The sequence below is a fragment of the Maribacter spongiicola genome (assembly GCF_004364165.1).
Lineage (GTDB): Bacteria > Bacteroidota > Bacteroidia > Flavobacteriales > Flavobacteriaceae > Maribacter > Maribacter spongiicola.
In genome coordinates this window covers 1,787,542-1,845,212 of sequence record NZ_SOAY01000010.1, presented here as the reverse complement: position 1 = coordinate 1,845,212, position 57,671 = coordinate 1,787,542, and the positions used below count along the sequence as shown (strand labels likewise).

The 57,671-nt window shown below is 34.7% G+C and carries 49 protein-coding genes and 1 tRNA gene (2 of these 50 only partly in view); 21 read left to right on the top strand and 29 right to left on the bottom strand.

Annotated elements, in window-relative coordinates; all coding sequences use genetic code 11:
• Nucleotides 1–922, top strand: the 3' portion of a protein-coding gene (locus tag CLV90_RS08215; RefSeq protein ID WP_133686975.1) for a cellulase family glycosylhydrolase. It extends 617 nt beyond the left edge of the window; the window shows 922 of its 1,539 coding nt (coding positions 618–1,539); its start codon lies beyond the left edge, outside the window; the stop codon is at nucleotides 920–922.
• A 106-nt stretch (nucleotides 923–1,028) separates the two neighbouring features.
• Here CLV90_RS08215 and CLV90_RS08210 read toward each other — a convergent pair whose 3' ends face one another.
• From CLV90_RS08210 to CLV90_RS08190, 5 genes are all read right to left on the bottom strand, one after another.
• Nucleotides 1,029–2,258, bottom strand: a complete 1,230-nt coding sequence (locus CLV90_RS08210) for a glycosyltransferase (RefSeq protein WP_133686974.1) — start codon at nucleotides 2,256–2,258, stop codon at nucleotides 1,029–1,031.
• Nucleotides 2,259–2,307: 49 nt separating this feature from the next.
• Nucleotides 2,308–3,579 (bottom strand): MATE family efflux transporter, encoded by a 1,272-nt coding sequence (locus CLV90_RS08205; protein ID WP_133686973.1) that lies wholly within the window; start codon nucleotides 3,577–3,579, stop codon nucleotides 2,308–2,310.
• Nucleotides 3,580–3,617: 38 nt separating this feature from the next.
• Nucleotides 3,618–4,757: a response regulator gene (locus CLV90_RS08200; protein WP_133686972.1), complete on the bottom strand. Its 1,140-nt coding sequence runs from the start codon at nucleotides 4,755–4,757 to the stop codon at nucleotides 3,618–3,620.
• Nucleotides 4,758–5,039: 282 nt separating this feature from the next.
• Nucleotides 5,040–6,269, bottom strand: coding sequence for a glycosyltransferase (locus CLV90_RS08195; RefSeq protein WP_133686971.1), 1,230 nt, complete (start codon nucleotides 6,267–6,269; stop codon nucleotides 5,040–5,042).
• 259 nt (nucleotides 6,270–6,528) lie between these two features.
• Nucleotides 6,529–7,776, bottom strand: a complete 1,248-nt coding sequence (locus tag CLV90_RS08190; protein ID WP_133686970.1) for an oligosaccharide flippase family protein — start codon at nucleotides 7,774–7,776, stop codon at nucleotides 6,529–6,531.
• Nucleotides 7,777–8,001: 225 nt separating this feature from the next.
• Between CLV90_RS08190 and CLV90_RS08185 the strand changes: the two genes are divergently transcribed.
• The 3 genes from CLV90_RS08185 (at nucleotide 8,002) to CLV90_RS08175 (ending at nucleotide 12,511) form a co-directional block, all read left to right on the top strand.
• Nucleotides 8,002–10,065 carry a tetratricopeptide repeat protein gene (locus tag CLV90_RS08185; RefSeq protein ID WP_133686969.1) on the top strand — a complete coding sequence of 688 codons (2,064 nt, stop codon included), beginning with the start codon at nucleotides 8,002–8,004 and terminating at the stop codon, nucleotides 10,063–10,065.
• Between the two features lie 263 nt (nucleotides 10,066–10,328).
• Nucleotides 10,329–12,101, top strand: coding sequence for a sensor histidine kinase (locus tag CLV90_RS08180; RefSeq protein ID WP_166638547.1), 1,773 nt, complete (start codon nucleotides 10,329–10,331; stop codon nucleotides 12,099–12,101).
• Nucleotides 12,098–12,511 (top strand): response regulator, encoded by a 414-nt coding sequence (locus CLV90_RS08175; RefSeq protein ID WP_133686967.1) that lies wholly within the window; start codon nucleotides 12,098–12,100, stop codon nucleotides 12,509–12,511. The genes CLV90_RS08180 and CLV90_RS08175 overlap by 4 nt, the downstream gene beginning before the upstream one ends.
• 16 nt (nucleotides 12,512–12,527) lie before the next feature.
• Here the strand turns inward: CLV90_RS08175 and CLV90_RS08170 are convergent, their stop codons facing one another.
• From CLV90_RS08170 to CLV90_RS08120, 11 genes are all read right to left on the bottom strand, one after another.
• Nucleotides 12,528–13,238: a LytR/AlgR family response regulator transcription factor gene (locus CLV90_RS08170; protein WP_133686966.1), complete on the bottom strand. Its 711-nt coding sequence runs from the start codon at nucleotides 13,236–13,238 to the stop codon at nucleotides 12,528–12,530.
• Nucleotides 13,239–13,559: an Hpt domain-containing protein gene (locus CLV90_RS08165; protein WP_133686965.1), complete on the bottom strand. Its 321-nt coding sequence runs from the start codon at nucleotides 13,557–13,559 to the stop codon at nucleotides 13,239–13,241.
• On the bottom strand, nucleotides 13,556–14,620 hold the full coding sequence (locus CLV90_RS08160) for a sensor histidine kinase (RefSeq protein WP_133686964.1): 1,065 nt from the start codon (nucleotides 14,618–14,620) through the stop codon (nucleotides 13,556–13,558). Before CLV90_RS08160 ends, CLV90_RS08165 begins: the two co-directional genes overlap by 4 nt.
• A complete protein-coding gene (locus tag CLV90_RS08155) occupies nucleotides 14,620–15,750 on the bottom strand; it encodes an FIST signal transduction protein (protein WP_133686963.1) in 1,131 nt (376 codons plus the stop codon). Before CLV90_RS08155 ends, CLV90_RS08160 begins: the two co-directional genes overlap by 1 nt.
• A 10-nt stretch (nucleotides 15,751–15,760) precedes the next feature.
• A complete protein-coding gene (locus tag CLV90_RS08150) occupies nucleotides 15,761–18,124 on the bottom strand; it encodes a PAS domain-containing sensor histidine kinase (RefSeq protein WP_133686962.1) in 2,364 nt (787 codons plus the stop codon).
• Complete coding sequence (locus CLV90_RS08145) at nucleotides 18,117–18,659, bottom strand: heme NO-binding domain-containing protein (protein ID WP_133686961.1); 543 nt, start codon at nucleotides 18,657–18,659, stop codon at nucleotides 18,117–18,119. The genes CLV90_RS08150 and CLV90_RS08145 overlap by 8 nt, the downstream gene beginning before the upstream one ends.
• A gap of 78 nt (nucleotides 18,660–18,737) precedes the next feature.
• On the bottom strand, nucleotides 18,738–19,139 hold the full coding sequence (locus CLV90_RS08140; RefSeq protein ID WP_133686960.1) for a response regulator: 402 nt from the start codon (nucleotides 19,137–19,139) through the stop codon (nucleotides 18,738–18,740).
• A 123-nt stretch (nucleotides 19,140–19,262) separates the two neighbouring features.
• Complete coding sequence (locus CLV90_RS08135) at nucleotides 19,263–20,510, bottom strand: NAD(P)/FAD-dependent oxidoreductase (RefSeq protein WP_133686959.1); 1,248 nt, start codon at nucleotides 20,508–20,510, stop codon at nucleotides 19,263–19,265.
• Nucleotides 20,511–20,526: 16 nt separating this feature from the next.
• The gene (locus CLV90_RS08130; protein ID WP_133686958.1) at nucleotides 20,527–21,534 is read right to left on the bottom strand and encodes a 4-hydroxyproline epimerase; all 1,008 of its coding nucleotides are present in this window, start codon (nucleotides 21,532–21,534) and stop codon (nucleotides 20,527–20,529) included.
• Between the two features lie 45 nt (nucleotides 21,535–21,579).
• Entirely contained in the window at nucleotides 21,580–23,154 is a 1,575-nt protein-coding gene (locus tag CLV90_RS08125; protein ID WP_133686957.1) for an aldehyde dehydrogenase (NADP(+)), read from the bottom strand.
• A 116-nt stretch (nucleotides 23,155–23,270) separates the two neighbouring features.
• Entirely contained in the window at nucleotides 23,271–24,188 is a 918-nt protein-coding gene (locus tag CLV90_RS08120) for a dihydrodipicolinate synthase family protein (RefSeq protein WP_133686956.1), read from the bottom strand.
• 132 nt (nucleotides 24,189–24,320) lie between these two features.
• Between CLV90_RS08120 and CLV90_RS08115 the strand changes: the two genes are divergently transcribed.
• From CLV90_RS08115 to CLV90_RS08080, 8 genes are all read left to right on the top strand, one after another.
• Nucleotides 24,321–25,166 carry an AraC family transcriptional regulator gene (locus CLV90_RS08115; RefSeq protein ID WP_133686955.1) on the top strand — a complete coding sequence of 282 codons (846 nt, stop codon included), beginning with the start codon at nucleotides 24,321–24,323 and terminating at the stop codon, nucleotides 25,164–25,166.
• An 84-nt stretch (nucleotides 25,167–25,250) separates the two neighbouring features.
• A tRNA-Leu gene (locus CLV90_RS08110) sits at nucleotides 25,251–25,334 on the top strand.
• Between the two features lie 110 nt (nucleotides 25,335–25,444).
• Nucleotides 25,445–26,344 (top strand): MerR family transcriptional regulator, encoded by a 900-nt coding sequence (locus CLV90_RS08105; protein ID WP_133686954.1) that lies wholly within the window; start codon nucleotides 25,445–25,447, stop codon nucleotides 26,342–26,344.
• Between the two features lie 14 nt (nucleotides 26,345–26,358).
• On the top strand, nucleotides 26,359–27,816 hold the full coding sequence (locus CLV90_RS08100; RefSeq protein WP_133687051.1) for a phytoene desaturase family protein: 1,458 nt from the start codon (nucleotides 26,359–26,361) through the stop codon (nucleotides 27,814–27,816).
• A gap of 7 nt (nucleotides 27,817–27,823) precedes the next feature.
• Complete coding sequence (locus CLV90_RS08095; RefSeq protein WP_133686953.1) at nucleotides 27,824–28,663, top strand: phytoene/squalene synthase family protein; 840 nt, start codon at nucleotides 27,824–27,826, stop codon at nucleotides 28,661–28,663.
• A complete protein-coding gene (locus CLV90_RS08090) occupies nucleotides 28,663–29,109 on the top strand; it encodes a sterol desaturase family protein (RefSeq protein ID WP_133686952.1) in 447 nt (148 codons plus the stop codon). The genes CLV90_RS08095 and CLV90_RS08090 overlap by 1 nt, the downstream gene beginning before the upstream one ends.
• Before the next feature lie 2 nt (nucleotides 29,110–29,111).
• Nucleotides 29,112–30,590, top strand: a complete 1,479-nt coding sequence (gene crtD / locus CLV90_RS08085) for a 1-hydroxycarotenoid 3,4-desaturase CrtD (protein ID WP_133686951.1) — start codon at nucleotides 29,112–29,114, stop codon at nucleotides 30,588–30,590.
• Nucleotides 30,583–31,218: a carotenoid biosynthesis protein gene (locus CLV90_RS08080; RefSeq protein ID WP_133686950.1), complete on the top strand. Its 636-nt coding sequence runs from the start codon at nucleotides 30,583–30,585 to the stop codon at nucleotides 31,216–31,218. The genes crtD and CLV90_RS08080 overlap by 8 nt, the downstream gene beginning before the upstream one ends.
• 2 nt (nucleotides 31,219–31,220) lie before the next feature.
• Here CLV90_RS08080 and CLV90_RS08075 read toward each other — a convergent pair whose 3' ends face one another.
• From CLV90_RS08075 to CLV90_RS08045, 7 genes are all read right to left on the bottom strand, one after another.
• On the bottom strand, nucleotides 31,221–31,919 hold the full coding sequence (locus CLV90_RS08075; RefSeq protein ID WP_133686949.1) for a DUF3291 domain-containing protein: 699 nt from the start codon (nucleotides 31,917–31,919) through the stop codon (nucleotides 31,221–31,223).
• A gap of 4 nt (nucleotides 31,920–31,923) precedes the next feature.
• Nucleotides 31,924–32,478 (bottom strand): TlpA family protein disulfide reductase, encoded by a 555-nt coding sequence (locus CLV90_RS08070; RefSeq protein WP_133686948.1) that lies wholly within the window; start codon nucleotides 32,476–32,478, stop codon nucleotides 31,924–31,926.
• Between the two features lie 78 nt (nucleotides 32,479–32,556).
• Nucleotides 32,557–34,830: an aconitate hydratase gene (locus tag CLV90_RS08065; RefSeq protein ID WP_133686947.1), complete on the bottom strand. Its 2,274-nt coding sequence runs from the start codon at nucleotides 34,828–34,830 to the stop codon at nucleotides 32,557–32,559.
• A gap of 168 nt (nucleotides 34,831–34,998) precedes the next feature.
• Nucleotides 34,999–37,773, bottom strand: coding sequence for a bifunctional aconitate hydratase 2/2-methylisocitrate dehydratase (locus CLV90_RS08060; RefSeq protein ID WP_133686946.1), 2,775 nt, complete (start codon nucleotides 37,771–37,773; stop codon nucleotides 34,999–35,001).
• 362 nt (nucleotides 37,774–38,135) lie between these two features.
• Nucleotides 38,136–39,089, bottom strand: a complete 954-nt coding sequence (locus tag CLV90_RS08055; RefSeq protein WP_133686945.1) for an AAA family ATPase — start codon at nucleotides 39,087–39,089, stop codon at nucleotides 38,136–38,138.
• Between the two features lie 4 nt (nucleotides 39,090–39,093).
• Nucleotides 39,094–40,575 carry a peptidylprolyl isomerase gene (locus CLV90_RS08050; protein WP_133686944.1) on the bottom strand — a complete coding sequence of 494 codons (1,482 nt, stop codon included), beginning with the start codon at nucleotides 40,573–40,575 and terminating at the stop codon, nucleotides 39,094–39,096.
• Nucleotides 40,526–41,407 carry a peptidyl-prolyl cis-trans isomerase gene (locus CLV90_RS08045; protein WP_133686943.1) on the bottom strand — a complete coding sequence of 294 codons (882 nt, stop codon included), beginning with the start codon at nucleotides 41,405–41,407 and terminating at the stop codon, nucleotides 40,526–40,528. The genes CLV90_RS08050 and CLV90_RS08045 overlap by 50 nt, the downstream gene beginning before the upstream one ends.
• Before the next feature lie 226 nt (nucleotides 41,408–41,633).
• Between CLV90_RS08045 and CLV90_RS08040 the strand changes: the two genes are divergently transcribed.
• The 4 genes from CLV90_RS08040 (at nucleotide 41,634) to CLV90_RS08025 (ending at nucleotide 45,189) form a co-directional block, all read left to right on the top strand.
• Nucleotides 41,634–41,873: a hypothetical protein gene (locus CLV90_RS08040; RefSeq protein WP_133686942.1), complete on the top strand. Its 240-nt coding sequence runs from the start codon at nucleotides 41,634–41,636 to the stop codon at nucleotides 41,871–41,873.
• Nucleotides 41,874–41,882: 9 nt separating this feature from the next.
• The gene (locus CLV90_RS08035; RefSeq protein ID WP_133686941.1) at nucleotides 41,883–43,013 is read left to right on the top strand and encodes a serine hydrolase; all 1,131 of its coding nucleotides are present in this window, start codon (nucleotides 41,883–41,885) and stop codon (nucleotides 43,011–43,013) included.
• 18 nt (nucleotides 43,014–43,031) lie between these two features.
• Nucleotides 43,032–43,775: a 23S rRNA pseudouridine(2604) synthase RluF gene (gene rluF, locus CLV90_RS08030; protein ID WP_133686940.1), complete on the top strand. Its 744-nt coding sequence runs from the start codon at nucleotides 43,032–43,034 to the stop codon at nucleotides 43,773–43,775.
• A 103-nt stretch (nucleotides 43,776–43,878) separates the two neighbouring features.
• On the top strand, nucleotides 43,879–45,189 hold the full coding sequence (locus CLV90_RS08025) for a carboxypeptidase-like regulatory domain-containing protein (RefSeq protein ID WP_133686939.1): 1,311 nt from the start codon (nucleotides 43,879–43,881) through the stop codon (nucleotides 45,187–45,189).
• A 97-nt stretch (nucleotides 45,190–45,286) separates the two neighbouring features.
• Here CLV90_RS08025 and CLV90_RS08020 read toward each other — a convergent pair whose 3' ends face one another.
• Together CLV90_RS08020 and CLV90_RS08015 are read right to left on the bottom strand one after the other, a co-directional pair.
• Nucleotides 45,287–45,799 (bottom strand): fasciclin domain-containing protein, encoded by a 513-nt coding sequence (locus tag CLV90_RS08020; RefSeq protein ID WP_133686938.1) that lies wholly within the window; start codon nucleotides 45,797–45,799, stop codon nucleotides 45,287–45,289.
• Between the two features lie 305 nt (nucleotides 45,800–46,104).
• Nucleotides 46,105–48,315, bottom strand: coding sequence for a RecQ family ATP-dependent DNA helicase (locus CLV90_RS08015; RefSeq protein WP_243835303.1), 2,211 nt, complete (start codon nucleotides 48,313–48,315; stop codon nucleotides 46,105–46,107).
• A 172-nt stretch (nucleotides 48,316–48,487) separates the two neighbouring features.
• Here CLV90_RS08015 and CLV90_RS08010 point away from each other — a divergent pair, with 172 nt between their 5' ends.
• From CLV90_RS08010 to lptB, 4 genes are read left to right on the top strand one after another with little or no spacing between them, the layout of a single operon-like run.
• Nucleotides 48,488–49,465 carry a KpsF/GutQ family sugar-phosphate isomerase gene (locus CLV90_RS08010; protein ID WP_243835301.1) on the top strand — a complete coding sequence of 326 codons (978 nt, stop codon included), beginning with the start codon at nucleotides 48,488–48,490 and terminating at the stop codon, nucleotides 49,463–49,465.
• The gene (tatC, locus tag CLV90_RS08005; protein WP_133686937.1) at nucleotides 49,465–50,346 is read left to right on the top strand and encodes a twin-arginine translocase subunit TatC; all 882 of its coding nucleotides are present in this window, start codon (nucleotides 49,465–49,467) and stop codon (nucleotides 50,344–50,346) included. The genes CLV90_RS08010 and tatC overlap by 1 nt, the downstream gene beginning before the upstream one ends.
• Nucleotides 50,330–50,680 carry a carboxymuconolactone decarboxylase family protein gene (locus CLV90_RS08000; protein ID WP_133686936.1) on the top strand — a complete coding sequence of 117 codons (351 nt, stop codon included), beginning with the start codon at nucleotides 50,330–50,332 and terminating at the stop codon, nucleotides 50,678–50,680. Before tatC ends, CLV90_RS08000 begins: the two co-directional genes overlap by 17 nt.
• Before the next feature lie 51 nt (nucleotides 50,681–50,731).
• Nucleotides 50,732–51,472: an LPS export ABC transporter ATP-binding protein gene (lptB, locus tag CLV90_RS07995; protein ID WP_027064458.1), complete on the top strand. Its 741-nt coding sequence runs from the start codon at nucleotides 50,732–50,734 to the stop codon at nucleotides 51,470–51,472.
• Nucleotides 51,473–51,493: 21 nt separating this feature from the next.
• Here the strand turns inward: lptB and CLV90_RS07990 are convergent, their stop codons facing one another.
• Genes CLV90_RS07990 through CLV90_RS07980 form a run of 3 tightly spaced genes read right to left on the bottom strand, consistent with a single transcriptional unit; the run spans nucleotide 51,494 to nucleotide 53,608 of the window.
• Nucleotides 51,494–51,871 (bottom strand): DUF4345 domain-containing protein, encoded by a 378-nt coding sequence (locus CLV90_RS07990; protein ID WP_133686935.1) that lies wholly within the window; start codon nucleotides 51,869–51,871, stop codon nucleotides 51,494–51,496.
• Nucleotides 51,849–53,132: an MFS transporter gene (locus CLV90_RS07985; protein ID WP_133686934.1), complete on the bottom strand. Its 1,284-nt coding sequence runs from the start codon at nucleotides 53,130–53,132 to the stop codon at nucleotides 51,849–51,851. The genes CLV90_RS07990 and CLV90_RS07985 overlap by 23 nt, the downstream gene beginning before the upstream one ends.
• Nucleotides 53,129–53,608 carry a GyrI-like domain-containing protein gene (locus CLV90_RS07980; protein WP_133686933.1) on the bottom strand — a complete coding sequence of 160 codons (480 nt, stop codon included), beginning with the start codon at nucleotides 53,606–53,608 and terminating at the stop codon, nucleotides 53,129–53,131. The genes CLV90_RS07985 and CLV90_RS07980 overlap by 4 nt, the downstream gene beginning before the upstream one ends.
• 168 nt (nucleotides 53,609–53,776) lie before the next feature.
• Here CLV90_RS07980 and CLV90_RS07975 point away from each other — a divergent pair, with 168 nt between their 5' ends.
• On the top strand, nucleotides 53,777–55,474 hold the full coding sequence (locus CLV90_RS07975) for an alkaline phosphatase D family protein (protein ID WP_133686932.1): 1,698 nt from the start codon (nucleotides 53,777–53,779) through the stop codon (nucleotides 55,472–55,474).
• 55 nt (nucleotides 55,475–55,529) lie between these two features.
• On the opposite strand, the gene CLV90_RS07970 is transcribed toward CLV90_RS07975, so the two are convergent.
• Nucleotides 55,530–57,671 carry the 3' portion of a B12-binding domain-containing radical SAM protein gene (locus CLV90_RS07970; protein WP_133686931.1) on the bottom strand. It continues 39 nt past the right edge of the window, so 2,142 of the gene's 2,181 nt are visible here — the last part of the coding sequence; its start codon lies beyond the right edge, outside the window — the gene reads right to left on this strand; its stop codon occupies nucleotides 55,530–55,532.

Below are 57,671 nucleotides of genomic sequence, written 5' to 3'. Positions count from 1 at the left end.
AGTAATTGAGCGAAACATAGCACCAAAACTTGAAAAAATAAAGAATCAGAAAGGGATTAATTACTACCCTAAAGATTCCCCTTGGGATACTTTTGGTAAAAGATTCAATGATACTATTATCGACCAAGATTTTCAGATCATTCAAGATATGGGTTTAAATACCATACGTGTATTTATACAATATGAAGATTTTGGAAAAAATAGGGTCGATGCTAAAAAACTTGCGCTATTAAATAAGCTCTTAGACAAGGCTCAAGACCACAAATTAGATGTTCTGATCACTTTATTTGATTTTTATGGGGACTACGATATTTCTAACTGGACACTTACCCACCGACATGCAGAAGCGATTGTAAACTCCGTTAAAGACCACCCTGCCCTATTAGGTTGGGATATAAAAAATGAACCCGACCTAGATTTTGATTCTCGAGGAGAGAATACTGTTATTCAATGGTTGAATCAAATGATTTTAGAAATCAGAAAATGGGATAAAAAGAACCCAATAACTATTGGTTGGTCTACCCCAGAGGCGGCATTGAACCTATCAAAAGAAGTAGATTTTATTTCTTTTCATTATTATAAAAAACCGCAATACTTTATAGAATCATATAAGATATTAAAATATTTAACACCCAATAAGCCCATTGTTTTACAGGAATATGGCGATTCTTCTTATGATGGTATGTGGAGCCTATTTTCAGGTTCTAACGAAAAACAAGCGGCTTATTATAAAGAAATGCAAGGCTATTTAAAAAAGGAGGATATTCCCTATTTATTTTGGACGCTGTATGACTTTGAAAAAGTACCTAGTTCAGTTGCAGGTAGCCTACCCTGGAAAACCAAAAAACAACATTTCTTTGGTTGTTTAGATTCTTTAGGGAATAAAAAACCATCCTACTTTGAACTGGCAATTAAAAAGTAAAAACTATTTTCCTACATTATCTAATACAATTATAGGTTTCAAAAAATGAAGCATAAAAAAAGGCTGGTTACCACACCAGCCTTCAAAATACTAACCATATCGATTCTCAATGAACCAATTTCTTCTCGATAGTTGATATATCAATATTGAAACCGGTTTCTTTCGATTTCTGGATTGCCTTAAAGTAGTCTATATACATTTGAGTAATTGCAGACATTGGTAATGAACATGCAGCTTTATAATTTTGTTTCGCCAATTGAATTCTATAAGCATCGTCGGTAATAATTTTCTCAATGGCATTTGCCAAAGAGGAAGTATCATGAGCATCAAAAAATTCGCCTACATAACCTTCTTCCTTAACCAATACACTTAAGTCACCCAAATCTGGTAAAGCAACAGCGTTACCATAACTACCGGCTTGGTGCAATACACCAGAACTACCCGTTGTAGAAGTATAAGGGAAAACCGTTACTGCGCTGTCTCCGAATATTTTCGGCACATCTTCTTCTGCCACATAACCGGTGTACCTTATCTGAGGCACGTGGCTATATTTTTGTTTCATTTCTTCTAAATATCCAGGTGTATTTGGACTATCTGTACCTGCAATAACGATTTCTATATCTTCATTGGTTCGAGCTCTAATTTCTTCTACCGCCTCTATAAGTATTTCTACTTTTTTGTACGTACCAAACTTACCAAAAGCCATTACCTGTTTTGGACCAGCCGGAAGTTTAAAATCTGGCTCTGGCGGAGTTTCAAATGCGCCATGCGGAATTAAAGCTACATTCTTAACCTTGTACTTATCTTCAAGCGTAGTCACATATTTACTAATAGTAACCGCAAGTATATCTGACGCCAATACAAACTTGGTCAACGTGGTACCTATAAAATTATAGATACTTTGTAACAGCTTATTTTTAGTAAAACCTGCATTTTCTAAATCGACCTGTTCTAAAATATTATGCAAAAGTGAAATAGTTGGTATACCCTTAGACTTGCAAATAAATGGAAGCATTAGCCCTAGTGCGGCCGGTATTTTCTTATCTCCGAACTTTAAAAACTGAAGATTGAACAATACAGCATCTGGCTTGGTTCGAGAAATAGTCTTGCTAATACTGAAGATATTGCTGTAGCTATTAAAACTCCAACATTCTTTTACCGTAATCTTACAGCCGCTCTCTTCAAAGTTTAAATCTTTAGGTTCGTCTGTTCGATCGGTGATCAGAATTAATTCGGTAACTTCTTCTTGAAGTCTAAAGTGTTTTACCAAGTAATAACCGTACTCTGTTAAGGTTACTTTACTAGGCGGATAGGCGGTTACGATTGCTAATTTCATTTGAAATAAATTTTAGTATACAGGGTTATTTTGTGTTGGCATAGTCGTGCTAAACCAAATTATTTTGTTTTTTTAAGGCTGATGAATCCTTTTTATTTTTGATAATGAAAAATAATAATTGTGCTACCAATAGTATGACCATGGCAATAATTTGCATGTGAACTACGGTTTCAAGATTATCATGATAAAGCATAATGAGTGCCACTTGAGAAAAGCCTAACAATCCTGATAATATGACAGGTGAATATTGATTTAACGACAAAAAGTAATATGCAAAAATATTAGAGACTGCGAATAGCGATGTCGCCAAAGCATACTTCCAAAGTAAATGTGCAATAGATAAATACGCATCACCGAACATTAACGTAATAATCAAATTCGGAAATAGAAAGCACACAAAAACTATAAAGGTAGATAAGCCACCAATAAAGAATACATACTTAAAAAGAACCGGAGCCGTTGGCTCACCATCTTTTTGTTTTTGAATGACGGTTGGCATTAAAAGCATTACGAACATCCAAGCAACAAAGTACACTACCCTACCGATCAATGCCAATGATGAATACAAGCCAGCCTGTTTATCATCGAAATAATGTTTGACCAATAAAATATCGCTATTGTTTATAATAATTTGCGTAAGTTCATAACCAGCCGTAAGACCAATAAAAATCCAGACTTGTTTTAATTCTACTGCAGCTAATTTATCCTTAGAAAAAACTTGAACACCTTTAAAATCTGACGGAAAAAGTCCGAATACAAAAGAAAGTGCAATACCTGCTGCAATTAAAATTCCCGGTTCAAAGGGCACCAATAACAATAGGGCAAATGTAATCAATAGCCTACTCCACATTTCTGTCTGGTAGGTACCGGCTAATTTACCGAAGTCATGCTTACCTTGAAATCTACCCCTGTTTACACTCATAACAAAGTACAAGGGTATGGCAACAGCGAATATCATGAACATGTAATGGTTCTGCGTATTAAAGAGTGCTTGTAAATTTTTAGAAAAAATGAGTACAAGAATACCCGTCAATACACCGAATACCAATGCATATCTATACATTGTATTCTTAAAAGCGATCCATGTATAATCTGTGAATAATACAGCAAATTTTGTGGTTGCCAATTGAAAAGTCATACCAACAAAAGACAACACTAAAAGCAATGTCACTAAAAGTGCGGCATCGGCAAAAGCCTCAGGACCAAGTAATCTACCTAATAGTAAATTGTATAAATAGTTACCACCATTTACCAGCAAAGCACTGCCCATAAACAAATGTTTTGGGGAAATGCGCTTTAAAGCCAATTTAATTGCTGTCATGATTTTGATAGGGTTTTCGGGGGTTTGGTAGTATTAATTTATCTGTAGACGAAAGCGATTTTTGCCAACTGACCAACAATCTTTACAGAATCTTTCATGGATAGTTTAGAACCATCGGCATGTATCCATCTTTTTAATGGCTGCTCACAAATAAGTTTTTTGGCTTCTGTTTTACCATAATATTTTCTCATTCGAATAAACATTTCAACATCGAACAACCATTTGGTAATAAAAGGTTTGCTAAAAAGTAAAGGAACTACTGAGCGATCCATAACTTTTGCTCCACATTGCGTATCATTAAACGGCATTCTTAAAATGGTTCTAATGATAAGATTAATAGTCATACTAATTATCTTACGAGCAGATTCTTTAGTAATATCTGCACCCATTCTACTCATTCTAGAACCACTAACAATTTTAAATTCAGAGTTGTCTAAGGTTTCGACTAAATCGTCAAAATCTCTGAAATCGGTAGAGAGATCGGCATCTAAAAATCCGATATAATCTAATTGAGGATCTTTTGCCATGTGTAGCATACCCAAGCGAACCGCTTCTGCCTTACCTCCATTTTTCTCACAATCGTATATACTAATATTACTTTCGTTGCCTTTTCTTAGTTCTTCTAAAACTTCTAAAGTTTTATCTGTACTACCATCGTTTACAAAACAAAGATGGTAACCAAGGTTACTGTGTGCAAAATCTCTGAACTCTTTACCTAAAAGACGTTCTTCTTCATTATAACAAGGTATAACGACCCCCACACAATTTTTTTGAAGCATTCTTGCACTACTAGACTCTTGCGGGTTCAATTCTACAACTGGTGCGCCGATCAACCTTTTAATACGAGCCGCCATTTCAGACAAACTCACAGGTTTCTTCATATAATCGTCAATACCTAAAGTAAAGCCATCTGTAATAATGGTTTCATCGGTGTTACCCGACATCACTAATACCGGAGTAGTATTACGCTTGCCTTCTTTAATATGTTTAACAACATCTAAACCAGACATATCTGGCATATTGATATCTACAAGAACTAAGTCTGGTTCAAACGAATCATATACTTCTATTCCTTTTTTACCAGAATCTGCAGTTTTTACATCATAACCTAATTCAGTAAGTCTTTTCTCAACAGACAATAAAATAAGCTGTTGATCATCTATGGTAAGTATTTTCATGGTTTACGTAAGTAAGATTTAACTTACATATAACGCATATTTTCACAAAAATTGTAGTTTTCAAAAAAGAAATTAAAAATTTTATTTTCAGAATAATGACTCTAAACGCCTGGTTCTTACCTAAAAACCAGTATTCGTACTATATTATACCTTAATATATATATTAAATGGTCTTAGTAAAAAGTATATGAAACATGCTAAAAAATATTTTAAAAAAAGTAAAAATAAAAAGGGAATAGCTAACCACACTACCCCCTTTTTCACAAAACCTAACCAAAAACTTTATGCCATTAATTCTTTTTCAACCATGGGTACATCTAAAGTGAACCCTTTATGTTTTGCAACTTGTAATAATTCAAAATATTCTATATACATTTTCGTAATATCTTCCATAGGAAAAGAACACGCTGCTCTATAATTCGCCTTTGCCAAATATGTTCTATAAGAATCATGCATTAAAATATTTTCTATGGCATCTGCCAATGAAGTTGCACTTTCAGGTTCGAAGAACTCTCCTTTATATCCTTCTTCTTTTACCAGTATACTAAGGTCACCTAAATCTGGCAACGCAACCGCTTTACCATAACTACCGGCTAGGTTCAATACACCAGAACTACCTGTTGTAGATGTATATGGGAAAACAACTACAGCGCTTTCACCAAATAGTACGGGTACATCTTCTTCTGCAACATAACCCGTAAAAAGTAGTTGGTTTACATGAGCATATTTCTTTTTCATACTTTCTAAGTACCCAGGTGTATTTGGGCTATCTGTACCTGCAATTACAATTTCAATATCTTCATTGGTACGTTGCCTAATTAACTCGATCGCTTCAATCATAATCTCAACCTTTTTATACGTACCGAACTTACCAAAGGCCATTACTTTTTTCGGTCCGGCAGGTAAACTATAATCTGGTGTTGGCGGAGTTTCAAAAGAGCCATGTGGAATTAAAACCACATTTCTAGATTTATATTTCTTTTCTAATATGGTTTGGTATTTACTAATAGTTACCGCAACAATATCTGAAGCCAATATAAACCTTGTTAATATATTACCTATACCATTATAGACTTTCTGTAGCACTTTATTTGAAGTAATACCAGCGTTATCTAAATCTACTTGTTCTAATATATTATGTAGTAAAGAAATAGTTGGTATACCTTTTAACTTGCACATTAAAGGTAACATTAACCCAAGCGCAGCTGGTATTTTTTTATCTCCGAATTTTAAAAACTGTAAGTTAAAAAGTACAGCATCGGGCTTTGTTTCTGAAATAGCACGATTGATTTTAAAGATATTTTTGTAATCATTAAAATTCCAGCACTCTTTAACCGTTATATTGCATCCGTCTTCATTAAAACTAAGGTCTTTTTCACCTTCTGTCTTATCGGTAATCAAAATTATTTCTGTTACTTCTTTTTGAAGTCTAAAGTGTTTTACCAAGTGATAACCGTATTCGGTCAATGTTACTTTACTTGGTGGATAAGCGGTTACAATTGCAAGTCTCATAGGTTAAGGTTTAAAATACTATTGGGCTATTTCTTCTACAAATATCTAACTATGATGCAGAATTTTAATCTGATTTTAGGTGGATGAAGCGTTACTATAGACGAATGGAAGAAAATACTAGTTAAGCCTTATTTAATTATCATACATCTTTAAAGCAATCCATTACAAACAGAAAAATTTACCCTTTTTACAATATGATAAATAAAAAAGCCCGAAGATGGGGGATTTCCTCGGGCTAGACCCACCTAAAATTAAAGTATTAAGAGGTCTTGTTCAATATGTTATTATGAGCGAAATAAAGTAGCTGTGCTACCAACAATGTAACCATAGCTATAATTTGAACCTGTACCACCATATATAAGGTGCTATGAAAAAAAATGATCATAACAATTTGAGATATACCCAACACGCCAGAGAGTATCACAGGTATATATTTATCTAGTGATAAAAAGTAATAGGCAAATATATTTGAGATTGCAAATAAAGAAGTTGCCAGAGCATATTGCCATAACAACGGTGCCATTGAGGTATAAGCTTCGCCAAACATTAATTGTATTATGAATTCAGGAAAAACGGCACAGCAGAAAACTATAACGACAGCCAATATCCCCACATAACTTATAAACTTTATCAATATGGGTGCGGTTGGCTCGCCATCTTTCTGCTTTTGAACAACTGCAGGTAGCAGCAGCATTACGAACATCCAAGCGACAAAATATACCACTCGCCCAATCATCGCCAAAGAAGCATAGAGTCCCGCTTCTACAGTATCGAAATAATGTTTTACCAAAAGAATATCACTGTTATTAATGATAATTTGGGTGAGTTCATAACAAGCGGTCAGTACTATAAAACTAATTACTTTTCTTTTATTTTCTTTGGATAAGGTAACTTTTGGGGTAATCCTTTTTAGATTGAAATTAGAAGGTATTAATCCGAATAGGAAAGAAACACCAATACCCAACGCCACCAAGAAAGCCGGATTTTTAGGTACAAGCCATAATAAACCTAAGGTCAAAACTAAACGACTCCACATTTCTGTTTGGTAGGTCAATGATAGGTTCTGATAATCTTGTTTACCCTGGTATCTTCCTCGATTAACCGACATAATAAAATACAAAGGCACCGATACTGCAAGGGTTTTGAATAACAGAGAAGATTCTGTATGAAATAGTTCTTGTAAGCTACCAGCAAAGGCAAACAGTAAAATGCCTGTTAATGTACCAAAACCTAAAGCATACTTATATGACAATCGGTTAAAAGCCACCCAGTCATCATTGCTGAACAAGATTGCAAATTTTGCTGTAGCCAATTGAAAAGTCATTCCTAAAAAAGATAACACGAGTAGTAGGGTAATGAGTAACGCAGCCTCACTATATGCTGCCGGACCAAGCAATCTACCCAATATTAGGTTATAGAAATAATTACCTCCATTTACTACGAGTACACTCCCCATAAATAACTTTTCTGGAGACATTTTTTGTAGTACTAGTCTAATTGCTATCATAATCACATTTTTTTTAAGTCTCAACATTGACTTGGTTCTACATCAAATATCATAAAGGTTACCCTTATATTTTAGGGACTTTAGGTCGATGACCATTTACTGTAGACGAGTGACAACTATTGTACTTCCGTTACGGTGAAGTGAATTTTATCTTTACAATATTGAAAAAGACAAATAAATCGCAATAATTACCGTTAGGTATTTGTAGTATTAATCTCACTTTAAATGATTCGTAAAGTAGTATTCCTTATTTTTTTAACCTCATCCTTCTTAAAGGCTCAATCTGATATGACCAAAGGCTTTGGTTTATTAGAGAAAGGTGATTTTCAAGAAGCAGAACTTTTTTTTGGTGAATACCTTAAAACAGATCCTAATAATAAAACCGCATTACTCTGTTACGGGCGTGCAGTTGGGTTAAGTGGCGAACCACAAAAATCAACTGGTTTGTTCGCAGATCTTTTAAAAGATTACCCTGGCGATTTTGAAATTTTAATTAATTACAACGAATCTTATTTATGGGCGAAAGAATATGAACAAGCAAGACCCTTATATGCAGATTTGGTAGAAAAATTTCCGACTAAATTCGGTGCAGTATTAGGGTTTGCCAATACCTTAAGTAATTTAAAAGAATATGAACTGGCATTAAGTTGGGTTGAAAAGGCAATTGAACTAGATCCAGAAAATGCAAGTGCAAAGGTCTCTAGAAAATTTATGCGTTTAGGTTATGCAAGCGAATTTGTAAATAATCAGCAGTACGGTAAAGGAGAGCAAACACTAAAGAAAATTTTTGAAGACTTCCCAGAAGACAAAGATGTTCTTATAAACTTGGCGAACTTATATCTCATTATAAAAGAGGCAGACAAAGCAAAAGATATATATGTTAGATATGCAACTAACCCTAAAGATTCTATTAGAGCTTTAAACGGTATTGCACTGGCAGAACATTTAGATGAAAATGACAAAGAGGCGCTAATTATTGCTAAAGGCGCAACGGTAAAAGTGGATAAAATTGATGATGTACCCCTTACTGAAAACACATACGATCGTTATGTTCAAGCATTAATATGGAATAAAAAGTTTATTTCTGCCCGTAAAAAAATAGATAGCTTAGAAGCTCATTTTCCAAACAGAAATTGGATATATGCTTTAAAAGCCACCTTAGGTTTATATACAGGTGATGCAAAATCTAGTGTTGAAAGTTATGATAGAATTTTAGTTAATGACAGCGCTTCTTTTGACGGTAATTTAGGTAAGGCAAATGCATTATTCGCATCTGACAAAATTTTACCGGCTTACTTTATGGCGAACCAAACGCTAAAATTCTATGAAAATCAAAAAGATGCCAAAGGCTTTATTGAGAAGCTGAATTTAATGCATACACCTACCATTGAAGAGCATGCAGCCTATACTTTTGACAATGGCAATAATGTGGCATTTTTTACCAATACTACCGTTGATGTCCCTTTTAGTACAAAATTTAGAACTACGGTTTCTTACTTTTTTAGAACGACGGAAAATAGTGTTACCGATAATAAAGCAACCTCTAATGTTTTATTGGCAGGCCTACAATACAAAATATTTCCAAAAACGGTGCTAAAGACGGTACTAGGTTTAAACAACTCTAGGTTTTTAGATGATGCATATACACAACCGGTTTTAGATATTAAATTAGACATGCAACCTTTTAAATTGCAAAACTTAACACTTGGGTATCAACGAGAAGTACAGAGTTTTAATGCTGAATTAATAGAGCGTGAAATTGTACAAAACCATTACGGACTTAATTATAACCTTGGTACAAATGTAAATTTTGGTTGGTACACGCAACTAATGCACACACAACAGAGCGATGATAACGTTAGAAACTTATTATTTACTTCTTTATATTATAATGTGCTACGTAAACCTGCATTAAAAATGGGTGTAAACTTTCAGTATATTACTTTTAAAGATCAAGTACCTACCATTTATTTTAGTCCAGAAGTATATAAAGCAGTTGAATTATTTGCAGATGTACGAGGTAACATCTCAGAAAAAACGACCTATATGGCGAGTGCTGCCACAGGTATTCAACAAGTAGAAGATGATGCCAAAACGGCTATTTTTAGAGCTGAAGCCTCTGTACAACGTCAATTTTCTAAACGGTTTAGCTTAAATGTATATGGTAAATATAGTAATATAGCCTCTGCTACGGCAGCCGGATTCGAGTTTACCGAAATAGGGATAAAAGCAAAATGGTTATTCTTAAAAAACCCATTATTTTACAAGAAATTGAACTTAGATAAATAAATTAGTTCAAATATCTTGAACATTTTTATACGTTTTTCTATTGTAAGAAAGTAATACGAAGAACATAACCCATAAGTTCTTAAATTTCAATGGTTTTTAGAATGTAATGACATCACATTTTTCATAAAAAAGTCTCTAGATTACTTAACAAATGTAAGAATTTTACTTATTTTAGCGTAAGGTATTAGAACACTACCTAAAACAAAAATTACAATTGAAAATGAAACTCTAATCGAGGCACTATGTGGAAGAGAGTTTTAAAAATGTTTATTATCCTTTATGTGCCACTTTTTGTGCTTACCCTTTTTTTATATAATTCCCAAAGGGCAGAACTAATTAAAAATATTACGGAGCGTCAGATTAAGGCAAACACGATGAAGAAAGTTTCCTTTGAAGAACAATGCCAATCTTTTTTACGTAATACTAATTATTGGGCTAGTCTAAAATATCCTAAGAATTTTGATCCTTTAGTAGAGCATTCCTCCTTTTTAAGGTCTTATCTAGAACTTATTGAATATATTACTACTTATGATCAATTTCGCTTTATAGATTTAGAAGGAAAAGAATTTTTTAGAGCCGAACGGGTTGGAAACGATTCTATTATAATTAGCGCTTTACAAAATAAATATCACCAACCTTATGTAAAAGCAGGATTACAATTAAAAAGAAATCAAATATATCTTTCTCAAATAAGCTTAAATAGAGAAAATGGGGAAATTGAAATACCATACAAACCAGTTATTAGAATTGTGGCTCCTATTTTTGATAATGAACAAAATCAAATAGGTTTAGTGGTCATTAATTTTAAAATGAAAAATGTTTTGGACCAAATGAAATCCACAGTTGAAGACAAAAATGTTTATTTGTTAGATGAGGATTACAGAATTATAAGTTCAAGTACTATAAAAGAAGATGTGCCCTATGAATCTGGAAATGAAAATAGCACTATAGACGGTATTTTAAAAACTACATTAATAAGCCATAATCGAGACAGCACTTTTGTTGAAAATGATCATATATGGTCGCAGCAATCCATTAATTTAAATGGAGCAACATTTACGTTTGGTTCTAAATCAAACTTACCAAAAGAAATAGTAACCCCATCTAATTGGCTTCTGGCCATGGAAATACCTTCAAGAGTAGTAAAAGCCGAATTACAGCCTGTCTTTGAAAGAATGTTAACCTTCAATATAATTTCAATTATTAGTCTACTAACGCTATGCTATATTTTTCAAAAAAATAGAATTGAAAAAGAACTATTCTATAAAGAATTAGAAAATAAAAACATCTTATTAACAAGAAGTAAAGACAAATTAGAAGAGAATAATGTAATGGTCAATGAAATGAATAATAGCTTAGAAATAAGAAATAAGCAATTAAGTGATTTCAACTATTTAATTTCTCATAACCTTCGCTCGCCAGTTACCAGTATGTCAGTGATTGTTGAGATGATACAGAAAGAAAAAAATCCTGAAAAATTACATCAATTACTACCTAAACTAGATCAAGTAGCTAAAAGTATAACTAACCTGACCGAAGACATAAATGACTATGTAGCTATACTTGATACTAAAGAAATAAAAATAGTTGATATCGATTTAAAAGAATTGATACTTGAGGTTAAAAATGAATTTACAGAAACACTTTTAGATAATACTGGCTTTGAAGTTCAATTAAATTTAGAGGCTTGGAACCATATTTTATATTCTAAGTTCTATTTACAAAGCATTGTTCACAATTTCATTTCTAATGCTATTAAATACAAAAGAGAAAATGTCTCTTCTTACATACAATTTGAATCTGCCATGGAACATAAACAAAAAGTGTTGTATGTTCGAGATAATGGAATAGGATTAAATTTAGAAAGACATGGCGATAATGTCTTTAAATTATATAAACGCTTTCATAGAAATATCTCTGGTAAAGGGATGGGACTTTTTTTGGTGAAATCTCAATTAGAAGCACTTAATGCAACAATAACAATAGATAGTAAAGTAGGAGAAGGAACTACATTTAAATTAATATTCGAAAAATGAACACAAAACCAAACATTTTACTAGTCGATGACGACGAACTGTATTTGTATTTAATGGAAAAAACCATACATCAATTATCGAATGAATTGGTGGTCACCACATTTACAGACGGAGAACAAGCCGTTGAATATATCTCAAAATGTACTGAAGAGAAGGTTGAACTACCTGAGGTTATATTTTTAGATATAAATATGCCATTTTTAGATGGCTGGGGCTTTTTAAACGAATTCAAAAAACTGAAACCTAAAATTATTAATAACATTAATATTTACATGGTCAGCTCATCTATGCGCGATAGCGACGTAAAAAGAGCATCTAGTTTTGAAGAGTTGACAGGGTATGTAGTCAAGCCAGTAAATAAAGATCAATTAGCAGAAATTTTCAAAAAAATTTACCACGAAAATTGGTAGAAATTAGCTTTTAAAATTAAAGCAAATTTAATCGCCTCATTAACTCTGGGCGGTTAGAGCGGCTAATAGGCACAACATTTTTAGCAATAAGCACACTATTATCTTCTATATCAATAATTTTGGTAAAGTTGATAATATACGATCTATGTATTTGCAGAAACAGTTTTTCAGGTAATTTATCTTTTATTTTTTTCAAGGTAGTATGTACTCTATGGTCTTCTTTCTCTGTTTTAACATCGATGTAATCACCTTTGGCTTCAATGACCAAAATTTCGTTGAGTTTTAATTTAATTAACCTTCTGTCAATATTAATATACAAATCTTCACCTTCAGATGAATTTTGTGGTGTTGCTCCTAACGCTTGTGGCTTTTTGACAGAAGTATTCTTAATTTTTTCTATACTTTTTTCAAAACGCTCTAGGGTAATCGGTTTCACCAAGTAATCAACAATACACTCATATTCATAAGCAGCTATTGCAAAATCGGTGTCAGAAGTAGTCATAACTACTTTTGGTGGATCTTTAAGTGTTTGTATAAAATCGACACCACTAAAACCAGCCATGTGAATATCTAGAAAAATTACATCAATATTCTGTTGATTTAAAAACTTGATTGCCGAAATGGCGTTGTCAAATTCTTCAATAACATCAAGCTCGGGTATTTTTGAACAAAGTTGCCTAACAACTAATCTTGCAGTGGCTTCATCATCGATTATAATACAGTTCATTTAAATAGTTTTAATGTATTCTTCAATAGTATCTAATACTTCCACGAATTTAGATTGACTATCGTGCTTTCCGTTCAATAATTCCATTTCATAGGCTACTGCTAGCTTATAAGAATTTTCCATTCCTAAAATATTGAACTTATGCTTTAGCTTATGAACGATTTCGGCAGTTTCTTTTACTCTCGTATTTTTTACATGACCAAAGTACTCTTCTTTTTCCAAAGGAAACTCCATTTTAATGATATCAAGAAACTGATTTCTGAAAGCGATATCGTCACCAGCAAGCTCGTCTACATAATTAAGGTTAGGTTGTTCTATCATGAATTCTTTTTTAATGTGATATAAAACGTAGTACCAACGTTTTCTTCTGATTCTAACCGAACATCGCCTTCATAAAGTACTGCAATTTTCTTCACAATTGCAAGTCCGATGCCGGTAGCATTATTGGCTGTCTCCAGCTTTTTAAACATTTCAAAAATTCCTTTTTGATGTTTTTCTGGTATTCCCTTGCCATTATCAGAAACACTAAATTTCCAATAGGCGTCATCTGGCTCATAACCAACTGATATAACTCCTTTTTCAACATTTTCTGTTGCGGTAACGGCATTGGTAAAAAGGTTCATGAACAACTGCTCTAAACGAGCTCTTTCAAAAACCATTTGCGGTAAGTTATCTGCATACTCAAAAGATATATTTTCAGGAACATAAATAGTTTGTTCAATATCTTTTAAGCTCTCTTCTAAACTAAATGTAACTCTATGTTCTTCAGTTTCGCCCATGGTTGCATGGTTAAGAATGCCTGTAATTAGCTTATCCATCTTAGTAAGGTTCTGCGATACCAATGAGCAATTGTCTTTACTGGTAGCAGAAAACTTTTCTTTCTCATCATCCATTATCCAGTTCATTAACGCATTGATGTTTCTTATGGGCGATTTTAAATCATGCGAAACCATTTGCGCATAGTTGTTTAGAGATTGATTTTGGCTTTCTAAACTCTTTAGAAGTTTGTCTTTTTCTGTAGTCATCTCAGAAACCTTCGTTGCCAAATTACTTATGTATGCGGCTAAATCTTCTGCATTGAAGTCATCTTTAACATTTTCACCGAAAAGTTGTTCTTCACTTAAATTCTCCGTAAGACTACGAATAGTATTTTCTAGGGATACTAGAATTTTTTTTTGCTGGTCAGCTTCTTTTCGTAATTTTTTATTGGCTTCAAATAATTCATCTGAACTTATCGTTGAAGCTCTATGGAGCATAGAAAATTTATCATCATAATTTTCATACGACTTTTCTATAGCATCTAAAAAGGGTACCATTGCAGGATGCGATTCTATATCTTCAGGTAAATATTTTCTAATTTGTCTTTTTAACAGGGAATGCATTATTCGCTAAATAAGGTTAAAGTCATGGTCTGATTGTGCAATTTACAACTATCTTGACCACTAAAAGGTGCCATTTCGCCATAGGAATAAAATCCGCTTATTACCGTACTATCTCCAATTACCGATTTAACTTCTTCGATTTCTTCTTCTGTACGTTGATCCATGACCAACTTTCTGCCAACACAACTAATCAATAATGCAAGTTCTGGAGATTTTATTCTACCACCCATAGCGAGCTCTGCTGCATGAAAAGCTCCATTTGCTATATCATCTACCGAAGACATCATTAATTGCACCCTTGCGCCTTCTGGTATGTCACCTGCAAGTGTCATTGTATTTTCCTTATCGTCTATATTAAGAATTGTTCTTACCAAAGGTTCAGCATCTTCGGTCACCTTAACACTTAACGGGTATAGCAATGCCGACTTTGGCAATTCATTTGCTTTTTCACCTAAATATGTTTTGTAGAGATCTAATGCAGGTTTACCATCTAGCTCGTAAAGTACATTACCCTCAGATTTTGTAATAATACGTTCTGGTCCAAAAGTAGTCCAACCACCATAATTAGAACTGGTGATTTCTAAGGTATCGCCATAAAAACCTATGGCTATAATTTCACCTTCTTTAGGGTTTTCGTTATAAGATGCCAATGTACGTTCAAAACGATCATCATCACCACATAAACCGCCAGATAGTCCAAAAGTTGCATCTTTCAAATTTTCAAGTCCTTCAATAAGAGCACTTCCATTAACGGTACTACCTTCAGATATTACAAATAAATGTTTCAAATTCTCTTTAGGGAATTCTGCTATAAGACTCTCTCCCAATTTTTTATCATCATTTTTAAAATCTGCTACATTATTTCTTTTAACCAGTATGGAACTTTTTTCAAATTCTATAGCAGTTAAAACAACGCATCCGTCTAAAACATTATCATCTATAATTTCACCAGAGGTTGTACCAAAAACAATATGCCCGTTCGGGAACAACTGTTTTACCTCATCATAAATATGTTCACTTTCCAACATATATCTATTACCAAAAACCAACACTAAAGGTTCTTCTAGTTTTTTTGAATCAGTGACTACAAAAGACTCATTAGGCTTCTTTATTGCTTGAACTATTTTCATCCTTAATGTATTAGTTATGGTCTTTTTTAATGGTAAAATGAAATTGGGTACCTTCGCCAACTACACTATCTACCCAAACGCTACCTTGGTAGCGATCAACTATTTTCTTAACTATTGAAAGTCCGATACCTGTTGATCTTTCATTATTACCTATAGACTGAAAAATGTCAAAAATCTTTTTATGATATTCTTCTGGTATACCCACCCCATTATCGCTAATGGTAAATTGCCAGAAATCGCCATCATCTTTATAAAGTACTTCAACTAGACCTACTTCTCTTTCGATATGCACTACGGCATTACCGATAATATTTTGAAAAACTTGGTGCATTTTAATTCTGTCTGCCATTATCGTTGGTAATGGCACTGGCACTACTAATTGTACATGTTCTGGAATATATATTGTTTCGCCAATGTCGGTTATAACCGTATTTAAATCAACTTTAGAATCATCTAAGGCAGAGCTATTGGCTGTTGAATATTCAAGAATACCGTGGATCAACTTATCCATAGAGGCAACTTTCTCTTGCATTAACTCAAGATTCTGTCGACCACCTTCATCTAGAACATCCTTATAATCATCACTTAACCAGGTTGCCAATGCACTTATACTTCTAAGTGGAGATTTAAGGTCATGAGAAACAATATGAGCATACTCTTGTAAACCTTGGTTACTATTCTCTAAATCTTTTAATAATTTCTCTTTCTGAATTTCTAATAGTTTTTGATCTGTAATATCTAAATGAATACCAATAGAACCTATAATAGCACCAGCATCATCATACCTAGGTGCACCACTTATAAGCCAGTGTTTTATATTTTGATTTTTATCGATTACTTCAACTTCATATGACTCTGATCTACCGTCTAATCTATTCTGATTTTTCTCTTTTATTATGCTTCTGTCTTTAACCTTGACAATATTAGAAGCTACTTCACCAATAAGTTCTTCTCTTTCAAAGCCACTCATTGTACAAAAGCTTTGGTTGACCATTTGTATGACATCTTCATTATCGACCTCAACCAGGCCTAAATTCATATTTGCGATAATACTACCGTATTTCTCTCGCTGCGTTTCTAAATTTTTTCTATAATTTTTACTGATCGTAATATCTTGATAAGCCCATAAGTGCCCTTTATAATCACCATCATTTTTAATAGGAATAAAATCTCTTGCCAAAATTCTACCGTCGATCATCTCTAGCTCATCGGCAAGAACAGTCTCTTTTTTAGCAAGAATTTCTTGTATTCTATTAACGAATGCCTTGGGTTTTTTAAAAAACTTTTTATTTTCTTGTTCAGATTCTTCACAGTCTATACCAATAAGATTTTCAGGATTATCTTTTATATCGAATATATTACAGAACATTTGATTGGTCAATGCAATTTTACCATCTTCGTCTTCTAATAATACCCCAGTCTGTAAGTTCGAAATTAATGCAGATAATCTATTTTCAGAAGCTTTTAGTTTTCTATCGGCTTCTAACTGTTTAGAGATATCTTCTATTATGGCTACCTGATAGTCTTTTTTTCTATGCTCGTCGTGTATAGCGGTCATCATGGTTTTTGCCATAATGGTAGAACCGTCGTTTTTCTTAAATTTCCAGATTTCCGTAAATTCATCTAATTCACCTGCACACATTTTATCTAATGAAAGACTATTTTCTAATTCATTTTCAGGTTCAGAAATTGATTTAAAAGTAACATTTTTAAGACCTAACTCCTTATACCCAAGCATATTGGTAAAAGTACTGTTAGTTTTAACAATTTTACCATCTATTGACAAAACAATACCTAATGGAGAGTTCTCAACGATAATATCTAATTGCGCCTTTTGTTCTGCAACAAGTCTTTTCACTTCTGTTTCTTGGGTAATATCTCTAATAATTCCTTGTGCTGCAATTGGTCTTCTATGTTTATCATAAATAAGACTAGCATTGATCTGAACCCACTTTTCTTCACCCTCAGCAACAAAAATCTTGGCACGGTAATTCTTTAAACTGCCGACCTCTAACATTGAAGCCATTGATTCTTGGGTATAATCTAAAAAATCTGGATGAATAAATTGAGAAAGATTAACTAATTTTTCAACATGATCAAAACCTAAGAATTCTTTGGCCGACCTGTTCATATTAATTACATTGAACTGAAGATCCATTACTACATATGGATCAATAATATTTATAAAAACACCATCTAATTCAGATGTTTTTTCACTTAATAAATTTTCAAGTTTATTATTAGATTCCCTTAGATGACTGGTAACATCGTACAGCTCCTTAGATTTTTGCTCCAAGATATTCTCAGCTTGTTGCCGCGCCTTTTTCTGTCTTTCAAGCGCTTTCTTTAAGAGAAGTACTTCTTTATTATCCATGTTGTACAACATCAAATTTCACTTCAGTACCGTCTTCTTTAAGAAGTTCATAAGTAATATCGGCTTTGCCATTAAAGTGTTCAAATGCTTTTTCAATTAAACCGTGTGCCAATCTGTATAGCCCCCTAGATGAAGAATATATCATAGATATAGAGCTATCGGTCTTTTCAAGAATTTTAAAGGTAGGCAGTTCAGCTTCTGGATAAAGCTTTTTTACATGAACATGTATATGATCTTCAATAGAATATAATAACCCTATTGGCGATTTGTAGCTTTGTATAACCTCTGGGTGTGCATTCTTTAAACTTGAAAACAAGTAAAGTCCGAATGCATAGATTAAATCTCCGGCAGGTAAATCTACTTCTTTACTTAGTTGGGTGATCAGCGCTACCATTTCATTAAATTCATAGGTAGCGACTGAGGTGTAAATACCCTCTGAAGGTAAGTTTGATTTCTCAATGATATTGTCGACTGTTTCTAAACCGAACTCAGATTCGACCATTTCTAAAAACTCGGTAAATACGATTCCTTTCATTTGAATTTTTTAATTACACTCAAACGTAGGAAAATTAATACGTAAATAGCAAAAAATGTTGTGAAATGAGCTTTTTTGTTAGCCTTTCACTAGTTGATTAACATTCCAGTACTCTAAAACTGCGTTTAATTTGTACTCGTAATCTTCATATTTCAATGGTTTGATAACGTAACCAGCGATACCCGCTTGATAACATTTCAACAAATCTGCCCTATTTTCTGAGGTTGTTAAAATAACCGTAGGTAAATATTGAAGTAATTCATCTGCCTTTAAAATAGCTAGAAATTCAATACCGTTCATTCTTGGCATATTCAAATCTAAAAGAATAATATCAGGTAATTTCTCGCCAGATCTTAAAAAGTTCAAAGCTTCTTCACCGTTTTTTGCTTCTATAATTGTATGCTTCAAGTTAAGTTTAGAAACGGTACGTTTCAGTTTCATAACTTCTATTAAATCGTCTTCGATAAGTAATATATCCATAACATAAATATTTGAGATTCAAAAGTCTGACAATCTTACGATAAAAATTAACTGCTGTAGGTGAATGGCAGTTTACTATCGGTGAATGGTAATTCTCTGCCGACGAGTATTTTTCAACAATCTTTAAAATGTGCGATCTGGGCTAAATGCCGCAATGTTCATAGACGTCTTAGTACCAGACAATAACTCTGAGACCAGCTTGCCTGTAGCGGGCCCTAAACTCCAACCCATCATGGCATGACCAGTGGCAATAGTCAGGTTTTTAATTCTTGTAGATTTACCGATATATGGCAATCCATCTGGTGAAACTGGTCGCAGCCCTGTTTTCACATTTTTTATTTCAGTATCGTTAATATCAATATCTGGATAAAAGGCTTTTGCACCATTAGCAATTGCCGCCACTCTTTCATTTCTTATGATGTCATTATTACCAGAAAACTCCATGGTACCAGCGAATCTTGTAAACCCTTTCATAGGTGTAGCCGCTATTTTAGATTCCATTAATATAGCAGGTATCGTAATACCCGTATCACGTTCTATATTTATTCTATACCCCTTACCACCTTGTAGTGGTAACTTCAACTGTAATTTTTTAGCCAGATCTCCACTCCATGAGCCCGCAGCTAAAACAACTTCTTCTGGTTTGTAAGCTCCCTTATTTGTAACTACCTCTTTAATAGTGTTACCAGTACTCTTCATATCTAGAACTTCTTCATTTGTTCTAATAATAACACCTTGTTGCTTTAAATATGCTACTAACTTGGGCATTATTTCTGTCGGAGTCGTGTGCCCATCACATTCATAATGTATGGCACCTTCAGCATCTATATTCACGTTAGGTTCTAGTTGATGTAATGCTGCCTTGTTTAAATCAGATACCTCTAGCCCTTCAAAAGCAACTCTTTCGGAAACTTGTTTTTCATGTAAATAGCTCGCTTCGGTTTTATATAGCATCAATAAACCTTTTCGCTCTAGTTGAAAATCACCTAAATCGCCCGAATTTTTTATATCGGTAAATAACTCTCTGCTAATAAGGTTTATGTCCTTAATTAAAGGAATCGCCTTCTCGACCTTAGACGGAGTTGATGACTTATGAAAATACCATGACCATTTCAAAAAATCGGCATCTAGTCTTGGTTTCATGTAAAACGGACTAGCAGAATTAAACATCATCTTGATTCCCTTCGCAATCATACCTGGCGATGCTAACGGAATAATATGACTTGGGGTAATGTACCCTGCATTTACGAATGATGCACCAGAAGTTATATCACCTTTATCAATTACGGTAACCTCAAAACCTTCTTTATTTAAAAAATAGGCAGTGCTTAATCCTACAATGCCACCGCCAATTATAAGTACATTCTTCATTTTTTAGTACTAGAATTTAAATTACTTGAAATCCGTTTGCATATGGATCATCGTCATCTATGGTTATGGTGTTCTGACCATATATTTTTGCCCAACCTTTAATACTTGGTATTATGGCAGGTATATCAGCTATAGTCGTTTCCTCTTCTACTCTACCCACAAACTGAGACCCTATATAACTCTCATGAATAAAATCTTCTCCAACACCTAACTTACCTTTTGCATACCATTGCGCCATTCGTGCAGACGTACCCGTACCACAAGGCGAACGGTCAATTGCCTTATCGCCATAGAACACGGCATTTCTTGCGCTAGCAGTCTCAGAAATTGTATTTCCGGCCCATAATATATGACTCACATTTCTAATGGTTGAATCTTCTGGGTGGATAAATAAATCGGGATATTTCAAATTGATTCTCTCCCGTAGTTCTTGACTGAATTGAATTAACTGACTTGCGGAGTAATCTTGAATGCCGCTAAAATTCTTTTGTGGATCTACAATAGCATAAAAATTACCTCCGTAGGATACATCAAAAACAACCTCACCTAAATAAGATGATGCTATAGTTAAATCTGTCGCAGCCAAATACGACTTTACATTGGTCAATTTTACCAAGTCTACTTTATTGCCCGTTTGTTGATACGATATATGTACTAAGCCAGCGGGAGTTTCCATTCGAACTTTACCCGGGGTTTTAGGTATAATCAATCCTTCTTCAATACCAATAGTAATAGCACCTATGGTACCATGACCACACATGGGCAAGCATCCGCTGGTTTCAATAAACAATATTCCGAAATCATTATTAGGGTCGCTGGGCGCATAAAAAATGCTACCGCTCATCATATCATGACCACGAGGCTCGAACATAAGTCCTTTACGGATCCAATCATATTCCCTTAAAAAATGTTGGCGTTTTTCGCTCATTGTAGCACCAACTAAATCTGGACCGCCATGTTTTACAACCCGAACAGGATTACCACAAGTATGTGCATCGATACAAACAAAAGTGCTGCTGGCCATATTCGAAATTTAGTTGCTATTGATAACCTGGTTTATTTAAAAATTCTATTTTGTATAAATACCCTCTACCAAACGAGTAATGCCTAACGGATTCTCATTTTGCAAAGCTGTTGGTAATAATTTATTAGGCCAGTCTTGAAAAGAAACAGGGCGCACCCATCTCTTTATTGCCGATGTACCAACAGACGTAAAACGAGCATCTGTAGAAGCAGGAAATGGACCACCATGAACCATAGAAGAATTTACTTCTACACCAGTTGGCACGCCATTGAACAATATTCTACCTACTCTACTTTGCAAGGCATCTGTAATACCGGCATGTGCCATCAAATCTTCTTCAGAACCTAAAACGGTACCTGTCAACTGACCTTCTAAATGATTTAAAATAGTTTCCATTTCATCAGTATTTTCACATTCTACCATTACTGAGAAAGGACCAAAAACCTCTTTATGCAATTTTGTATTTGCTAAAAAATCGACACCACTAACTTTTAAAATAGAAGGTTGTGCTGTATTCGGATTTGTAGCTTTTTTATAATCTGTTATAATGGTAATTCCTTTTTGGGCAGAAAGTTCCTTTTTACCCTCATTGTATTTTGCATAAATATTCGGATGCAACATACATGCTGGTTCTAATTTTAGAATTTCTTCGGATAAGGTGTTGATGAAACTATCTAATTTAGCTCCCTTCAACCCTAACACCAACCCCGGGTTGGTACAAAATTGCCCTGCACCCATGGTTATTGAAGAAGCATATTTAGTTGCCCAAGCATCACCATCGTTCTTTAGTGCAGATGGAAGTACTACAACAGGGTTGATGCTCCCCATTTCTGCAAATACAGGAATTGGCTCATCTCTTTCGTTCGCTAATTTATAAAGTGCCGTACCACCATTTATACTACCCGTAAACCCAACAGCTTTTACTTTTGGATGTTTTAACAACTGCTGCCCAACTTCTATACCGCTACTATTCAAATTTGAAAAGACCCCATTAGGCATTCCTGTTTTTTCTGCTGCTTTTATAATTGCCGATGAAACTAGTTCACCTGTAGCTGCATGCATTGGGTGACTTTTAACGATTACTGGGCAACCCGCTGCCAGTGCGCTAGCAGTATCACCACCGGCAGTAGAAAATGCCAACGGAAAATTACTAGCACCAAATACCACTACCGGACCTAACGGAAATAACATTTTACGAATATCTGACTTAGGCATTGGTTCTCTTTTAGGCTGGGCTTTTTCAATTACCGCTTCTACCCAAGAACCCTCTTTCAATAAATTAGCAAAAGCACGTAATTGACCCATAGTACGACCACGTTCACCTCTTGCCCTACCATCTGGTAAACCCGATTCTTTACAATAGGTCTCAATAAGTTCATCTCCAAGAGCTTCTATTTCATCAGCAATCGCTTCTAAAAATTCAGCCTTTGTAGCTCCTGAAAAATCTTTATAAACTTTAAAAGCATCAGTAGCTAAGGCGACCGCGCCATCAATTTCATTTGAAGATGCTTCGTAAAAAGTCCATTCTGTTTCTTTATTTTCTTTAGGATTAAAAGTCTTAAAAGTTTTATTTCCTTGCTTAGAAGATGTACTTCCGATTGCATTTGTACCGCTTATCATTTTCTATTTTTCTGATGTTACTCAAAAGTAAAGAAAGAAGCCGAAACAAATTTTGATTCTTTCTTTACATTTCTATATATGCCCAATAAACATGTGAGGCTATAGTAATAGTTGTATTAGTTAATTCCTTTATAATTTGGCAATGTTGGTCTGGTTGCCATACCTTGTTTTATAATGGCTGCTACTCTTTCGCGCTCAGCACCAATTAACGGTAACCTTGGCGCACGAACATTCTCGGTACCAATACCCGTAGCAACCTCTGCCATTTTAATATTTTGTACCAATTGCGGACTAATATCAAGCTCCAACAATGGCAAGAACCATCTATATATTTCTAATGCTTCTTTAATTCTACCCGCCTTTGCCAATTCAAAAACCGCACAGGTTTCAGCAGGAAAAGCACATACCAAACCAGCAACCCATCCATCGGCACCCATTAACGCACTTTCTAAGCCTAAGGTGTCAACTCCCGTTAAAACATTTAATCGATTTCCGAATCTTGTTTTTATACGGGTAATATTAGATATATCTCTGGTCGATTCTTTTACCGCCTGTATATTATCGCAAACCATTAACTCATCTAACATATCAAGAGTCACCATAATACCATAATCGATAGGGTTATTATAAATCATGATGGGCAAATCGGTGCTATTTGCTGTTTCTTTAAAGTAGGTAACCGTTTCATGATCATTTGCTTTATAGCGCATTGGTGGTAGCATCATTAAGCCTGTTGCACCACATTCTTTGGCAACTTCAGCAGCATGAATAGCACCTCTCGTGGTTTGTTCGGCAATATTAATTATTACTGGCACTTTACCTTCTACCAGCTTTACGGTCTCTTTCATTAAAACCTTTTTCTCGTCATAGGTTAGCGTACTTGCCTCCCCTAATGTTCCCCCAAGTATAATTCCGCTTACTCCCGCATCTAATTGAGCTTTAATATTGACAGAGAACATATCTAAATCAAGTTCATCTTTATCGGTAAATTTTGTAGTAACTGCTGGCATAACGCCCGTCCATGAAATACTCATTCTATATTGTTTTGATGATACCCAAATCTATAGGTAGTATTAGAATAATACTGTTTACATTTTATCCACACATAGTACTATTTTACCATCTTAAGCATACAATTACAATATATAGCGCTAAATTAGACGCATATGAAGGTCTTTCCGTTTAAAATACCGAAACCAATCGATGAGCATTTAATTGTTCAAATCGATAAGGAACCAATATTTTATAATCGTTTACATCAACATGAAGAAATTCAAATAAGTTACATTATAAATGGTAACGGTAAATTGTTGGTCGGTGATAGTGTACAGCAATTTTCAGCCGGCGATATCTATGTAATCGGCAGTAATCTACCCCATGTTTTTAAAAGTATAGCTGGTGATGAAGATGCCCATATGCTTACAGTTTTCTTTACAGACAGTACCTTTGGCGAACACTTTTTTGACCTACCTTATTTCAAAGATTTACAAAATTTCTTTATAAATGCCGCTTCTGGTTTTATAGTTAAGTCGAATAAAAATCAGCTAACTCATCAACTTGTAGCGCTACAATCTCAACATAAACTAAAACGTTTTACATCATTTTTAGAGTTATTAGAACAATTGAGCAAGTCAGCTACAGAGCCTTTAAGCAGATTTATATATGCCAAAACTTTAAGTTCTAATGAAGGGGAACGTTTGCAAGAAATCTTTGATTTCGTTTTCAAGAATTTTCAACATCCTATAGTATTAGATGATATTTCTAAAATGGCTTATATGACCCCAAATGCCTTTTGTCGTTTTTTTAAACAACGTACCAATAAAACATTCTTTCAATTTTTAATAGAGCTTCGTGTAGAACATGCATGCCAGTTATTAAATTCTAAAAAAGAACTGAATATTAATATGATATCTGACCTATCTGGCTTCAACTCCATTTCTAATTTTAATAAGAAATTCAAGAAGATAAAAGGCTTAACGCCAACTCAATATCAAAAATCGTTGGTATTCTAAAAAAGTTACCTTATTTATTATCATCAATATATTTTAAATTGAATGAGAGGTTTCTATATTTGCGCTCCAATATACTTCAAGTATGCCCACGTGGTGAAATTGGTAGACATGCTACCTTGAGGGGGTAGTGTTCGTAAGGACGTGCTGGTTCGAATCCAGTCGTGGGCACAAAAAGGTTAGATTTAGGTCTAACCTTTTTTATTTTGATAATTTTAACTATCAAGTACCCTAATACATTTTAATAAATTGTAGATTTGTTTAATCCTTTTTCAGAAAACATGAACAATGTAAAAAAACAATTTAGTATTAGAGATCTCGAAAATCTCTCTGGCATAAAAGCACATACTATCAGAATTTGGGAAAAAAGATACAATCTTTTATCTCCTGAGCGTACCGACACTAACATTAGAACCTATAGTCTTTCGAGCCTACAGAAGTTACTAAATGTTACATTGCTGTATAATACTGGACATAAAATATCTAAAATTGCCAAGATATCTGATAAAGATATACCTTATGTAGTTCGCGAAATAGTAGCAAAACACAGTCATAAGAGTCAAGCGATCAATGCATTCAAATTGGCAATGATGAATTTTGACCAGACTATGTTCTTTAATACTTATAATGCGTTATTAAGTGAAAACACATTCCGAGAAATATTTAAAGATACTTTTATTCCTCTTTTGAATGAATTAGGTCTTTTATGGCAAACAGACACTATTAGTCCGGCTCACGAACATTTTATGAGCAGTTTAATAAAACAGAAAATTCTTCTTAATACCGAAAAGCTTCAACATTTAGAGCCTACCAGAAAAGATAAGGTGTTTGTTGCATTTTTACCTGAAAATGAAATACATGATATAGGATTATTGTATTTAAATTACGAGATTATTTTAAAAGGTTATAAGTGTATTTATTTAGGTCCTACTATACCTATGGAAAATCTAGAAGATGTATTGAAGTATTTCGATGACATCTATTTCGTATCATATTTTACCGTATTTCCCGAAAAAGACAAAATAGATAAATATTTAGAAGATTTCTCTAAGTTAGTTTCATCATATAACAACCCAAATTTCTGGATTTTAGGAAGACAAACTAATTTTATAGAAGCATCTACAAAACCCAAATTCTGTAGGACATTCACTTCTATAGAGAATTTAGTTAATAATTTATAATGCCATTGATGGAAATGAATAAAAGTTGCATCGTAATTGGTTCTGGTTTTTCATCACTATCGGCGGCATGTTACTTGGCAAAAGAGGGTTGGGATGTGTCTATTTATGAGAAAAATGGTACTGTTGGTGGTAGAGCTTCTCAATTTATAAAAGATGGCTTTACCTTCGATATGGGTCCAAGTTGGTATTGGATGCCAGATATCTTTGATAAGTTTTTTGCCGATTTTAATAAAAAAACTTCAGACTACTATAAGTTGGAAAAACTTAGTCCTGCATATAAAATTTTCTTTAGTGACGATATTATCACCATAGGTGATAGCATGGATAAAATTTGCCTTGAGTTTGAAAGAATAGAACCGGGCAGCTCACAAGCTTTAAAAAAGTTTATTGGCAAAGCGCAAGAAAATTATGATATTGCCATCAACAAAGTAGTTTTAAGACCAGGTCTTTCACCTTTAGAATTGGTAACTAAAGAAACCATTTTAAAAGTTGACCAATTTTTTAAAACAATTAGTTCGCAAGTACGAAAGTCTTTTAAAAATCCCAAATTGGTATCTACATTAGAGTTTCCGGTGTTGTTTCTAGGTGCTAAACCAAGCAACACACCTTCTTTCTATAATTTCATGAACTTTGCAGATTTTGGCTTAGGCACATGGCATCCAAAAGGTGGCATGTATGAAGTAATAAAAGCGATGGAGAGTCTTGCAAAAGAGCTTGGTGTAAAAGTACATACCAATTCAGCGATAGAAAAAATTGAAGTAACCAATGGTAAAGCAACGGGAGTAATCAACAATGGAAAAACGATTACTGCAGATGTTGTTTTGAGTGGAGCCGATTATCAGCATTCAGAAAGCTTATTAGACGAAAAGCACCAACAATATTCTAAAACCTATTGGGATAAAAAGATTTTTGCGCCATCTTCACTGTTATTTTATATTGGGTTTGATTCTAAATTGAAAAATGTTGAGCATCACAATCTGTTTTTTGATACCGATTTTGAGCTACATGCAAAAGAAATTTACGATACACCCAAGTGGCCATCGAACCCACTGTTCTATGCCAATTTTCCGTCGATTACCGATGCGAGTATGGCACCAGATGGCTATGAGGCTGGTTTTTTTCTAGTACCTATAGCTACCGCTCTAGAAGATACTGAAGCATTAAGAGATCAATATTTTGATATAATAATGGATCGTTTTGAGAAAAGAACAGGGCAAAACATTAGAAATAATATTATATTCAAAGAAACATTCTGTGTAAATGATTTTGTAGAGAGATACAATTCATACAAGGGCAATGCATATGGTATGGCGAATACTTTAACACAGACGGCATTTTTAAGACCTAATTTAAGAAGTAAAAAAGTAGTTGATTTATATTTTACAGGACAACTGACTGTTCCTGGTCCCGGTGTGCCACCCGCATTGATATCCGGTAAGTTAGTGTCAGAATTAATTATAAAGGATAATTAGTTAGTTTATGAAAGATACTTTTGACCAAGTTTCATACCAATGCAGTAAAATTGTTACTAAACGATACAGTACTTCTTTTGCATTAGCCACTAAGATGCTACACTCATCTATACGTGGGCATATTTATAATATTTATGGTTTTGTTCGCTTTGCCGATGAAATCGTAGATACCTTTCATGACTATGACAAAGAAATTCTCTTTAATAAATTTGAAGAGGAACTTGAAGCTTCATTACGAGATAAAATAAGTCTTAACCCTATTTTGAACTCTTTTCAACATACCTATCATGCTTTTAATATACCCAAGCATTTGGTAGACTCGTTTATGAAAAGTATGCGAATGGATTTGGTAAAGAACATATACCGTACCGATGCTGAATATAAAGAATACATCTATGGCTCTGCTGATGTAGTTGGCTTAATGTGTCTTCAGGTTTTTGTAAAAGGTAATGTTGAAGAATACAACAAATTAAAAGAATCGGCTATGGCTCTGGGATCTGCTTTTCAAAAAGTGAATTTCTTGAGAGATGTAAAAGCCGATTTTGAAGAATTAAACAGATCTTATTTTCCCAATACGAATTTGAAAGAATTAGACGAAACCTCTAAAAAACGCATTGTCGATGAAATAAAGGCAGACTTTAAAAAGGGATATGAAGGAATTGTAGGCTTACCTACAGAAGCAAAATTTGGGGTTTACACAGCTTATAAGTATTATTATAAGTTGTTATATAAATTACAATCTACACCATCGTTAGAAATTAAAAATGCACGAATTAGAGTACCGAATTATCAGAAATTCGGATTACTTGCGCGTTCTTATGTTAAATTTAAAATGAACTTGGTATAATGAATATAGTTATTTGGATATTGATTTTTCTAGGAACTTTCTTGTTCATGGAATTCATGGCGTGGTTTACGCACAAATATGTAATGCATGGTTTTCTTTGGAGTCTTCATAAAGATCATCATAAAAAAGATCACGACTCGTGGTTCGAAAAAAACGATGCATTCTTTATCTTTTATGCAATAGTTAGTATGTCTCTATTTTATACAGGCGCCAATGGATTTTGGTATGGGTACCCCTTAGGCTTTGGAATATTAGCTTATGGTATAGCCTATTTTTTAGTACACGACATCTTTATTCACCAACGTTTTAAACTTTTCAGAAATGCCAATAATTGGTATAGTAAAGGTGTAAGAAGAGCACATAAAATGCATCATAAGCATTTAGGCAAGGGTGATGGGGAGTGTTTTGGAATGTTGTTTGTTCCTTTCAAATATTTTAAAAAATAAAAATGCCAAAAGCTCTGGTCGTAGGTGCCGGTATTGGTGGCATAGCCAGTGCGTTACGTTTACGAAAAAAGGGGTACGAAGTTACTGTAGTAGAAGCAAATGAATATCCTGGAGGTAAATTACATGCTATAGAAAAAGAAGGTTTTCGCTTCGATCTTGGTCCGTCATTATTTACCATGCCACATTTAGTTACTGAACTATTTGAATTATTCGGTAAAAATTCGGAAGAGTATTTCCAATACAAACGAAAGGATACAATTTGTAATTACTTTTGGGAAGATGGACTTCGTTTTACGGCGGCTTCCAAAAAAGATGACTTTATAGCCCAGGCTGCCAAAACTTTTGACGAACCGCATTCTAATATTTCAAGATACATTGATAAAAACAAACAGAAGTACGACATAACCGCTCCTATTTTTCTTGAAAAATCACTACATAAATTAGATACTTACTTATCGGTACAAACTTTAAAATCCATTTTTAAAATGGGTATTTTAGATATTAACGATACCTTAAACGAAACTAATAAGCGATTTTTCACCAATCCGAAACTAGTACAGTTATTCAACAGGTTTGCAACATATAATGGCTCATCACCATATAAAACACCTGGTATTATGTCAATGATACCTCACTTAGAGATGGACTTTGGCACCTTTTTCCCAAAGGGAGGAATGCATCAAATTAGTTTAAGCTTATACAAATTAGCCCTAGATGAAGGCATCATGTTCAATTTTAATGAAGAGGTACAAGAGATTACAGTATTAGGTAAACATGTAACAGGAGCTATTTCAACAAAAAATACCTATAAGACAGATATCGTTGTTTCTAATATGGATATTTACCCTACATATAGGCGTTTATTAAAAAAGCAAAAAGCTCCAGAAAAAACTCTGTCCCAAGAAAGATCTAGTTCCGCGCTTATTTTTTATTGGGGAATTAATAAAGAATTTCCAGAATTAGATTTACACAATATTCTTTTTAGTGAATTCTATGAACAAGAATTTAATGCTATTTTTAATGATAAATCACTATTCGATGACCCAACGGTATATATCAATATTACCTCAAAAGACAATCCTACCGATGCACCTGAAGGAACTGAAAATTGGTTTGTAATGATAAATGCCCCAGGAAATTATGGGCAAGATTGGGAAGTGTTAAAAGTAAAAGCACGTCAAAATATTATTTCAAAAATTAATAAAGTACTGAATATTGATCTAGATAAATTAATAATTACCGAACATATTCTAGACCCTGTTAACATTGAAAAAAACACAAGTTCATATCGTGGAGCGCTTTACGGGGCGGCAAGTAATGATAAATTTGCAGCATTTCTAAGACACCCAAATTTTTCTAAAACAATTAAAAATTTATATTTCTGTGGAGGATCCGTTCACCCAGGAGGCGGTATACCCTTATGCCTACTTTCCGCCAAAATTATAGACGACCTTGTACCTAAATCTGAAGAATATGATTGATGCCTTGGTTAAAAATAAAGTGCGCTTAAGTGTTGGTATAATATGGCTATTTCATATTTCTGCCATTATTGGAATATCATTGGGTTATTTAGACTGGTTCATCAAAAAAACACCCATAAATCTTGGACTATCTTTTTTACTGTTTTTGTTAATTTACCCAATTAACAACCTAAAAAAAACTGGTGCTTTACTATTATTTTTTATTGGCGGTATGTTTGCCGAATGGCTTGGGGTAAACTATCAAATTTTATTTGGGGAATATGAATATGGAAATAATTTTGGACCTAAATTAGATGGTGTACCATATCTAATTGGAGCATACTGGGCACTTTTAACCTTTATTACCGCAAGTATTTTAGACTTTACAAAGCTACCTTATAGAATTAAAATTATTGGAGCCGCAGGTTTAATGGTGCTTTTAGATTTTTTAATGGAAAAAAGCGCTCCAATTTTTGACTTTTGGGAATTCGCTGGTGGTATTCCAACTTTTGAAAATTATTGGACCTGGTTTTTACTGGGGCTTATATTTCAGGTCGTAATAAAAATTTTAAATATTCAGGGTAACCGAATATTATCATTGAATTTATATTTGGCTCAGTTTATCTTCTTTTTATATTTTTATTTCTAGGTTTAAAAGGGAAGATTATCAATACCCTTCCACTTTCCTATAGATTTAAAAGGTTGAAAGCGAGAAAATAATTCCTCACTATACCAATCTAGCTCTTTTGTTTTTACTATTGCCCTTGCATGTTCTTTACTTTTATACGCAAATTGCTTTAAAGATTCTTCATCCTTCCAAATACTAAATGTAGCCATTTGCAAAAAGGGAACTTCTCCTATTCCTTTCGTATAAATCAATCCGTTATTACCCGCTAATGGTCTTTGAGAAGTTGGAACATATTTCCAAAATTTATTTAATGACCCAATTTTTATCGTAGCCCTAGTAATTACAGCAATAAATGGATTATTCTGACTAAAAGTATCACTTTCTACAAAGGGATTTTTACCAGACCAAAATCCTCTTGATTTAGTGTTTTTTAAAAATAAGGTATACCGTTGTTCAGTTCTTTCTAAATATCGCTTCATTAAATTAGAGGTTGCAAAAAAATTGTTTGCCGCTTCTTCATTCTCCCATATTTGAAGTAATGCATAAACCGACCAATCGGCAAAAGGATCAAAACCGTCCTTTCCGCTTCCCATGAGTTTGTAGTCTTGCAATCCATTAACTTTTTTTAATGGGCTGTGCGCAAATTGCATCATTCCAAAAGCCCAAACCTTATTGAAAAAAGTAGTATATCTAAAGAATGTTATTGTTGTAATCTGAGACATCCGATCACTCTGATATCAATTCATTTAAAAGCTTATTTACCTTATCGTTACTCCAGTCTGCAATGGCATTCTGATGTATAACGATAGTACCAGTTTTATCTATTACGTAAGACCCTGGTGGCTTTAATAATGAAATAGGACTCGGTTCGCCTATAATTTGATAGGTTACAGGAAAACTATATCCTTGCTCACTCATAAAAAGTTCTACAGGAGCTCTTTCCTCATTAGTAATAACATAAAACTTCATCTTATCACCATACGTATCAAAAAGATATTGAATGTCTTTTAATTGTGCCTGTGATGGCATGTGCCAAGAAGTCCAAAAAGTAACAAAAGCAACTTTACCTTTTGCTTCGTTGAAATTTATAAATTTCCAATTTCCGTCTTTTAACTTCCAATCGTAGTTAGCTATCTTACCTCTTTTATCCAGTTTTATAATTGTTGGTGAAGTAGCAAAAACCCTGTTGAGCATAATCTTACTATAATCACCTAAAGGAGTGACAAAAAAAGAAAGCACAAAAGCCATGATCAATAAGGTAAAAAACGTTTGTCTCTTCATAAAAGTTTAATAGGGGTCAAAACTAAAAAACTCCTGAACAATATCAGGAGTTTTCCTTATAAATTTTAAAGTATTGAATTAAGAGGCATTTTCTCTCTTAATCACATTTAAAGCAGACCCCTCTCTATACCACCCAATTTGAGCTTCGTTATAAGTATGGTTTACTTTTATTACATCTTTACTACCATCTGCGTGAACAACTTCTATAGTTAATTGTTTATCGGGAGCAAATTCTGCTATATCTATAAAGTTAAAAGTATCGTCTTCTTTTATAAGATCATAATCGCTTTCATTTGCAAAGGTTAACCCTAACATACCTTGCTTTTTAAGGTTTGTTTCGTGTATACGTGCAAAAGACTTAACGATTACAGCGGCAACACCTAAGTGACGAGGCTCCATTGCAGCATGCTCACGAGAAGAACCTTCACCGTAATTATGATCACCAACTACAATACTTCTAATACCCGCCGCTTTATATGCACGTGCGGTATCTGGTACACCACCGAATTCACCATTCAATTGATTTTTAACCAAATTTGTCTTATGACCAAATGCGTTAACTGCACCAATTAAGCAGTTATTAGAAATATTATCTAAGTGTCCACGAAAACGCAACCATGGTCCTGCCATAGAAATATGATCTGTAGTACACTTACCAAATGCCTTAATCAACAATTTCGCACCCATTAAACTTTCGTCCTTTATAGGCGTAAAAGGTTCTAACAATTGTAATCTTTCAGAATCTGCCGAAACTTTAACCTCAACACCCGATCCATCTTCATCTGGGGCAAGAAAACCAGCATCTTCTACTGCAAAACCTTTAGGAGGCAATTCCCATCCTGTTGGTTCGTCGAACATTACTTCTTCTCCTTTTTCGTTGATCAATTTATCCGTCATCGGGTTAAAATCTAATCTACCGGCAATTGCAATTGCAGCTGTAATTTCTGGTGAAGCTACAAATGCGTGCGTATTAGGGTTACCATCCGCACGTTTAGCAAAGTTTCTGTTGAAAGAGTGAACAATACTGTTCTTAGGTGCATTTTTTGGATCACTGTAACGTGCCCATTGACCAATACATGGTCCACATGCATTTGTAAAAATCTTAGCATCCAACTTCTCAAATATTCCAAGAATACCGTCTCTGTCTGCTGTATATCTTACTTGTTCAGAACCAGGGTTAATCCCTAATTCGGCCTTCATTTTTATTCCTTTATCAATAGCTTGTTGTGCAATAGAAGAAGCTCTAGACAAATCTTCATACGAAGAGTTGGTACAAGAACCAATCAATCCCCATTCCACAGCTAAAGGCCATTCGTGAGAGGTCGCTTTTTCTGTCATATCTTCACCTACTTTTGTAGATAAATCCGGAGTAAAAGGTCCGTTTAATAATGGTGTTAATTCTGATAAATTGATTTCAATTACCTCATCAAAATATTGCTCAGGATTTTCATACACTTCTGCATCGGCAGTTAAATATTCTTTTACTTGGTTTGCAGCATCAGCTATATCCGCTCTGTCTGTAGCTCTTAAATAGCGCTCCATAGATTCATCATATCCAAAAGTAGAAGTAGTAGCCCCTATTTCTGCACCCATGTTACAAATTGTACCCTTACCAGTACAAGATAACGACTTGGCACCAGAACCAAAATATTCAACGATTGCCCCTGTTCCACCTTTAACGGTAAGAATTTCGGCAACTTTTAATATGACATCTTTTGGTGCTGTCCATCCAGAAATAGTTCCGGTTAACTTTACACCTATTAGTTTCGGGAATTTAAGTTCCCAAGCCATACCAGCCATTACATCAACAGCATCTGCACCACCAACACCAATAGCAACCATACCTAGACCACCTGCATTTACAGTGTGTGAATCGGTACCAATCATCATACCACCAGGGAAAGCGTAATTTTCCAATACTACTTGGTGAATAATACCTGCACCCGGTTTCCAAAAACCGATTCCGTATTTATTTGAAACCGACTCTAAGAAATCAAAAACTTCTGCACTAGTAGTGTTCGCTGATTTTAAATCGGCAGTGGCACCATTTTTTGCTTGGATCAAGTGATCACAGTGTACAGTTGTTGGCACTGCAACCTTTGGCTTGCCCGCCTGCATAAATTGCAATAACGCCATTTGAGCGGTTGCATCTTGACAAGCAATACGATCAGGAGCAAAATCAACATAATCTTTTCCTCTCGCGAATGCTTTAGTTGGCGTGCCTTCCCACAAGTGAGAATATAAAATCTTTTCTGAAAGAGTAAGCGGCTTACCCACAATCTCTCTTGCTTTGTCTACACGATCCGACATGGAAGCGTATACCTTTTTAATCATATCTATGTCAAATGCCATAAAATCTATTTATATAAATTGTTATTCTATCTTATCTGTACAATATACGAAATGTACAATGATTTTAAAACCGCATTTGAAATAAAGAATAACTAGAAAAAATACCGCAAAAAAAAGAGCCTGAGTTTTCTACTCAGGCTCTTTTACTACTATATAATTTGCAACTAGTTATCTAACCAATTGTTTTTCAGAAGGTTTAAACTTCGTTAAAACAATACCGTCTACTGCAGCTTCATATTCTGCCATGGTAGGAGTTCTACCTAAAATGGTAGATAATACCACTACTGGAGTAGAAGATAACAACGACTCGCCTTTTTTATCGCCAGAATCTTTTACCACCCTACCTTGAAATAAACGTGTTGAAGTTGCCATTACCGTATCACCGGGTTCTGCTTTTTCTTGGTTACCCATACATAGGTTACAACCTGGTCTTTCTAGGTATAGCATGTTTTCGTACTTGGTACGTGCCAAACCTTTTGGTGCGTTATCGTCAAATTCGAAACCTGAATATTTTACTAAAACATCCCAATCGCCTTCTGCTTTCAACTCATCAACAATGTTGTATGTTGGTGGTGCAACAACTAATGGTGCTTTAAATTCAACTTTACCATATTGAGCCTCTACATTTTTCAACATTTGAGCTAATATTTTCATATCGCCCTTATGCACCATACAAGAACCTACAAAACCTAAATCTACTTTCTTGGTGCCCCCATAGTAAGATAATGGTCTGATGTTGTCATGCGTATAACGTTTTGACACATCATCATTATTTACATCTGGATCAGCAATCATTGGTTCAGCTATTTCATCTAAATCAATAACAACTTCTGCATGATATTTAGCGTTTGCATCTGGTCTTAAAGAAGGTTTGATTCCCGTTTTAAGTTCTGTAATTCTAGTTTCTGCCTTGTTAACTAAACCTTGAAGTACTCCCTTAGCATTGTCCATTCCTTTCTCGATCATGATTTGGATACGACCTTTTGCTATTTCTAAAGACTCAATTAAGGTATCATCTTCAGAAATACAAATAGATGCTTTAGCTTTCATTTCCGCGGTCCAATCAGTAAATGTAAAAGCTTCATCTGCGGTTAATGTTCCGATGTGTACTTCTATTACACGACCTTGAAATACGTTTTCGCCGCCAAACTGCTTTAACATTTGAGACTGCGTTGCATGTACCACATCACGGAAATCCATATAAGATTTCATTTGTCCTTTAAAAGTTACTTTAACTGACTCAGGTATTGGCATTGAAGCCTCACCTGTAGCCAAAGCTAAAGCTACCGTACCAGAATCTGCACCGAAAGCAACACCTTTAGACATACGTGTATGCGAATCACCACCAATAATGATGTCCCAATCACCTACGGTAATATCGTTCAATACTTTGTGAATAACGTCTGTCATTGGAAAGTACTTCCCTTTTGGATCCCGACCGGTAATTAAACCAAAGTCGTTCATAAAGCTCATTAATCTTGGAATGTTAGCTTTAGACTTATCATCCCAAACGGATGCCGTATGACAACCAGATTGATATGCACCATCAACAATTGGAGAAATAACCGTTGCTGCCATCATCTCTAATTCTTGAGAAGTCATTAAACCTGTAGTATCTTGAGATCCTACAATATTTACTTCTGCACGTACATAAGAACCAGCGTGCAACGTTGCACCTGACGTACCTACTGCATTTCTATTGAATATTTTTTCTACAGCTGTTAAGCCTTGACCTTCAATTGTGATTTCTTTTGAAGGAGCATATACAGGCAGTACTGGTACACCTAAAACTTTAGACGCAAAAGTTTGTAGTTTTTTACCAAAAACAACAGCGTAAGACCCACCTGCTTTCATAAACTCCATTTTTTGCGGAGTAAATGCTGCAGAAATATCTTTCAATTCTACTTTACCGTGATAGAGTTTTTTCTCTTTAGTATTAATCGTTAGCACTGTACCTGTTGCAACAGAATACATTTGCTTTAAAATTGGTTCACCATCTGCATCGACAATAGTATTACCAGCTTCATCTTTTTGCTTTACCCAGTTCTTAAGATCTAAACCAATACCACCGGTTACACCGACAGTTGTCAAGAAAATTGGAGCGATACCATTGGTACCAGCGATAACTGGAGCAAAATTGATAAATGGCACATATTTGCTAAAAGGTACCCCTGTCCATAATGCTACGTTGTTCACGCCAGACATTCTAGAAGAACCAACACCCATTGTTCCTTTTTCTGCAATAAGCATAACACGCTTATCAGGATGTTGCTCTTTTAATGCCAATAATTCCTTTTGCATTTCTTTGTTATGCTCGAACATACATTGACCATGCAACTCACGATCTGATCTTGAGTGTGCATCACCACCTGGCGATAATAAATCTGTAGAAATATCACCAACACCAGCGATATAAGTAACTACTTCTATTTCTTCTTCAATTTCAGGAAGCTTTGTAAAAAATTCTGCCTTTGCATAGCTTTCTATGATATCTTTTGCAATTACACTTCCGTTATTTAAAGCTTCTTCTAAACGAGTGGTATCTGCTTCATAAAGGAAAACCTGAGTTTTCAAAACCTCAGCTGCTTGTTTTGCCAAGGCAACATCAGAACCTAAAGCAACATCTAATAAAACGGCTACCGAAGGTCCACCCTTCATGTGAGATAATTGTTCAAAAGCAAATGCTGGCGTAATTTCTGTTACAACCGACTCACCGAGAATAATTTCTTTTAAAAATTTAGCCTTTACACTGGCAGCACTAGTGGTACCAGGTAAAACGTTATAGATAAAAAACTGAAGAGAATCTTCTCTATACTCATTTTCTACATCTTTAATCTGCTCAATAATTTTGCTAAGTAATTCAGCTCCATCAATTGGCTTAGGTTGAAGACCCTGACCTTTACGATCTTCGATCTCCTTTAGGTAATCTTTATAAATGCTCATTAAAAAGTAATTTGAATATTAATTTTGGAATAAAATTGAGGGCCGATTTTTATCATCGTAACAGTAGAACTGAAGATAAATGTACTATCACAATTGTTTCAATTTGAATGATAACCTTAATTTTTGAACACTACTATATTGAATAAGAGCAGAATAGTCGCCAGTAATCATATTAAAAGTCATCCGTTATATAATTTTAGGTTAACGCAATTCAGTAAAATTACGCATTATAGAACGCATTTAAAACTAAATAAGTATGATAAGGAGCTTTTTATCAAATGAAGTAAAAAGTCAAGTGTTCTAAATCAAATTCCTGATATATTAATAACCAAAAGAAAGGCTCTAAAAAAGTGGCACTTCGGTTAAAGCAATTTATTAATAATATCTTCTTCACTGATACCTTCGGCCTCTGCTTTATAGTTCTTTATGATACGATGACGCAGAATACCTTTGACTACGGCATGCACGTCTTCGATATCAGGTGAAAATTTACCTTGAATAGCTGCATTTGCCTTTGCTCCCAAAATGAGGTTCTGAGAAGCTCTTGGCCCTGCTCCCCAATCTAAATATTGCTTTACGTAATCTGAAGCCGAGTCTAGGTTAGGTCTTGTACTATTTACTAATTTAACTGCATACTCTACAACATTATCGGCAACGGGTATTCTACGCACCAAATCTTGAATATCAATAATATCTTGTGCGCTAAATAGCGGATTAATCGCTTGATTTCTATCTGCAGTCGTATTTTTAACTACTAGAATTTCTTCTGCTATAGATGGGTATTTTAATTCAATAGCAAACATAAAACGGTCTAACTGCGCTTCAGGCAATGGGTAAGTACCCTCTTGCTCAATGGGGTTTTGTGTTGCCAATACAAAATATGGTAAATCTAATTTATGCTGATGACCGGCAATGGTTACCGCTCGTTCTTGCATCGCTTCTAACAGTGCTGCTTGCGTTTTTGGCGGAGTTCTATTGATCTCATCTGCCAAAATAATATTTGAAAATATAGGTCCTTTTATAAACTTAAAGTTTCTGTTCTGATCTAATACTTCGCTACCAAGAATATCACTTGGCATTAAATCTGGCGTAAATTGTATTCTTTTAAAATCGAGACCTATTGCCTGAGCGATGGTATTGACCATTAAAGTTTTTGCCAAGCCTGGTACGCCGATCAACAATGAGTGACCACCTGTGTAAATAGAAAGCAGTATCTGCTCAATAACCTCATCTTGACCTACAATAATTTTGGCTATTTCTTTTTTGAGCTCCGCATGTTTTATTACTAGGCGTTCTATTGCTGCAACGTCTGACATATATTTATTCTTTTACCCAATTATTAGCGAATTCACAATCTTGATTGTCTTCATTAACGCTTATATAGGTATCCTTAATATATTTGTCCATCCATTTTTTAATGGCGTTGTATTTTTTCTCAGTAAGTGCTAATTCTTGAATTTTAGTATAATCTTTCGAGAAATCGGCAACATGCTCATCGTACCTGTTAGTAATCTTCAAAATTTTATATTTCGGTGCACCACCTCTTGGATCTTCTTCTAATACAGGATATGTAATTTCATTATCCTTCAAGTTCTGAACTTGATTATAAAGTGTAGGATCCATTTTAGTCAACTCAAACTTAGAATCGAAGTTTACAGGGTTACGTAACAATCCGCCATCGAACTTCGTTTCTTTTTCATCAGAGAAATTTAAAGCAGCCTCTGCAAAAGTAAATTCACCATCAATAATTTTCTTGCGAATACTATCCAACTCCGCTTTCGCTTCTTCCATAACATTTTGCGAAATTTCAGGAATTACCAAAATGTGTCTTAAATCTAACTCTTGACCTCTAATTTTTTCGATATAAATAATATGGTAACCAAAAGCAGTTTCAAAAGGTTCAGAAACTTCACCTTCTCTTAAACTAAAAGCAACATCTTTAAATTTCTTATCAAAACCGGTTTCTTTAGTAATACTGTAGAAACCACCTTTCGATTTCGAACCTGGATCCTGAGAGTATAAGATTGCTTTTACACTAAAACTAGCATCGTTATCATCAACATCTGCCTTAATTTGATTCAACTTATCAATTACCTTCTGCTTTTCTTCATCAGATGGTTCTGGCTCTTTTGTAATCTGTGCAATTTCTAACTCAGCACCAAATACCGGACGCTCATCTTCAGGAATTCTATTAAAGAACTGACGAACCTCTTCAGGTGTAATTTCAATCTCTTTAATAATATCTTGTTGCATACGCTCAGACAGCATACGTAACTTATTAATTTTATAAAGCTCTTCTCTAAAGCTAGATTCATCTTCTTTTTTGTAGTACTTCAACACCTTGTCCATAGAACCGATCTGCTGTACTAGTGATTGTAGTTGACGGTCTCCGGTAGCATTTACCTCATCATCTGACACCAAGATACTATCTTGAACTGCTTGGTTAGCGTACAAACGATCTTCCATCAACTTACCTAATAGCCCGCAGTGGGTAATATCTTCTGTAGATGCACCTTGACTTTTAAGATCTATCAGGGTTTTTTCAATATCAGAATCTAAGATTACGTAATCACCAACCACAGCAGCGATACCATCTAGTTTAATTCTCTTGAAATTATTTGCCGAGTCTCTTTTAACGGGAGCAGCTTCTGCAATAGCTTCCATTGTCTCAATCTGTTCTTCTTGAACATTTGGTATGGAATCTTGTGCCGTTACAATACCTGAGAACAGCAACACTGCACCGATGTAAATACTATTTTTTGTTTTCGAAAAGTTCAAATTCATTGTCCTTGATTGCTTCATCTAATAATTCAGTTTCTAATTTGCGTAGGTAGTCCATTTTTCTACGACTTAATAAAACTTGTTCTATGGTAGGCTTTATAAAGGACAAAGGTGCAATATCATTAACATCTTTAATTTCCTCTATTTGTCCCAAATATACCCCGATTGAATCCTCCAATTCAAAAAATTGTGAATTTTTTAAGTACTTATTGGCGTTGTCGACGTTTATTGGCGGTATTTCTTCGAATATTCTAGTGTAACGTACCCAAATGGAATCATTAAAATTCAGTTTATTGAACTGAACACCAATAGAATCTAAGTATCGAACATCATCTTTTTTAAATCTCTTTAATCTTTTACCTACCTCATCTTGATTTAAAAAACCTTTAGGTAGCGCCACAAAGCGAATTCTTGCAATGCGCTCTTTAAGCTTAAAATTCTCTTTGCCTTTTTCGTAAAAATCCTTCAATTGCTCATCGGTAATTACAGAATCTGTAGCCTGTGCAACTAAAGCTTCTTTATAAACACGTGTGTAAAGATCGGTTCTATAATCATCGACCAAGGCGTTATACTCTGCAAGTTTTTCTTCAGATAAATTAATCTTGGCTTTAGAAAGCAGTAACTGTTTAGAAGCCCAATTATTTATATAATTTGTAGCAAAAGAAGCACTGTCCCCTTTTGTCATATTTTCTGTTAACAACGGTTCTAAGTCTTCTTGATATAAAAAACGCTCGCCTACCCTAGCGACAACCTTTCTTTCTTCTTCTTTCTTAAAAAGACCGTCGCATGAAATAAAGACAATTGTAATTAACCCTAAGGCGATTATAGGATAATATTTACGGAATAAAAACATTGATTTCTTAAAAAACATCGAGCAAAAATAGTAATTACCAAATCGTGTGCAAATGCTTCATGATTTACTTAACACGTTTTTAGGCATTACAAGATATAACAAATACCTAATAATCAATTAAAAATTAGCAAATGTCAAAATTGTAATCTAACCGCTAACTGACTATAAACTGTCTTTTTTTAGGTAAATTTGTGTGCTAATATTTTTAATCTAATACCACATATTTTTGAACAGACAAATAAAATTAATTTGGGATTTTCGAGGTCCGGCAGCATTAAAAACTGCAGAACACCATGTTAAGCACCTTAATGAATTTATAGCTATTGAAAAAACCGCATTGAACATTACGGGTTTTAAAGCACTTAATGATATGTATAGCATTGCATTTATGGTGGTAGAGGAGAAAGAAATGATATCAATAAGAGATATATTGAAACCACACAGAGGTGAAGTTTACACCCCCTAAAAGATTATTATGAAGCATTTTCTTCTTTTTATATGCCTTATACTTTTATTCTCTTGCGCCCAAGAAAAGCAGAATTTAAATTTTCTTGAAGTTGCACTATCATCAAATGATTCAAGAATTAAAAGGGTAATGGATAGCTTAGATAATTATCAAGTTCAAATAAGATACACACAAATAGATCGAAGAAACGACAGTGTTCTTTTTACCGACTACGATTTTCAGGTAAACGACAGCACGTATTTTTACCCAGCGAGCTCGGTTAAATTTCCTATAGCGGTATTAGCTTTAGAAAAGCTTAACCAAATAGACAGCTTAACCTTAAACACCAGATATTACTTAGAAGGTGATACAATTGAAAGTACGGTAGCCAAAGATGTATCTCAAATTTTTGCAGTTAGCGATAATCTAGCAAATAATAGACTGGTCGAATTTTTAGGCTTTGAAGAAATTAATCAGAATTTAACCAATAAAGGTATTTCACCAGTTAGAATAAGTCATCGATTCGGGTATCATTCAGATGACTTAAGAACTAAGCCTTTAATTATTTATTTAAACGACTCAACAACCGGCATCACGAAGTCTATACTAAATAAAACCCCTGACAAACTAGAACTATTAGAAATTGAAAAAGGAATAGGTTATTATGAAGACGATGAGCTAATTGAACAACCATTCGATTTTAGTCAAAAAAACTTCTATCCTGTATCATCACAACACAACTTATTAAAGCGAGTAGTATTCCCAGAGAATTTCGATGCATCAGAACGTTTTGATATTAATCCCGAACAACGAAATCTTCTCTTAAAAGCCATGCATACCGTACCTCAAAAAGTTGGTTATGATCCAACAACATATTATGATGGCTATTGTAAATTTTTCATATATGGCGATAAGAAGGATGACATACCCGAACATATCGAAATTTATAATAAAGTAGGATTTGCTTATGGCACGCTAACCGATTGCGCATATATAAAAGACACAGAAAAGAATATAGACTTTCTTTTAACAGCTACTATTTTGGTCAACAAAGATGGCATTTTTAATGACGACGTCTATGAATATGATGATATCGGTATTCCGTTTTTAGCGCAATTAGGGCGAGAGATTTATACCCAAGAAGCAAACAGAAAACAATAATAGAACAGTAAGTTGACTATGCAAGACGACACTAATAAAACAAGAATTAACAAATACCTAAGCGAAGCCGGTTATTGCTCGCGTAGGGCTGCGGACAAACTTATTGACCAAGGCAGAGTTACCATTAATGGAGAGGTACCAGAAATGGGTACTAAAATTTCTACTGGTGACGTTGTTAAAGTTGACGGCGAACTAATAAAAGAACCAAAAGGAAAATCGACCTATTTGGCATTCAACAAACCTGTAGGCATTGTTTGCACCACAGATACAGGAGTTGAAAAAGATAACATCATAGATTATATCAATTACCCAAAGCGTATTTTCCCGATTGGGCGATTAGATAAACCCAGCGAAGGACTCATTTTTTTAACCGATGATGGTGATATTGTAAATAAAATTTTGCGTGCCCGTAATAACCACGAAAAAGAATATTTGGTAACTGTAGATAAACCTATTACTATAGATTTTTTAAATCGGATGCGAAGAGGCATTCCTATTCTAGACCAAGTAACTAGAGAGTGTGAAGTCTTTGAAGTAAGCACATATCAATTCAGAATAATTCTTACCCAAGGCCTTAACCGTCAAATTCGTAGAATGTGCGAGTATTTGGACTATAGGGTCAAGAAATTGAAACGAATTAGGATTATGAATGTTCAACTAGATATACCTGTAGGTAAATGGCGCGATCTTACCGAAGAAGAACTAAAAGAGATAAATAGATTAGTTAGTACGTCATTAAAAACATTTGACAGCAACAAATAATCATTACTTGCTATCTGTTTTTTCTAAGGGACAGCACAGTTAATTTAACTAAAAAATAGCACCTTAATTAACTAAAAATCATTATCTTAAAACAAAAAAAGCTATGTTAAAAGAAAATATTAATGCTATCAAACGTCTTAATTTAAAGCATGTATTGGTTCTGTTCTTTTTAACAGGATCTATGTTTACGACCATTTCTGCACAAACGAACAACTTTACAGAATATTCTGGGGAAGTTGTAGATGCAGAAAGTAAAAAACCTTTGGTTTTTGCAACCTTAACAATCAACAATACCAACGTTACTACCATTACGAACTCTGAAGGACAATTTTCGCTTAAAGTACCCAATGATTACCTTAGCAACAACTTAACAATTAGCTTTTTAGGCTATAAGACCAAACAGATCGCGATTTCTCAATTAGAACTGGAGAAGAATAAAATAGTTATGGATGAGTTTGTCGTTGCTCTTGCTGAAGCTAGTATCGATGCTCCAAACAATGCTGAAGCCCTAGTCAAAGAAACACTCGACAGAAAAGGAGACAATTACCTTGATGAAAATACGGTAATGACTGCTTTTTACAGGGAGACGATTAAGAAAAGAAAAACCAATGTCAGTCTTTCTGAGGCTGTTGTAAATATATACAAAACTCCATATTCCTCTAAAAAGACCGATGCTCTTGAACTTTATAAAGCACGTAAAAGTACCGACTATTCTAAATTAGATACGGTTGCATTAAAATTACAAGGTGGTCCTTTCAACACCTTATTTGTTGATATGGTAAAGTATCCAAATTATATATTCACCGAAGAAACATTGAAATATTACGATTTCTCCTTCGATACTTCTACCCGTGTAAATGATCAATTAATATATGTCATAGATTTTAAACAAAAGCCTGAAATTATTGACCCTTTATATAATGGTAAATTATATATAGATGCAAAGAACAAAATTTTAACCAGTGCAATATATTCTTTAAACATTACCGACAAGAGATTAGCATCTCAAATGTTCGTACGCAGAAAACCGAAGAATGCCGAGGTTTGGCCAACAGAGGTTTCGTACCGAGTAGACTACCGTGAGAAAAATGGTAAATGGTACTATGGATATAGCAATGTACTTTTAGAATTTAAAATTAATTGGGACAAGCGTTTATTCAATTCTGTTTACAGCATGAGCTGTGAGATGGCAATTACAGACTGGGAAAAGAATATGGATAACAATATACCCAAGTCTAAAGACAGAATGAAGTCCTCTATAATATTAAGTGACGAGGCAATCGGTTTTGCTGATCCAGACTTTTGGGGAGAATACAATATCATAGAGCCTGAAAAATCAATTGAATCTGCCATCAAAAAAATACAGAGACAATTAAAAAAAGACAGATCTAGTAGTGGAACAGCGGCACGCTAGATAAGACAAAGATTTTAAGTAGTGTTTAGAAAAAATCCCTTTACTATTCTGTTGAAAGAATAACAAAGGGATTTTTATTACTTGTAGTATGCTAAACTTATTTTGGCATTACTACTGCATCTATAGCATGGATTACTCCGTTGCTAGCAGCTACATCAGCCATTACCACAGTTGCCATATTTCCTTTTTCATCTTTTAGCATTACTTTATCTCCGTTCAATGATAAAGTAATAGTCCCACCTTGTACAGTCTTTACTGCAAAAGAACCACTATTATCTTTTATAGCTTTGATAACATCGGCAGCCATAAACTTTCCAGATACTACATGATACGTTAACAAACCACTTAGGGCATCTTTACTGCTTGGCTCTAACAAAGATTCAACTGTACCGGCTGGTAAAGCTTCAAATGCAGTATTTACAGGAGCAAAAACGGTAAACGGTCCTTCACTACTTAATGTTTCAACCAAATCAGCAGCTTTAACAGCCGCGACTAGAGTTGTAAAATTGTCATTTGATACCGCTACATCTACAATGGTTTCTGATTGAGCGTAAATGTTGGTTGCAAATAATGTAATTGCACTCAATAATGTAATTTTTAAAATTTTCATAGTTCTTTTTTTTAGATTTCTGTAAAAGTATGACGGAACTACAACTAATAGTCTTAAATTTTGTTTAAAATTTTAATAAAAAGCTTAAACAATTTTTAAATAACTAATAATCAAATACTTAACTAGTTGTATTTAAGATATAAAACCTGAAAACAAAATTTTTACATGACAAATAGCACCTTTTAAACAAAAAAGTCTAGTATAAATAGCATTTCAAATGCTATATATACTAGACTCAAAATAAAAATCCATCAAACTAACAAAAAGGGTTTGATGGATTTTGTAAATAAATTATTTATGCTAGATTAATTGGCCACTTCACTAATAAATTTTAAACGGTAGAGTCTTAATTCTTCTTCCTCATAATCACCATCAAATTCAGCCATAGCTTCTTCTAAATCGTCAGTATCGGCCTCTAAAAAATATTCATGAATTTCTTCTTGTTGATCCTCGTCTAAAATCTCATCGATCCAATAATTGATGTTCAACTTGGTACCACTGTATACGATTTGTTCCATCTCTTTAATAAGATCCGGAATTTCTAATCCTTTTGATGAAGCAATATCAGATAATGGCAGTTTTCTATCCACATTCTGTATGACATATAGTTTCAACGCAGAATTTGCACCTGTACTTTTTACTACAAGATCATCTGGTCTTATAATTTCATTCTCCTCAACATACGTATTTATAAAAGCTAGAAAAGGTTTACCATACTTCTTCGCCTTACCTTCACCTACACCATGAACATTTAATAACTCTTCATGCGAAATTGGGTATTTCAGCGCCATATCTTCTAAGGATGGATCCTGGAATACTACAAAAGGTGGCACACCTAATTTCTTTGCCTGCGCTTTTCGCAAATCTTTTAATTGCTTTAATAATTTTTCATCTGCAATACCTCCAGATTTGGCGGCACCTACAATTGCGTTATCATTTTCTGCATTATACACATGATCTTTGGTCATCATAAAAGATGAAGGTTTACATAAAAATTCCTTACCATTATCCGTTACGTGTAATACGCCGTATTGCTCTATCTCTTTCCTAAGAAGCCCGGCAACCAATGTTTGGCGTATCAATGCCATCCAATAGCTTTTATCTTTATCTGACCCGATTCCAAAAAATTCCTTTTCATTCGTTTTATGTGATGAGATTATCGCATTGGTTTTACCACGCAAAGCATTTACGATCTCTTTCGACTTAAACTTTTCACTGGTGCCCGTAACTACCTTCAGCAGCTTTTCAACATTATCTTTAGCTTCTTCTTTCTCTTTTGGGTTTCTGGTATTATCATCCATTTCGGCACCATCGCCATTAACATCATCAAACTCTTCACCAAAATAATGAAGCATAAACTTACGTCTAGACATCGAAGTTTCTGCATACGCCACCACTTCTTGCAATAATGCATTCCCAATTTCTTGTTCAGCGACCGGTTTACCCGACATAAATTTCTCTAGCTTCTCAATATCTTTATATGAGTAATACGCCAAACAATGCCCTTCGCCACCATCACGGCCTGCCCTACCCGTTTCTTGATAGTAACTTTCTATACTTTTCGGAATATCATGGTGAATTACAAAACGTACGTCTGGTTTGTCGATCCCCATACCAAAGGCAATGGTAGCAACGACCACATCAACATCTTCCATCAAGAACATATCTTGATATTTTGATCTTGTTTTCGCATCAAATCCTGCGTGATAAGGCACAGCACTTACTCCGTTCACCTGCAAAACTTGTGCTAACTCCTCTACCTTTTTACGGCTAAGGCAATATATAATTCCTGATTTACCTGAATTTTGCTTTACAAAACGAATAATATCAGCTTCAATATTCTCTGTTTTGGTACGTACTTCGTAAAATAGGTTAGGTCGGTTAAACGAAGCTTTAAAAAGCTTAGCACCACCTATACCTAAATTCTTAATGATATCTTCTTGTACTTTAGGTGTCGCCGTAGCAGTAAGACCAATAATAGGAATATTCTCTCCCAGACGCTCCACTATTGATTTAAGATTTCTATACTCGGGTCTAAAATCATGACCCCATTCAGAAATACAATGTGCTTCATCTACTGCAACAAAAGATACTTTGACCGAGCGTAAGAATTCTACATTCTCCTCTTTGGTCAATGACTCTGGCGCTACATACAATAGTTTAGTAATACCATTGGTTATATCTTGCTTTACCTGCTTGATCTCTCCTTTATTTAAAGAGGAGTTTAGCACATGGGCAATTCCTATTTCAGAAGAAACTCCACGAATGGCATCTACCTGATTCTTCATTAAAGCGATTAACGGAGAAACAATAATTGCCGTACCATCTTGCATAAGCGCCGGCAATTGATAGCATAGAGATTTACCACCACCAGTGGGCATGATTACAAACGTATTATTCTGTCGTAAAACATTTTTGATTACTTCTTCTTGAAGTCCTTTAAATTGAGAAAAACCAAAAAACTTTTTTAAAGAGGAATGTAAATCGATATTGTCAAATTCTTTACTGTCTGTCACATTTTACATTTAAGGGACCACTATTTGCTTTTAAATTTATAAGCGAACAAAATTATAAAATAATAGACTTTGCGTTTCTAAATTATTATGCGATAATCGGCATATAAAATTAAGTTTGTTTAATTTTGTCATCTTAAAGATAATACATTCTTTTAGGAATACAATCCATAATTTGAATAATAGATTGATTGCAACGGACACCATTATTGACTTAGCGAAAAAAACCATTGAAACTGAGCGTGATGCTATAGCACAACTTACCACTCATTTAACCGATGATTTTGCGAAAATAGTAAACTGCATTATTGAGGCTAAAGGTCGCGTTATCATTTCTGGTATTGGCAAGAGCGCCATTATTGCAACAAAAATTGTCGCTACACTCAATTCTACTGGTACTCCCGCAATTTTTATGCATGCTGGTGACGCTATTCACGGAGACTTAGGCACGGTACAAGAAAACGATGTTGTCATCTGCATTTCTAACAGCGGAAATACCCCCGAAATAAAAATGTTGGTTCCGCTCATAAAAAGAGGTACGAACAAGCTAATTGCCATGACCGGTAACACCGAATCTTTTTTAGCAAAACAAGCGGATTTTATTTTAAATACCCATGTTGAGAAGGAAGCTTGCCCTAACGGGTTGGCACCGACAACAAGTACAACGGCACAATTAGTTATGGGAGATGCCTTGGCTATTGTGCTTTTAGAAATAAAAGGTTTCAGTAGTTCAGATTTTGCAAAATATCACCCAGGTGGCTCTTTAGGCAAGAGATTATATTTAAGAGTTGCAGACTTAGTAAGTAAAAACCAAGTACCTCAAGTTCAAAAAGGCGAAGAGGTCAAAAAAGTGATTATAGAAATTTCTAAAAAGATGCTAGGTGTTACTGCTGTTCTTGATGGCGAAAAAGTAGTCGGTATCGTAACAGATGGCGATATTAGGCGTATGCTAAATAAGCATGACAATATTAAAGGCCTAACCGCTGAAGATATTATGACTAGCAACCCTAAAACCATACCTGCAAATACACTAGCTATCAAAGCATTAGAACACATGCAGAAAAAGGGCATTTCTCAATTATTAGCCATGGACAAAGACACGTACGTTGGGGTTATCCATTTACATAATTTAATAAACGAAGGTATTTTATAATGAGTTCCAAAGCTACCACGCCACCAAACGAGATGTCTTTTCTAGACCATTTAGAAGAATTAAGATGGCATTTAATTAGATCGACTTTGGCTGTCGTCATAATTGCAAGTGTTGCCTTTTTAATGAAGGGTTTCATTTTTGACACGATTATATTCGGTCCTAAAAACATGGATTTCCCTACCTATCGTTTCTTTTGCAAAATAGCAACATGGTTAAATGAAATTCAATCATTTACAGTAATAGATTCCTCTTTCTGTGGTGATGAATTTCCGTTTACCATTCAGAGCCGAGAAATGGGCGGACAATTTTCTGCTCATATCTGGACCTCTATTTGGGCAGGTGTAATTATCGGGTTTCCTTATATTTTATATGAAATGTGGAAATTCATTAGTCCGGGGCTACATGCAAATGAGCGCAAGAATTCTCGTGGCTTTATACTAATTGCTTCTCTATTATTTTTTATTGGTGTGTTATTCGGTTACTATATCGTAGCACCACTTTCTATCAATTTCTTAGGGTCTTACGTTGTTAGTGACTCCGTTTTAAATGAGTTCGATTTAGATTCTTACATTGGCACCTTAAAAATATCTGTACTTGCCTGTGGTATTTTATTCGAGCTACCGATAATTATTTTCTTCTTGACCAAGGTAGGCTTGGTGACACCGGAATTAATGAAAAAGTATCGAAAAATTGCACTGGTAATTGTTCTAATACTTTCTGCGGTAATTACCCCACCAGACGTTACAAGTCAGATTATAGTTGCCATACCGGTAATAATTTTATACCAAATAAGTATTTATATATCTGCCATGGTACTTAGAAAAGAAAGAAGAAAAGCTGAAAAAGAAAAAAAAGCAAATAGAAATGTCAAACCAAATTGAAGAATTTAATGCTTATCGTTCTAAGATGAACGAGAAGCTTTTGGCCGATAACAATAAAATAATTAAGCGTATTTTTAATTTAGACACCAATGCCTATGCTGCAGGTGCTTTAGATGTTAAGACCAAAGAATTGTTAGGTCTTGTTGCTTCAGCAGTTTTGCGTTGTGACGATTGCGTAAAATACCATTTAGAAAGCTCACATAAAGAAGGTGCCTCTAAAGAAGAAGTAATGGAAACTTTAAGTATTGCTACTCTTGTTGGCGGTACAATTGTGGTACCACATTTAAGAAGAGCATATGAGTATTGGGAAGAATTAGAAAACCAACAAGGTTAAATAATCCCTAATAACTTTTCTAACAGACCAATAACCAATAGATTTGAAAACATGAAGTTACGTGCCGACAATATAATGAAGTCCTACAGAGGCCGTAGGGTGGTTAAAGGAATTTCTCTTGAGGTTAACCAAGGAGAAATTGTAGGATTACTAGGACCAAACGGTGCTGGTAAAACAACTTCCTTTTACATGATTGTTGGGCTTATAAAACCAAATGGTGGTAGCATCTATTTAGATGACATGGAAATTACAAAATTCCCCATGTACAAAAGAGCCCAGAACGGTATTGGGTACTTGGCACAAGAAGCATCTGTCTTTAGAAAATTAAGTATTGAAAAGAATATTTTAAGTGTACTTCAATTGACAAAACTGAGCAAGAAAGAGCAACACATGAAAATGGAGTCGCTTATAGAAGAGTTCGGCTTAGGTCATATTCGTAAAAGTCGTGGTGATTTATTATCTGGTGGTGAACGAAGAAGAACTGAGATTGCTCGTGCTTTGGCTACCGATCCAAAATTTATTTTGCTTGATGAACCTTTTGCAGGGGTTGACCCCGTAGCTGTAGAGGACATACAGCGTATTGTAGCGCAGTTAAAAGACAAAAACATTGGTATACTTATTACGGATCACAACGTGCAGGAAACGCTTGCCATTACAGAGCGTTCTTACCTAATGTTCGAAGGTGGTATTTTAAAGTCAGGCGAACCAGAAGAATTGGCTGCCGATGAAATGGTACGTAAAGTATATTTAGGTCAAAACTTTGAACTTCGTAAGAAGAAGTTAGATTTTTAATAAGTACTACACCTACTCTATTCAAGAGTACTTTTTAAGATTATACAATCCCCAACCAAAGAACAATAGTTCCAGAATTAATGCGGGAGTAAATAATGGTGAAACTCCATCAAACAGAGTACTTACTATTCTACCAAAAGAAATTCCGCCCATAAATAGCACATTACATAAGGTTGCTCCGTACCAAAGATTCGCTTTAATAGAGCCTAAAATCCAAAATGATCCTACTCCCATATAAATTCCCATTACCGCTCGTAGCATATTCTTTAGCTCTAAATCAACCACTTCAAAACCTAAAAGTTCGGGCATAATATACGTTGGGTGACCGCCATAGACGATACCAGCTATAATTACAATAACTCCTGATAATAATAAATTAAGATTTTTTGGATTCGTCATTGATTGGTTTGCCATAAAGTTGAAAATATCTAAATGCCGCTATTCCTCCAATCAATGAAAATACAGCTAGCATCCAAAATACATGTTGATGCCCTGTTAAACCTGGCGATGCGTCTAACAAATACCCCATTGCCGGACCAGCAAAAATATCTGGCGTGTAGCCTATCAAAGAAATCAATCCTACTGCTGTACCTGTTAATACTAACGGAATTTTACCACTCTGCATTACCGCAAAGTATAAAGAACGAATGGCATACACCCCTAGTGTCACAATCATGATAGAGAATAGGAACATGAAGTAAGAAACATCGGCAACCATGCCAGATGCAAATATTAAAGATCCGATTAACGCAACTACAAAACCTAATAATAAAAATAGACTAGGCCTAGAACGGTCTGCTATCACTCCAATAAAAACACCTACTACTGGTCTTGCAAATAATAAAAATGTACCTACTTCTGCAGATTCCACCTCATCGTACAACATAACATCTTGAGCATAAAGCGAAAATATATCGGTGATTTTATAACCAACGTAAGCACATAAAATAATAATCATCAATAGTAAAACCGAAGGCAAGCGCAGCACTTCTTTAATTTGCGAAACAGTGATTCTTTCAACGACAATATCATTTTCAAGACTTGCAGGCAATCGCATAAAAAACCAAACTAAAACACCTACAATCGATACTATAGCCGAAGATGTCAATATCACATAGCGAAAAGCAAACCTACTTTCCTCTAAAGTGGCGACCTCTAAATCTGCCGACATAAAGTAAGAAAAAACAAGAACGCCCAAAGTACCAAATAACGCACCTACCAAACCTCTACCACCATCTAAAAAACCAAAAGCTTTACCTTGAGAACCACTACCACCCCATACTCGGGTAGCTTTTATCATAGGTGACCAGAATAAAAAAATAGTAGTAAATCCCCAAAAGCCGTAAAGTACCTGCAAGGTTAAATAATCTGGGAATGTGGCAAAAACCAAACCGCCCAAAGCAGTCATCCAGAGCGCTATGGCTATTAATTTTCTAGGCTGAAACTTATCTGCTAATGGTCCGCCCAGCAAATATGAAACCAAGGCTACAAAGCCGTATACAGAGAAGCATAATCCTAATGAAACATTATCAAGTTCAAACACTTTTAAAACGGTAGGTCTAAAAACACGTTGCAGAACAAAAGGTAAAATAAAGACACTCTCCCCTGCTAGAATCAGCAATAACAAATAATACCAGGGTGCTTTTTCGGGGTTTTTCATTTCGCTTTTATCGGAATCCAAACTTCTTCTTCTGAGTTAGGATCGTTGTTTTTATACTTATCGCCCAGTACTTCAAAATGCGGACGGTCATCTAAATTATAATCTGAATTAGAAATCCATTTCCCATAAATATATTGAAAAAATACCTGTACATCTTTAGCAGTCCCCTTGTAATTAAAAACGGCATATAGTCCGCCCTTTAAAACAAGATTGTTCATTCCTTCAGGAACAGAGTCAAAATCCTTAACCTCAACGCAAGCCCACTTTACATACTTTTTAACGGGAGAAAACTCCTGAAAATAGTCTTCAGGGTATTCTTGCAACGAGATAAAATCATCAGACGACCTATATAAAACTTCCTTACTACGCTGCCTAAAGCTTTTCCAAAGTTCTGGCGTTTTATTATCCATTAAACTCATTTCGGTAGAAAATCCAACTAAATTTTTCTCTTCTAGTGTAACAATTTTTGGGGTCATATATGGATTTGCTGATTGTCAAACTTAAGAAATTCATTCAGAACCTAGAAAACTGACTAACACCAAATTCTAATTATTATCATCAATAGTTTCAATAACCTAAACATAAAGTTGAACTAACATGCTTTTGTAAGAATTAAAACAATTTTGAGGAAACTAAATTACCAGATGAAAACTAAGAAAAACACAAGAAGAAATTTTATTCAAAAAGCATTAATGGCTTCGGGCGGACTTATTCTAGCTCCGAACTTTATTAGCTGTAGTGATGATGACGACTTAAAAGTAGATTACAATGAATCTTTACTTAACGTTCAAAATTTTAACTACGGTGTAGCTAGTTTTGACCCTAGTAGCACAGGCGTAATAATTTGGACACGATTTATTAATACTGACATTGAAATTATCTGGGAAGTTTCTACAGAAAATAACTTCAACAGTATATTACGTACAGGAAAAATAATAACTGAAAGCTCAAGAGACAACACTTTAGCCATAGAATTGACAGAATTAGAAGCTGACCAAAAGTTGTATTATCGATTTATAAGCACAACCGATAATTCCGTTTCAGTAATTGGTGAAACTATTACTTTACCAACAGTTGCCACACAAGCAAAATTAGCAGTTTGTTCTTGTTCCAATTACCAAGCTGGTTTATTCAATGTTTACGACGCCATGGCAAATTCTGATGCTGATATCATTGTACATTTAGGTGATTATTTTTATGAATATGGCGCTGGAGGATATGGATCTACAGAAGAAAATGCTTTCTTAAATCGCTTTCACGAACCTGCGGGAGAAATCATTTCTTTAGATGATTATAGAACAAGATACAAGCAATATAGATCTGATGCTTCTTTACAATTAGCCCACCAAAAGAAACCGTTCATTTGCGTATGGGACGATCATGAAATTGCCAACGACACCTACAAAGAAGGTGCTGAAAATCATGATGAAGCAACAGAAGGTAGTTTTGAAGTTAGAAAACAAAATGCACTACAAGCATATAGCGAATTTTTACCATTTTCTAGAATAGCCGCAGACGATAATAGCATTATATACCGTTCTGTAAATATTGGCAACCTTGTTAACCTTATTTTAATGGACACTCGCCTTATTGGTAGAGATAAGCAATTAAACATTGGTGATTACTTTACTGCAACAGGCTTTGATGCGCAAGCATTTCAAACCGCATTGACCGACCCCAACCGCTCTATTGTTGGAGTGACCCAGAGAGATTGGATCATATCTGAACTAAATAGTAGTTCAGCCAAATGGCAAGTTTTAGGGCAACAAGTACTCATGGGTAAAATGAACATACCTGTAGAATTATTAACGGTATTTGGTTCTGAAGGTTTTGGTACCATTCTAACAGAACTTGTAACTATTAAGTTAAGATTATTAAATAATGACCCAAGCTTAAGTGCAGCCGAAATTGCGAGAGTAACCACGGTTATTCCTTATAATTTAGATGCTTGGGACGGTTACCCAATTGACAGGGAGATTATGTACAATGCATTGAACGGCAAAAAAATAGTGACCTTTGCCGGCGACACCCATAATGCCTGGCAAAATACCTTGACTTCAGAAAATGGAACAGAAGTAGGAATAGAATTAGCAACATCCTCTATTAGCTCACCCGGTTTTGAAACATATCTTGGAGCAAATTCTTCACCAGAATTAATTGCCGGATTTCAAGAAGCGATGGTGGCATTAATTGATGGATTAAATTATTTTGATGCCTCTAGAAGAGGATATATGATGACAACATTTACAACTACAGAAGTTACTTCGGAATGGATTTTTGTAGACACCTTATTATCAGAAAGCTATTCAACTGAAATAGGTTATTCCTTAAGTTACTCTTAACTAATGCTATAGTAAAACTAAAAGCTTGCGTTGAATATTCAATGTGAGCTTTTTTTTATAGCACCAATAGTCCGTGGTCACGTAGACCTGTTACTTGCTTAGAGTACCAAAACAGCTCAAAATCTTCTAACTGAGATTCGTAATCCTTTTTTAACTGACCGTAACTTACAGGTTTATTTTCAGGTTTTAATTGTTCTAGCGTAGAAAGTAACCATTCGCCTTTATCTTTATCTACAGTAATTTCATAGATACCCGTTTTGGTATGAAAACCCAATGCTAACTGTTGCCAAGTCATGCCTTTTTTCTTTTTAACCCGTTCGGCAGTAGTTGGCATCGGACCTATCCAAGCTATTTTTGCTGACGATTTTGTACTTAATACCTGCTCTTGTTGTAGACAATTATAAATATAATCTGCGGAAATGTTTGTTAGCGGAATTTTAAAATCGAACCATTCTTGCAAGCTCATATCAAAACCGATACCGTGCATAAAATTAAAGAGTGATTTCTTTAATCCGAAGCTGAACTTACTATGATCAACTCCCGTTTTATCTTTAAAATCAATATCGTTATTTGCAAAGGTGATGGATTTCAAATCTGGCATTACTCCGTATTCTTCGGGATGCAGCCCGACCGGACTGTGAGCTGTCAATGCAAACTGATGCCAAAATCCCGATTGTATGATTCCCAATTCAAACAACTGGCGAACCATTTCTAAACTGTCTACCGTTTCTTGAATTGTCTGCGTTGGGTAGCCGTACATTAAATACGAATGCACCATAATGTTCGCTTCGGTGAAATTTCTCGTTACCTGTGCTACCTGTTCTACCGTTACGCCTTTATCTATGAGTTTCAGAAGTCTATCTGATGCCACTTCCAATCCGCCAGAAACAGCGATACAGCCAGATGCTTTCAGCAAAAAGCATAAGTCTTGTGTAAAGTTCTTTTCGAAACGAATATTCGTCCACCAAGTGATGGTCAAGTTTCTTTTTAAGACTTCTAGCGCAAAAGCTTTCATCAATGATGGCGGAGCAGCTTCATCCACAAAATGGAAACCAGATTCCCCTGTTTGTTCCATCAACGTTTCTACGCGGTCTACCAACAAACTAGCAGCTACAGGTTCGTATATTTTTATATAATCTAAAGAGATATCACAAAAAGTACATTTACCCCAATAGCAACCATGTGCCATCGTAAGTTTATTCCAACGACCATCACTCCAAAGACTATGCATTGGATTGGCGATTTCAATGACCGAAATGTAATTTGTTAATTGCAGGTCAGAATAATCTGGAGTACCAACATCTTGTTGTTTATAATCTGGTCGTGTACTATCATTTTTATAAACGACTTTACTATCCTCTAAAATGAAAGCACGTTTTAACTCCCCTTCCCCTTTGACCACATATTGATGCACCAACTCCAACGGAAGCTCACCATTATCAAGGGTAATAAAATCAAAGAATTCAAACACGCGAACATCGGTAAGGCTACGGAGTTCGGTATTTGGGAATCCGCCACCCATGGCAATTTTCAAATCAGGATAATTTGCTTTTATAAATTGCGCACAACGAAAAGCACTATATAAATTACCAGGAAAAGGAACCGAAAAACACACCAATTTAGGTTGTACGGCTTCTATTTGCTTTGCTAGTATCTTCAGTGTTAATTCATCAATAAACGTAGGTTGTTCATTCAAGTGATTATACAATTCATCAAACGAATTGGCGCTACGTCCAAGTCGCTCTGCATATCGACTGAATCCGAAATTAGGGTCTATACATTCTACTATAAAATCTGATAAATCTTCAAGATATAAGGTTGCCAGATGTTTGGCTTTATCTTGCATACCCATATTACCAAAAGCCCATTCTAAATCATCTAACTGTTCAAAACGAGAAGCTTGCGGTAAAAAATTTTCGGTACATAATTGCCTCGCTAATGTATCATTTTTTCCTTGTAGAAAAAGAATAACAGCATCTAGCGTTTTCAAATAATCATTGCGAAGCGCATATATTCTTTGGCAATTTTCAGACACTATAGCATCCGATGAAAAAGCCATGTCAAATAGCTGCTGAAAGGTATTTTTATTGAAAAGTGATAAAATAACCTCAATCCCTAAGTCGGACTGAAAAGAAGAAATATCCTTTGTATTCAAAAACCCTTTAATGTATGCCGTTGCCGGATACGGAGTGTTTAA

What these genes read in the sequence shown, in the direction of transcription:
- CLV90_RS08210 (WP_133686974.1), bottom strand. Translation starts at nt 2,258, where the DNA reads ATGAAATTAGCAATCGTAACCGCCTATCCGCCTAGTAAAGTAACCTTA.
- CLV90_RS08205 (WP_133686973.1), bottom strand. Translation starts at nt 3,579, where the DNA reads ATGACAGCAATTAAATTGGCTTTAAAGCGCATTTCCCCAAAACATTTG.
- CLV90_RS08200 (WP_133686972.1), bottom strand. Translation starts at nt 4,757, where the DNA reads ATGAAAATACTTACCATAGATGATCAACAGCTTATTTTATTGTCTGTT.
- CLV90_RS08195 (WP_133686971.1), bottom strand. Translation starts at nt 6,269, where the DNA reads ATGAGACTTGCAATTGTAACCGCTTATCCACCAAGTAAAGTAACATTG.
- CLV90_RS08190 (WP_133686970.1), bottom strand. Translation starts at nt 7,776, where the DNA reads ATGATAGCAATTAGACTAGTACTACAAAAAATGTCTCCAGAAAAGTTA.
- CLV90_RS08185 (WP_133686969.1), top strand. Translation starts at nt 8,002, where the DNA reads ATGATTCGTAAAGTAGTATTCCTTATTTTTTTAACCTCATCCTTCTTA.
- CLV90_RS08180 (WP_166638547.1), top strand. Translation starts at nt 10,329, where the DNA reads ATGTTTATTATCCTTTATGTGCCACTTTTTGTGCTTACCCTTTTTTTA.
- CLV90_RS08175 (WP_133686967.1), top strand. Translation starts at nt 12,098, where the DNA reads ATGAACACAAAACCAAACATTTTACTAGTCGATGACGACGAACTGTAT.
- CLV90_RS08170 (WP_133686966.1), bottom strand. Translation starts at nt 13,238, where the DNA reads ATGAACTGTATTATAATCGATGATGAAGCCACTGCAAGATTAGTTGTT.
- CLV90_RS08165 (WP_133686965.1), bottom strand. Translation starts at nt 13,559, where the DNA reads ATGATAGAACAACCTAACCTTAATTATGTAGACGAGCTTGCTGGTGAC.
- CLV90_RS08160 (WP_133686964.1), bottom strand. Translation starts at nt 14,620, where the DNA reads ATGCATTCCCTGTTAAAAAGACAAATTAGAAAATATTTACCTGAAGAT.
- CLV90_RS08155 (WP_133686963.1), bottom strand. Translation starts at nt 15,750, where the DNA reads ATGAAAATAGTTCAAGCAATAAAGAAGCCTAATGAGTCTTTTGTAGTC.
- CLV90_RS08150 (WP_133686962.1), bottom strand. Translation starts at nt 18,124, where the DNA reads ATGGATAATAAAGAAGTACTTCTCTTAAAGAAAGCGCTTGAAAGACAG.
- CLV90_RS08145 (WP_133686961.1), bottom strand. Translation starts at nt 18,659, where the DNA reads ATGAAAGGAATCGTATTTACCGAGTTTTTAGAAATGGTCGAATCTGAG.
- CLV90_RS08140 (WP_133686960.1), bottom strand. Translation starts at nt 19,139, where the DNA reads ATGGATATATTACTTATCGAAGACGATTTAATAGAAGTTATGAAACTG.
- CLV90_RS08135 (WP_133686959.1), bottom strand. Translation starts at nt 20,510, where the DNA reads ATGAAGAATGTACTTATAATTGGCGGTGGCATTGTAGGATTAAGCACT.
- CLV90_RS08130 (WP_133686958.1), bottom strand. Translation starts at nt 21,534, where the DNA reads ATGGCCAGCAGCACTTTTGTTTGTATCGATGCACATACTTGTGGTAAT.
- CLV90_RS08125 (WP_133686957.1), bottom strand. Translation starts at nt 23,154, where the DNA reads ATGATAAGCGGTACAAATGCAATCGGAAGTACATCTTCTAAGCAAGGA.
- CLV90_RS08120 (WP_133686956.1), bottom strand. Translation starts at nt 24,188, where the DNA reads ATGAGTATTTCATGGACGGGCGTTATGCCAGCAGTTACTACAAAATTT.
- CLV90_RS08115 (WP_133686955.1), top strand. Translation starts at nt 24,321, where the DNA reads ATGAAGGTCTTTCCGTTTAAAATACCGAAACCAATCGATGAGCATTTA.
- CLV90_RS08105 (WP_133686954.1), top strand. Translation starts at nt 25,445, where the DNA reads ATGAACAATGTAAAAAAACAATTTAGTATTAGAGATCTCGAAAATCTC.
- CLV90_RS08100 (WP_133687051.1), top strand. Translation starts at nt 26,359, where the DNA reads ATGAATAAAAGTTGCATCGTAATTGGTTCTGGTTTTTCATCACTATCG.
- CLV90_RS08095 (WP_133686953.1), top strand. Translation starts at nt 27,824, where the DNA reads ATGAAAGATACTTTTGACCAAGTTTCATACCAATGCAGTAAAATTGTT.
- CLV90_RS08090 (WP_133686952.1), top strand. Translation starts at nt 28,663, where the DNA reads ATGAATATAGTTATTTGGATATTGATTTTTCTAGGAACTTTCTTGTTC.
- crtD (WP_133686951.1), top strand. Translation starts at nt 29,112, where the DNA reads ATGCCAAAAGCTCTGGTCGTAGGTGCCGGTATTGGTGGCATAGCCAGT.
- CLV90_RS08080 (WP_133686950.1), top strand. Translation starts at nt 30,583, where the DNA reads ATGATTGATGCCTTGGTTAAAAATAAAGTGCGCTTAAGTGTTGGTATA.
- CLV90_RS08075 (WP_133686949.1), bottom strand. Translation starts at nt 31,919, where the DNA reads ATGTCTCAGATTACAACAATAACATTCTTTAGATATACTACTTTTTTC.
- CLV90_RS08070 (WP_133686948.1), bottom strand. Translation starts at nt 32,478, where the DNA reads ATGAAGAGACAAACGTTTTTTACCTTATTGATCATGGCTTTTGTGCTT.
- CLV90_RS08065 (WP_133686947.1), bottom strand. Translation starts at nt 34,830, where the DNA reads ATGGCATTTGACATAGATATGATTAAAAAGGTATACGCTTCCATGTCG.
- CLV90_RS08060 (WP_133686946.1), bottom strand. Translation starts at nt 37,773, where the DNA reads ATGAGCATTTATAAAGATTACCTAAAGGAGATCGAAGATCGTAAAGGT.
- CLV90_RS08055 (WP_133686945.1), bottom strand. Translation starts at nt 39,089, where the DNA reads ATGTCAGACGTTGCAGCAATAGAACGCCTAGTAATAAAACATGCGGAG.
- CLV90_RS08050 (WP_133686944.1), bottom strand. Translation starts at nt 40,575, where the DNA reads ATGAAGCAATCAAGGACAATGAATTTGAACTTTTCGAAAACAAAAAAT.
- CLV90_RS08045 (WP_133686943.1), bottom strand. Translation starts at nt 41,407, where the DNA reads ATGTTTTTATTCCGTAAATATTATCCTATAATCGCCTTAGGGTTAATT.
- CLV90_RS08035 (WP_133686941.1), top strand. Translation starts at nt 41,883, where the DNA reads ATGAAGCATTTTCTTCTTTTTATATGCCTTATACTTTTATTCTCTTGC.
- rluF (WP_133686940.1), top strand. Translation starts at nt 43,032, where the DNA reads ATGCAAGACGACACTAATAAAACAAGAATTAACAAATACCTAAGCGAA.
- CLV90_RS08025 (WP_133686939.1), top strand. Translation starts at nt 43,879, where the DNA reads ATGTTAAAAGAAAATATTAATGCTATCAAACGTCTTAATTTAAAGCAT.
- CLV90_RS08020 (WP_133686938.1), bottom strand. Translation starts at nt 45,799, where the DNA reads ATGAAAATTTTAAAAATTACATTATTGAGTGCAATTACATTATTTGCA.
- tatC (WP_133686937.1), top strand. Translation starts at nt 49,465, where the DNA reads ATGAGTTCCAAAGCTACCACGCCACCAAACGAGATGTCTTTTCTAGAC.
- CLV90_RS08000 (WP_133686936.1), top strand. Translation starts at nt 50,330, where the DNA reads ATGTCAAACCAAATTGAAGAATTTAATGCTTATCGTTCTAAGATGAAC.
- lptB (WP_027064458.1), top strand. Translation starts at nt 50,732, where the DNA reads ATGAAGTTACGTGCCGACAATATAATGAAGTCCTACAGAGGCCGTAGG.
- CLV90_RS07990 (WP_133686935.1), bottom strand. Translation starts at nt 51,871, where the DNA reads ATGACGAATCCAAAAAATCTTAATTTATTATTATCAGGAGTTATTGTA.
- CLV90_RS07985 (WP_133686934.1), bottom strand. Translation starts at nt 53,132, where the DNA reads ATGAAAAACCCCGAAAAAGCACCCTGGTATTATTTGTTATTGCTGATT.
- CLV90_RS07980 (WP_133686933.1), bottom strand. Translation starts at nt 53,608, where the DNA reads ATGACCCCAAAAATTGTTACACTAGAAGAGAAAAATTTAGTTGGATTT.
- CLV90_RS07975 (WP_133686932.1), top strand. Translation starts at nt 53,777, where the DNA reads ATGAAAACTAAGAAAAACACAAGAAGAAATTTTATTCAAAAAGCATTA.